We start from the raw sequence: 51,230 nt of genomic DNA, 5'->3' as shown, positions 1-51,230 counted from the left end.
GAGTCGTGCGCTGTACTTGCTCATGAAAAAACACCCCAAATCGTTGAACGGGTGTCCAACTTTTGGGGTGCAGTTCAATCGACCGGGGCCTTTTAGTTTTAGCGATGCAGTCAAGCGGTGAAGCAGCGATGCACTGAAGCCTGAGCAGTGAGGCGCGTGCAATCGACGCATAAAAAAAGGCCTTGATCGCTTCCGATCAAGGCCTTCGTCATTCGAACCGCGTCGAGCGCGGCGCATTCGATATCAGCTTGCGACGCTCGCGAGATCCGCCGTGTGCGACGCGAAGAGCGGGATCGACGATGCCTGCTGGTGCTCGAGCCACTGCTGGAACATCAGCACGTTCCACAACTGACGATGCCAGTTCTGCTCGCCCGACAGATGCTGCTGCCATTTCGCGCGCACCGTGGCGGCGTCGAAGAAGCCCTCGCGACGCAGCCGCGACGCATCGAGCAAGGCCTCCGCCCAGTCGCGCAGCTCGCCGCGCAGCCAGTGCGTGATCGGCACGCCGAAGCCCTGCTTGGGCCGCTCGATCATCGCGCGCGGCACATGGCGATAGAGCACCTGGCGCAGCGCCCATTTGGTCTGTCCGTCGCGCACTTTCATCGATTGCGGCAGACGCCACGCGAACTCCACGACGCGATGATCGAGGAACGGCACGCGCGTTTCGAGCGACACGCCCATCGCGGCACGATCGACTTTCGTGAGAATGTCGTCGGGTAGATAGGTAATCATGTCGAGCGCCATCATGCGCTGCACGTCGTCGAGGCCGGTGAAGGCCGGCGCATTGCCGGTCATCAGCGTGGGCGGCTGGTATCCGCCGATCACGAGCGCGGCGGGGTCGTTCCATTGCGACATGAGATGCAGATACACCTCGTCGCGCGACTGGCACGACAGCAGTTCCGCGCCCTTGTGCAGCTTGTCGCCGACCTTCACGCCGCGCAGCGACGACGGCAGAATCGGCTCCATCAGGCCCGCCATGCTGTTCCAGCGCTTCGGCGAGATTCCGGCTATGCCCGATGCCGCCAGCTTGCGCAACGGCGCCGGCATCATCGTCATCTTGTCCCACATGCCCGGCGCGGTCTTGTAACGCTGATAGCCGCAGAAAAGCTCGTCGCCGGCATCGCCGGACAGCGAGACCGTGACGTGCTGCCGCGCGAGTTGCGAGACGAGGAACGTCGGCACCTGCGACGAATCAGCGAACGGTTCGTCGTATAGCTCCGGCAGACGCGGGATCACATCGAGCGCCTGGCGCGCCGTCACGTACATCTCGGTGTGCTCCGTGCCGAGATGCCTGGAGACGGCCTTCGCGAGCTTGGCTTCGTCGAAATCGCTTTCGTTGAAGCCGATGGTGAAGGTCTTCACCGGACGCGACGACTGCTTCTGCATCAGCGCGACGATCGTGGACGAATCCACGCCGCCCGACAGAAACGCGCCGAGGGGCACGTCGGAAAGCATCTGCTGACGGATCGCGTCCGTGAGCAGATGCTCGAGTTCATCGACGGCGTCTTCGGCGCTGCCCGCGAAACCGCGTGCGGATCCGTTGACCGCCGCATCGACGCCCGACCAGTACGACCACACGCGCGGCTCGCGCCGTTCGAGCGAGACGGTGAGCATCTTGCCCGGTTCGAGCTTGCGGATGCCCTCGAAAATGGAATACGGCGACGGCACGCAGCCGTGGCGGATTTGCAGCGTCAACGCGCCGCGATCGACGTTGTTCTCGAACGCGGGATGCTCGCGCAGCCCTTTGAGCTCGGAGCCGAACAGGAACGCGGCTTCCTCGCCCTGCCCTTGCCAGCCGTAGTAGAGCGGCTTTTCGCCGAGCCGGTCGCGCGCGAGCGTGAGCTGGCATTCCTGCCGGTCCCACACCGCGAACGCGAACATGCCGACCGCGCGCTCTATCGTCGCCTGAATGCCCCACGCATCGAAGCCCGCGACGAGCGTCTCGGTGTCGGAACTGCCGCGCCACGCGGGCGCGCGTTGCGTGTCTTCGAGCTCGTCGCGCAGATCGAGATGGTTGTAGATCTCGCCATTGAACGCGATGACATATCGCCCGCTGCCCGACGCCATCGGCTGATGTCCCGCCGACGACAGATCGATGATCGCCAGCCGCCGATGACCGAGCGCGATGCCGCGCAGATCATCGGTCCAGTCGCCCGCGTCGTCGGGGCCGCGATAGGCGATGGCGAGCGCCATCTTCCGCACCGTTGTCTTCGAGTCGCCCGCGCCGAAGCCGCGTCCACCCAGAAAGCCGACGATACCGCACATATTGGTTCTCCTTACGATCCGGCCATAGGCCGCGCTTATGCGATGCTCATTTCTCTTCGACGAGCCGCAGGTAGATATCTTCGAAACGCTCGCGCGCGCGCATCATCGTGAATTCGGCGTGGATGCGCGCTTTCGCCATCTGACCGAGACGAAGGCGCTCGTCGGGTTTCATGTCGACGATGCGATCGAGTCCCGCCGCAAGCGCGTCGCTGTTTTCCTTCTCGACGACCACGCCCGTATTCGCGACGAGCATGGCCGCGTCGCCCACGTCGGTGACGACGCACGGAAGCGCCATCGCCATCGCTTCGCCGACGACATTCGGAAATCCTTCGGTGCGCGACGACAGGCAGAACACATCCATCGCCGACAGGCACGCGGGCACGTCGCGCCGCTCGCCGAGCAGCACGAAGCGCGATGCGAATCCCGTCTGCGCGATCCAGTCCGCGAGCTCGCGATTGTTCGCGTCGAGATCGCGGCCGACGAGCATGAAGCGCACATCGGGATGGCGCGCGGCCAACATGCCCGCCGCGCGCACGAAATTCTGGTGATCCTTCACCGGATGAAAGCGTCCGAGCACGCCGACGACGACGTCGCGCTCGCCGAATCCGCATTGCTCGCGGATCGCGCTGCGTTGCTCCGGCGTGGCGCACAGGCGCGCGACGTCGAAGCCGTTCGGCACGACCATCATGCGGCTCGCGTCGTAGCCGACCGACACATGCGCGCGGCGCGACGCCTCGGCCGCGCAGACGATCGTCTGCGGCACGTAGTACGACAGCCACGCGCAAATCTTGCGCAGCAGCACGGTCACGCGCGAGCCGCCCGATCGGACATCGGTGGTGCGCACGCCCCAGACGATGCGCTTGTGCGCCGCGATCCGTCCGGCGAGCCCGCCGAGAAAGTCGGCGTGATACATCCACGTCTGAATGATGTCGGGGCGTTCTTCGCGGATCAGTTTCACGAGGCGCATCAACGCGCGCGGAAAGCCGAGCGGGGATTTCATGCCGAGGCTATGAACGTCGATGCCGCGCGCGGCGAGTTCTTCGCCGATCTTGCCGGTGGTCGTCAGCGAGCAGACGACGTGACGAAATCGCGGATCTTCGATGTGCGACTCGATGAGGCGCTGAAGCATACGTTCAGCGCCGTCCGCATTGAGCGCAACGATGACATGGAGAAGCTTCATGGTCCCGGCTGCCGTTTTTCTACGATGGGCCCGTCTCCAGGCAACCGACGCGCGCGTCGCTGGCGGCAATGCTTGTACTGACGGGTGTGTTTTATGACGATGGGCTGCCTCGCCGGGGCACGCTCCGGCGAGTCATCAATGTAAGCCGGCGCGGTGGCACGCACTGTGCGACGTGCCACACGCCGGTTCTCCTGTCCGCGCGCGTCCTGCGGGCGTCAGGCGCGCCTCATCGCACCGCGCCACGGATTCCATTTGCGAAGCTGCGTCTTGAGATCGATGACCGTGATCCCGCCGACCGCATTCCACGTATGCAACCCCTGATGACCGCGCGGCGGCGTGCGAACCGACACCGTGCGCTCGGCATAGGTCGTCGTCGTGAGCTCGGTGATCTCGCGGAACGTCAGCGCCGCGCCGTATTCGCGCTCGCAATTCTGCGCGGGGCGAATCAGGCGGTTCTGGCCGTCCTTGAACAGGTTGCCCGCCATGCGCGCGAGGCGGCAGTCGGAAACGACCGGGTTCATCGGATGCGCGGTCCATTCGCCGAACGGGCTGTCGGAATAAAAAATCGACAGTTCGTCCCAGTTCGATCCGCCGTCCTCCGTCATGCTCGTGAACATCCACCATGTCTTGCCGTCGTGATGGAGCGTCGTATCGGCGGCGACGACATCGCGCATGATCACCTTGTGCAGCACCCATTCCGTCGGGAACGACGCCGCGCGGTACATCTCGATCGTGCGGTTGCCACAGGTCTCCGGAATCATGAAGACCTCGCCCTCATGCTCGAAGAGGAACGGATACGACAGGTGATAGTTCTTGTCGAGCACGACGCGCGGCGTCTCTTGCCAAGTCTGCGTGGCCGGATCGAACGCGATATGGCTGATCGTGCCGCGATTCGTGTCGTAGGGCAGGCTTTCGAAGAACAGGTGATAGTCGCCGTTCTTGCCGCGCCAGAGGAACGGATCGGCATGGAACTGCGACGTCATGCCGGGAAGCGTCACCCAGTTGCGGCTTTCGTCGCCGTCCGCGGACGGGGCATCGGTGCGCCGATACGCCAGGACCCAGTGTCCGCGCTGAACCAGCAGCTTGAGCGGCTGATTCAGCACTTTGCGGCCGAGATGGCGCAGCGCGAAGCACGCCGAAGTGAAACCCGACAGACGCGCGGGCCGAGCCTTCGGCTTGACGAGCGGAAGATCGCGCAGCGGCGGGTTCGCGTCGAGCCGCTTCTGCGCCCGGTCGACGAGAACGGCGACGCGCTGCAGGCTCGTCTGCAACGACTTCAGGAAGAAAAGCTTCTCCGGTATCGCGACATACGACTCGGCGAGCAGTCGCATTTCGCCGGAGTCGGGGGACTTCCAGACGGCCTGGATATGTGGCGTTCGGCACTGAAGCAGCGCTTTCCACAGCGCCTCGATGTTCTCTTGGCCGTCGTACAGGACGGTGATTGGAGCACGAACGTGAGCGCGTCGCGGTGTCTCTTCGGGGTCGCCGTAGAGCCGCTTCTCGATGCGCGTCCACCATTCAAGCACGGAAGGATATGCGGGTTGCGCCATTTTCTTTTCCCTCAGACAGCAGCGGATTCGCCAGTCGATAGAATTGAAATCTTTAGCTAAGCGCTTAACTGTCTTTTATATGTGTTGTGTTCCGGCGCTTTCGAAATGATGAACCTACATTTCATGATGATGCCGGCGAAGAAAGACTAGAGTCTGGGGAACGTGACTGCGGTGCGCTATCGCACACAGTTGCGACAGCTAAATAATGCGAGGGATTTTGAACGGCTGTGCCGGAATGGCTCCGCGGTGCGATGGCCGGCACGCCTGGCGCTGGCCACGGGCCGATACGGAGGGAGACCTAACTTGTTGGCGGATCAGAAAATTTTGTCGCGGATCAAGGCTCGTCGCGGCGCACGGCGACCTCGCGCCTGCGATACCACGTAGGCCGCTTATGAGCCGGCTTGCTCATTTCATCTGCCTTATGTTTGGAAGAAGGCGAAAAGATAATTTCGAACACGGCCAGCAAAGCGAGGCCGATTATTGCGAAAAAAACAATTGCGCCTATAACACCGCCTACAGACATGCTTCCTCCGCGCTCGTACGCGTTGAATCAAGCATTAGATAAAACCTGCCGCTGAAAGTTTTGGCCGAATGAAATTTTGATTTATTCGCGGATTATATCACATCGGAAATCGGCCAATTTCCGCGTGACGGACCTATGTGGATGATTTTCGGACGGATGCGGCCCGCGCAAATCCCTGAACAAAAGGGTGAAAGCGCATCTTTTCCGTGGACCGCTCGCCGGGCAGCGCGGCCGCGCGGGCGGACGAACGGCATGGTGCGGCGCGGGCCGGGGACGCGCATCGACCGCTGCGACGCGAAGGCCGGCGCGATTTATTCGGAGACCGATGCAGAGCGTATTACACGTCGAGATGCGGATTTCGAAAGACAACGGCGCGTCATTCGAATGCGCGCGTCGATATTCCCGATTTGCCGCCAGTCGTCTCGCCTATTTGACCGACGATTAACCGATCATTTCAGCAAGTAAGAAAGCGCGTTTCACGCGAGCCCCTCTTTTTCCGCGGGTTTGTCGGACGTTGTCAAGAGAATGTCCGCTACCGCCAATAAGGAAAGGCCGACCACCGCCACGAACCCGACGGTTCCGGCGAATAGGCTGACGAGCTTCATGGTTTCCTCCGCCAGTCAAAGGGCGAATGCTTCCGTTGCTCAAGCTGCCGCTCGCGTCCGACGATACTCGCCGGTGCGCCTGGCAACCGTCCCAACGCTAGCATAGGCATAAGTTCGCCGGAAAAGTATTCATTTCGTGGCGAAACAGGTGCCTTCGCGATTTGCGCAGACGAAAAAAGCCTCGATGCGACCGATCGGCGACCCGATTCAGCGCCCGCGCCTGCCGGCGCCGGCCGTCATCGCCGCATCGGCGTCGCCGTTTTTCCACGCGTGCCGCGCCGGCTCCCGGCTGCCGCCCATCGCGCGGGTCAGGATCGCGCGTGTGCCAGGCGTCGCACTGACTTGCGCGAGTTGAGGCGCATCGATCCACAGCAACTCATGGAATCGCGCGCCGGCTTTCGGCCGCAGATGCACCTCGTCCGGTATCGCAATGCGAAAAACATGATGCAGATGATGCGCCGACGCCTGCTGAAACAGAAACGCCGCAGCACTCGCCTCGACGCCGGTGTCTTCGTGCAGCGCTCGGATCGCTGCAACAATCGTCAATTCGTCGTATGCCACCGCTCCGCCCGGCAGAAGCCACGGTCCGCCACGCTCCCGGACCAGCAGCACTGACTGGCGACGAACCAGCAGCACGGTTGCTCGTTCTCTCATCCCCGTCTCCGTGTTGCACCCCAATTCGTTATTGGATCGATGCTGCGATACGGCGCGCGGCGTGCCATTTTGATTTCACCGTCGCGTCGAACCTGAGCGTGAATTGACGTGCACGTTCGATCTTCACAGGCTTTGTCGCGCTTCGCAATGCGTGATGTCCCACGTATGTGCGCTGCACGACGAGGCTGGCCGGCAAAAAATGCCCGCCTTTGCGAGACTTTGGGAGTGGACTCGAGCTGCGGAGTTCCGCTGGACTGGCGGATGGCGGAGGAAAAGTCGACGCGGCCGCGCGGGTCGATGCGCGCGGCCGGCAATGCTCGACGCGATCGCGTCAGGCGCCGAACGCCGGATCGCTCATGCTGTCGCGCCCGGTTTCGACGTGACCGGCGAGACGGCGCAGGAACGCGGAATCGGTGTCGACCGTGATTTCGATGTCATACCAGCCGTGGGCGTCGCGCAGATCGACATAGAGCTGCTCCGTGTCGCCGCCCCGCACGCGCCGCGTGATCGTCTTCGACGGATCGTAGGCATTCTTCACGCTGAAGGTGCATGCCGCGGTTCCGCGGTTCGCGAGCCGCAGTTGCAGGTTGCCGTTGGCGACGTCGTAGCCTTCGGCGACATCCGGCGCGGCCTGCTCGCGCGACCACCAGTGCGACTGCGCGCTCGCCTTGCCCGCGATCCGCCGCAGAAAGCCGTTCGGGCCGTGCACGACGAAATCGAAGCTGCCGTCCGCGTTCGCCGCGACGCTGTCCGCGAGACGCTTGCGCGCTTCGACCGTATAGGTGCGAGGCGCATCCGCGCTCGCATTGCGATACAGCAGAAAGACCGCGCCCGCGCGTCCGGTGTTGACGAAGTCGAACGAGACGGCGTCCTTCGACGCATCCGGGCGCGCGCGCACGAAAAGCTCGTACGGCAATGCGCGCGCGGCGCGCACGCCGGACTCCTGCTTCGGCAGCGCCTGCGCGGCGGGCGGGACAGGCACATAGTCGGGATGGCGCTGCTTGTCGGGCGGAACGTAGCCGCTCGTCGCCGGCAGCGTCGGCATCGCGCTATTCGGATTGCGGAAGTCGAACGCGGACGTCAGATCGCCGCAAATCGCGCGACGCCACGGCGAGATGTTCGGCTCGGCGAGGTTGTGCGCGCGCCCGAAGCGTTTCTGGATGAAGCGGATCACCGAGGTATGGTCGAAGGTTTCGGAGCATACCCAGCCGCCTTTGGACCAAGGCGACACGACGAGCATCGGCACGCGCGCGCCCAGGCCGTAGGGGCCGCTCGCGTATTTCGCGCTGCCCGGAAAGATCTCCGCGCTGGTATCGACCGTCGAAAGACCGTTCGCGCTCGACGTCGGCGGAAACGGCGGGACGAGGTGATCGAAGAAGCCGTCGTTTTCGTCGTAGTTGATGAGCAGCGCCGTTTTGCTCCACAAATCCGGATTCGACGTCAGCACCTGCAACACCTGATCGATATACCAGGCGCCGTAGTTCGCGGGCCAGTTCGGGTGCTCGGAAAACGCCTCGGGCGCGACGATCCACGAGACTTGCGGCAGCGTGCCCGCCGCCACATCGCGCTTCAGGATCGAAAAGTAGTCGTCGCCGGCGACCGCGTTCGTGCCGCGACGCGCCTTTTCATACAGCGGACTGCCGGGCTGCGCATTCTGATACTGCTTGAAGTACAGCAGCGAATTGTCGCCATAGTTGCCGATGTACGCGTCGTCGGTCCAGCCCCACGAATTCTTCGCGTCGAGCCCCGTGCCGATGTCCTGATAGATCTTCCACGAGATGCCCGCGCGCTCCAGCACTTCGGGGAACGTGGACCAGCCGTAGCCGGCTTCCGCGTTATCGACGACCGGGCCGCCGCCGGTGCCGTCGTTGCCGACATAGCCCGTCCACATGTAGTAGCGGTTCGGATCGGTCGATGTGTTCGTCGAGCAGTGATACGCGTCGCAGATCGTGAAGGCGTCGGCGAGCTGATAGTGGAACGGGATGTCGTCGCGCTGCAGATACGCCATCGTCGTCGTGCCCTTGAACGGCACCCATTGGTCATAGCGGCCGTCGTGGAACGCGCCCTTCCCGTCCGTCCATCCGTGCGGCAAATCCTGCAGGAACTGCAGGCCGAGATTCGCGGCGTCCGGGTGGAACGGCAGCACTTCGCCCGCACCGGACGCGATCGGCTGATTGAACACCGGCTTGCCGTTGGGCAGCGTCACGGCGGTCTTGTCGCCGAAGCCGCGCACGCCGCGCATGGTGCCGAAGTAGTGATCGAACGAGCGGTTCTCCTGCATCAGCACGACGATGTGCTCGATGTCCTCGATCGATCCATGACGGTTGTTCGCGGGAATCGCGAGCGCCTGGCGAATGCCGAGCGGCATCACGTTCAGTGCGGCGGTCGCGCCTGCCGCCTGGGCGGCCGCGCGCAGAAAGTCACGACGGTTCGTGTTTTTCATTCGTTTTGCGGGAAGTAAATGGATGGGTCAGTCAACCGTGTGAATCACCGGTGTCGCGAGCGGTTCCGACGCGGCTCGCGCTATCGCGGGCTGCGCCGCTTCATCGGATGCGCCTCCTGTGGCCTGTTTCGCCCAATTCTGAAGCTCGCTCGTCGCGGATGGGCCGGATGTCGCGGATGTTTCGGACGATACGTCGCGCGTGAGCCCGGCGGAGGCCGATGATTCCGTGTCCCGCTCGCCGCAACCGCAAACGATTGCACTGGCGCAAACGACGAGACACGCCACGAGCGCGTGACGGCATGCAACAGTGGACATCGGTTTCTCCGGCTTCGGTCGCAGATCGATACAGCGCTGCGAAGCTTAGCCACGGCTTGTGTAAGCAATATGACCGGTCCGCGATACCATAGGCCGCGTATCGACAACAGGACGAAAAGAGCGTGATACAGCGTGACGATGCAAGCGGGGAACTTCGCAGACAGGCGCTTCTGCTCGCGATGGCGCTATCGCTCGGCAGCGCCATCGCGCTCGGGCTCGCGCGCTTCTCCTACGCGCTGCTGCTTCCGCCGATGCGGCTCGACCTCGCGTGGAACTTCGCCCAGGCTGGCGCGATGAATACGGCGAATGCGTTCGGCTACCTGCTCGGCGCACTCGCGTTCTCACGATTGTCGATGCGCGCGCCGTCGCGCACGCTGTTCGTCGCGGGCTGCGCGCTCACCGTCGTCCTGATGGCGGCGAGCGGCACGACGACCGATACCGACGCCCTGCTCGCGTTACGCGTCGCGACGGGAATCGGCAGCGCGCTCGTCTTCGTGAGCGGCGGCGTGCTGGCGGCACGGCTCGCATCGATGTCGCCGCGCGACGCCGGACTCGTCATCGGCTTGTATTACGGCGGCACGGGCTGGGGCATCGTGATCTCGTCGATACTCGTTCCGCTGACGGTCCTGCCGGTCGCGCACGGCTGGCGCGTCGCGTGGTTCGCGCTCGCCGCGGGTTGCGCGGCGTGTTCCGGCGCCGCCGTCTGGGCCGCGCGGCGTATCGAATCCGCGCAGCCTGTTTCGGCGACGCGTCAAGGTACGGACAGCGCCGCGGGCGCGCCGGTTCGGCGGCGGCGTTTCGCGCTCGCGCTCGCCGGATACGGGTGCTTCGGTATCGGCTATATCGGCTACATGACGTTCATCGTCGCCCTGCTTCGCAACGCAGGCATGAGCGCGGCGGTCGTGATCGGCTTTTATATCCTGCTGGGCGTGGCGACGGTCGTATCGGCGCGGACGTGGTCCGGGCTGCTCGATCGCATGCGCGGCGGTCAGGCGCTCGCGATCCTCAACGGACTGCTCGCCGCCGCAACGCTCATTCCCGCGATGTTCGCGCATCCGCTGGCGGCGTTCGTCTCGGGTACGTTGTTCGGCGCGACGTTTTTATCGGCGGTGGCATCGACGACGGCTTTCGTGCGGCACAATCTGCCGGCGAATCAGTGGCCGCGTGGGATCAACGCGTTCACGATCGTGTTCGCGCTGGGGCAGATCGTCGGTCCGGTCGTGATCGGACGGGTGTCGGACAGCGCCGGGCTCACTCGCGGACTCGTTTATTCGGCGCTCGTGCTGGCTGCCGGCGCGGTGCTCGCGGGCTGTCAGAAAACCTTGCTGAATAGACAGGATGCCTGAGAAATTCTCGACCCTTCGCGCAGATCAGATTCGGTTGCCCGCACGCGCCTTCTTCATCTTCGCGTAGACATGCGAGCAGAAGGCGTCGGCGACCACGCGATTGACGGTGAGAATGTTGTCGGCGCTCAGGCTCTCGCGTGAAACGCCCTGCTTCTCGATGAGCCGCTGTGGAATCAGCTGGCTCACGAACGAGTGACACAGTTCCTTGCGTGCCGGCGCATCGACGGATTCGAAGTACTCGCGGCCGGCGCGGATCTCCTCGCTCATCTTGGCTTTGGCCGTATCGTTCTGAACCTGAATGCTGGCTTCAAGATGCGCCTGCGCCGTATCGCGCGAACGGCGGTCCTTCTTGTCGTCCTCGAGTTGCTTCGCCTTGATCGACGCCATCTTCCGGTCCGCTTCGCCGATGCGGTAATTCCCTTCCAGGGCCTTGAACAGATAGCCGCGCGGGCTGACCGTCACCTTGCCTTCGTTGAGCTTGTATCGCGTGTATTCGATCGCCTGTTCGAGCCGCTCGTCGGTCCACACGTCGCGCCGCTTCGCGAGGCGCTCGAAGTCGGGGGTATCGAAAGCGAATTCGTTGTGCAGAAGCAGATACATCGAATCCTGAATGCCGGCGCGCGCCGCGTCGGCGCCCTGCTTCTTCGTGAAGCGGAAACGGATTTTCAGCTTGTCCGCCGGAACGCGATCGGCATTGGGCTCCCAGCTGACATCGAAATCGGAGACTTCGTTGAGCTGGTCGATGGCGGGCTCGAGGAACCGCTTCTTGAATTCCTTCACTTCCTTGCGCGATTCGCCGACCTTGCCGGGCCATTCGAGCACGTCTTCGAATGCGAACCACTCGGTCACACCGTGGCCTTCGCACGGAATGAGGCGGTCGTAAATCGCGCGGGCGAGCGAAAGCGAAAAAGCCGTCGATGCGCGCAGGCTCAGCCAATGCGCCTTGTACGGGCTGATCAGATATTTGATGACCCGCCCGGCAAGCAGGACGCACACGACGTTGCGCTCGATGTAGCAGTCACCCAGCAAACTGATGGTGCCCCACGAGTCCTTCTCGGTCAGTTCCTCGATCGACGGCGCGGTCATGATTTCGACGCGCGCCCGGGCCGCGGCTCGCATCTGCGCGATCAGATGACTGTGGTTGCGGCTGTCGTAGCGCATCAACCACTTGAAGTAGTTGACGTCGGCCGTGAACGTATAGACCTTGTCGTCGATGAGTTCTTCGGGCGCCTTCGTCGCAACGATGAAGTACGCCGCATCGAGCACGCGCCGCGCGGCGATGCCCAATCCGCCGACCCGCGTGAAGATGTTGTTGCGCAGGAAACCGATGTCCCTCGTCGACTCGCAGATCGCCGATCCCTGCGCGGACATGTCTTCGTAGATGTCCAGCGCCAACTGCTGCGGTGTGACAGTGAGGTCTTGGTTTTCCATGCTTCCGATTCGGCTTCGATCCCCGGCACTCTATCAGGCGAGCGAGGGGTGTCAACACAAAAACCACCCCGCTGCTGCTTCACGTTATCCGCACAAAAATCGCCCCGCTCGCTGAAGCGGATCACAATTTCCACCCCGGTCGCCACAATTTCCGCCTCGTGCGGCCCAATTTGCGGCGCTGTCCGCACAAAAAGCGCCCTAGGCGTCACAAAAAGCACCTCTATCCACAGGGTTGCGTGTTGATTTTTAAGGGAAATGGGTGGCGCTGTTTGTTGGTGGGTGGGTCTAGGTTTACAAAAAAACTGAACTGACATCGACTGAGTTTACGCTCGCTGCGGCGAATGAATTTCGTTAAGTCGTTGAATCTAATATAGAAAAGCGGATGAGAGCGAACCGCACAAAAACCGCCCCCGGGGTGGTTTTTGTGCGGACGCCGCAGTGATTTCACGATGCTTAGGATTCAACTCGTTCTTCGCCGTCTACTCAATTCACGGCACCGAGCGGCCTATTTAGAAAAGAACGAAAAATCAAGGGGTTGGATATACACCGCTGGCCGATCGGTTAAAACTCGACGCAATACAACCTTGTTTACGCGTATTCGTGTATTCTGCGCTTCGACGTCAATACTTGGAGAAAGCGCAGAATGGCAAACGTAGGCACGCTACCTATGGAAGACCGGAAGGTTACGCTCCGCGAAGTTGCTGAGTTCGCGGATAACCTGGAACCCTTCTCGGATAACCTTCGTGAACAGATTCTGGCGCCGCGTCCGCGTAAGCTCGCGCCCTTCTATACGATTAGCGAACTGGCCGAGATGTGCAATCTGACTCGGCAGCAGATTCAATATCTGGTCACGAAGGGCGAAGGCGGGCTTCCGACAGGCACGCTGAACGGCAGCGGCCGCAGCCGGACATTTACTCTGCCTGAAGTGCGCGTCTGGGTGAAGATGGCTTCCGATATCTACCAGACCCGGCTCGACGACAGCAACGGCACCTTCAGAGGCAAGGTGCTGACAACGGCTCAGTTGAAGGGCGGCTCCGCTAAAACCACAACGACGGTTTGCCTCGCACAGGCTCTGACGCTTCTTGGCCGCAAAGTATTGCTCATCGACCTCGATCCGCAAGCTTCGGCTTCGGAGTTGTGCGGTCTCTATGCCGAAAAGGAAATCTCCGGCGACGACACCGTGCTGCCCTATATCTACGATCAAAACGTAGAGGGCGGTCTCGGCGCGAGCGTGCAATCGACGTATTGGGATGGCCTCGACATCATCCCCGGCCATACATTCTTATATGGAGCGGAGTTCTTGCTGCCGGCTCGCCAGAAGACCATTCAGGGCTACCGATTCTGGGCGGTTTTGCGCGAGGGTCTCGAGCCATTGCGCTCGCAGTATGACTACATCCTGATCGATACGTCACCGTCGCTGTCGTATATGAATTTGAACGCGCTGCTCGCCGCCGACGCGCTCGTCATGCCGATGATTCCCGAGAATCTCGACTTCATTAGTTCGCTCGCGTTCTGGCGACTCTTCTCGGATGTTGCCGAAGACTTCCTTCCTTACGAGGAGGATAAGGTCTACGACTTCATCTCTATTTTGTTGTCGAAGGTGGATTACGGCAAGACGTCGTCCGCGCCGGTTGTTCGGCAATGGGCGCAAAGCGCATACGGGCGCTGGCTCGACCCGTTCGAGATTCCGGCCAGCTCGGTCATGAGCGGAGGCGCGCTTTCCTTCTCGACGGCACTCGACGTGGTCAGCACGCATTCAACGGCGAAGTCGCTTCAGCGAGTGCGGCAGCCCATGATGCAATATGCCAAATGGCTGGATGATATGTTCGTCAAATCGTGGAGGGAGTCGGCATGAGTAATAACATCCGAGAACAACTCATGGCCAAGACGGCCAACCTGCCGAAGCCCGCGGATTTCAAAGGCGAGAACAAAAAGGATAAGACCACTCGTGGCCCGCAGACGATGCCGGGAATCACGAGTGCGCTAGCTGCTGCACAGCTTCGGATCCAGGAACTCGAAGCCCGAGGTGTCGACACTGAAATCTCGGTCGATGCGATCGTGCCGAATCCATGGCAACCGCGTCGTCAATTCAACGAAGGCAAGCTTTCCGAGTTGGCGCGGTCGATCGGTGAGGTCGGGCTGTTGCAGGCGGTAACGGTTCGACGAGTCGGAGAATCGTTCCAACTCGTTGCGGGCGAACGACGCTGGCGCGCACATAAGCTGATCAACAAGGCGACTGTTCGCGCAGTTGTGATCGACTGCACGGATCAGGACATGGCGGCTTTGGCGTTGATGGAAAACGTGACGCGCGATGATCTGTCTGATTATGAAATCGCCATCGCGATTCGTCGTGCGGAAGCGGAATTTCCGAACCGAACGCGGCTCGCGGAAGCTATGGGCATTACTCGTAGCGACCTGTATCGGTTTCTTGCATATGATGCGCTCCCGGACTTCGTGAAGCGGGATCTGGATTTGAACCCGTCCGTGCTCGGAGCATCGTCGGCTCAGGATATCGCGAACGCACTGAAGAAGACGGGCGAACATGGACTCAAGGTGCTGCAAGAATTGTGGCCGATGGTGCTGTCGGGCGACCTGGTTCAGACGAAGGTTGCGCCGAGTTTGAATGCACAGGCCAGCCGTGGAGAATTGGCGACGGATGCCGGTGGGCGGAGCATCCTGAAGATCTTCGCCGGAAAGGTCCAAGCCGGGAGCATCACGAAGGATGTCAAGGGACTGACCTTCAAGTTCAAAGCCGGGGTAATGACAGAGGAGCAGGAAAGTCAACTTAGAGAACACATAGGGAAGATGTTCTCGATTCGGTCTGAGTGATTTTTTTGAACCCGCCTCGGCGGGTTTCTTTATGGGCGACAAACGAAGTTTCGCGTGACGAAATATCAAGGGCGAGAGTGGCATGTGTCCGAATTCGGACACATGTCCGGGTTCGAGCGCGTAGGCACGATGCGCGACCATTGTTGCCAACGACCTTGGTGTCCGAATTCGGACACATGTCCGGGTTCGACCACGTAGGCACGATGGGCGACCACTGTTTCCAACGACCTTGGTGTCCGGATTCGGACACATGTCCGGGTTCGACGGCGTAGGCAGGATACGAGACCATCGTTGCCAGCGACCTCAGTGTCCGAAACCGGACATGTATGGCCGGCCTGCCCGCCGTGGGCTGCAGGCGAGGGTTTCGCTAACGGGCCTCGATCGCATGACGGAGCGCACCAGCCGAAAAATGCCTTCCGCTCCGACAGCGCGACCGTAACGAGCGATCCGAATCCGGGAAGACGCGAGGCTGCTCAGCCGTCTTCGAGACTCGAGGCCACCGGTCACTTCGCTTCTCACCAGCGGAAGCGGTTGCACGCTGAGTGTCCGAATTCGGACACTCAGTGGGAGACGAGAACATCAAAACTCACGCAGTGAGTACATCGATTGGACAGCATGCGACGACGAATCTCCGGCAACCGGTACGCGTGGAGGAATGCTCTGCCCGCGCCTGTGCTCCTCGCGTCGATCGCGAACACCGCCATCTTCATTCACACCCAAGCCGACGGACCGCAACCTTCTGCTTGCGACCGCGGAAAGCGGAAGTGCTCGACGGCACTCGAAAATGAAAAACGCTGAGTACGTCCCTGTCTCGCCCAATGAGGCGCGCCGACGCCGTTACCGCTGCTAAACCTGCAACCCGCGTTGGCGCCTGATTGCCATTAGCTGAAGTGAATGGCGAAGGTCGAGGAGGAGTGGTGATTCTTTATCGTTGCCGCCAGAGACAAGAGCGGACCATGCGACGCTATCCAAACTGGTCCATTCGCCACGCCATCCCTTGTATTTAGCGTGCATGGATAACGAATATCCGCGGACTGACTCAACGGTGGCTCAGGACCATCGCAAGGCGAACAAAATCGGTGCTCGGGTGCGGCCGGCCGATCATTCGTGACTAGCCAAAGACCAATGCGCCAACGTGACGGGTATCGAAACCTCTACTCGTGCGTGGAACAAAGCTGACCACAATAGCATTCAAAAAACCAATTAAAAATCAATTGGTTATATAAACAAACTCAACTTGTTTCACGAAAAGAGGTCCACCGAACAGTCCGACTCATCGCGAAGCAGCCCGGTCGCCAAATCTGAGCGCCCGAAAGACACCCGCAACTCGCCGTCCGTATCAAACACTACATAATCCGTAAAGTTCAAGTCGTCGACCATTGAAAATCACCATAATCCGACCGAGCCAAATCACGCGATACGTTATATCATTTCGCCGTTCACAGCGATGCGCCGCCTCCATGCCCGGACCGCGCCGACCAAACGAAACGTTATAACATCACATCCAGCGACCGTGTTCAGTCCAAACCCAACATCAATGCCCGCCCGCGCCCTCAACGTCCTGCCTTGGACGGCGCTCCTAATCACAACTGCGGCCAGCGCCCAATCTCAACCGATAAACGACACATCGCTCCAACCGATCTTCGTAACCGCGAACCCGCTAGGCTCAAACGCTTTGGCATCCCCGACAAGCGTCCTCGACGGCACTGCCCTCACACTGCGACGCGCCGACTCCCTCGGCGAAACCCTGAACGGACTGCCCGGAGTCTCGACGACAACCTACGGTCCGATGGTCGGAAGGCCGATCATCCGCGGCATGGACGGCGACAGAATCCGCTTACTGCAGAACGGCGTCGCGGCTTACGACGCATCGTCGCTGTCCTACGACCACGCCGTGCCGCAAGAATCGCTCTCAGTCGAACGGGTGGAAATCGTGCGTGGGCCGGCGGCGTTGCTCTACGGCGGGAACGCGATCGGCGGAGTAGTGAATACGATCGACAACCGCATCCCGCGCGACCCGATCAAAGGCGTGTCGGGACAAGTCGATGCCAGCTACGGCGGCGCCAACGATGCCCGCGCTGGCGCCGCCCAAGTCGAAGGCGGAAATGGCCGATTCGCCTTCCACGTCGATGCCTTCGATCGCGAGACGAGTAACGAGCGCATCCCCGGATTCGCGCACTCGGATGGTCAACGCGCGCTCGACGGCCCCGATGTCGCGCAACCCTACGGCAGCATCCCGAACAGTGACGGCCGCTGGCACGGCGGCGCCGTCGGCTCGTCCTACACGTGGACGGACGGTTACGCGGGCATCAGCTACAACGGATACGAGGCGAACTATGGCTCGGTCGCCGAGGACGATGTGCGTCTTCGCATGCATCAGGATCACATCGCGGCGTCGTCGGAGATACGCGATCTGCAAGGCCCCTTCAGCCGGTTGAAGCTCGACTTCGCCTACACCGACTACGAGCACAAGGAGATCGACGACGGCGAGACCGGCACGATTTTCCGCAATCACGGATACGAGGCGCGCATCGAGGCGCGGCACCGGAAGATCGGTCCGCTCGATGGCGCGATCGGCGTGCAACTCGGCCAGAACACGTTCTCCGCGCTCGGCGATGAAGCGCTCGTGCCGACATCGCAGACGACGAACGCGGCGCTTTTCGGTCTGGAAGAGTGGACGGTCACGGATGCGCTGAAGTTGAGCATCGGCGCACGCTACGAACACGTGAACATCGATCCGACGTCGGGTGGAAACGAAAAATTCGCCGATTCCCCGAAGCGCGATTTCAACGCAGGCAGCGTCTCGGCCGGCGCGCTGTTCAAGCTGAACTCGGCGTGGAGCCTCGCCGGCAATGTCGCGTACACGGAACGCGCGCCCACGTACTACGAGCTTTACTCGAACGGTCCGCACGATGCGACCGGCCAATATCTGATCGGCAACCCTGACGCGCAAAAAGAAAAAGCGATCTCGACCGATTTGTCGATGCGCTTCGCGCGCGGCGCGAACAAGGCGAGCGCGGGCGTCTTCTACAGCCGCTTTCGCAACTATCTGACGGAATTCAACACCGGCCGGCTCGTCAACGACGACGATGAACCCGTCGCGCCCGGCACCGACGATGCGCTCAACGAAGCCGTCTATCGCGGCGTGCGCGCGGAGTTCTACGGCGTCGAACTGGACGGAACCTGGCGCGTCTTCGACAAGGGCGCGCAACGTCTCGATGTCGAAATCGTCGCGGACTACACGCACGCGCGCAACATCGATACCGGCGAGGCATTGCCACGCATCTCGCCGCTGCGCGCGACGCTCGCGCTCGACTACGCGTATGGGCCGTACGGCGCGAGAACCGAACTGGTTCACGCGTGGGCGCAGCATCGCGTGCCGGAAAACGAACTGCCGACCGCGAGCTACACCACGCTCGGCGTCATCCTGACGTACAAATTTCGCGTCGGCGCGACGAACTGGCTCGCCTTTCTGCGCGGCCAGAACCTAACTAATCAGGAAGTGCGCTACGCGAGCTCGGTCGTGCGGGACATCGCGCCGGAAGGCGGCCGCAGCGTGATGATCGGCTTGCGTACCGCCTTTTGACGGCGAACGCGAGCGTCAAACGCGCGCCGACTTGCGGGCTTGCGTCGACTGATACGGCTCGCCGGCCTTGAAGCGTTCGAGCCGTTCGCTCGCAACCGACAAGGCCGCGAGCGACGCGCGCCGCAACTGATGATCGTAGAGCGACACGATCGCCGCGATCCGCTCGAAGTCCTCGGGCGCGAGGATCCACGAACCGGACGTGCGTCCGATGTCGAAGACGGCGGCCATCGACTGATCCGCGAGCAGCAGTTCTTCGTGCGAGAAATCGCCGTGTCCCGCTTCGGCTAGGAACTTGGCGAGATAAATCGCCTCGGTGACATGCTGCGCCGGCGCGACGTCCGACGAACCCGAGCGCAACGCCGTCAGCGACATATGCGCCACGAGTGCGAGCTCGTCCGCCACTGCGCGCGGGATGGGAAGCAGCTGCGCTTTGCTGAGCCGCGCGCGCGTCGCTTGCGGCGAGCGCTGAAAAGGAATAGTGCGTGACATGCGAGGACCGATGAACGTTGACCTTTTCAGGTTAACGTTCATCGATCGTCGAATCTGAAGGGTGCCGGGCGCGTTCCTGTTCAAAATGTTCGACGACGGCGATCGCGCGCTCGCATTGATCGGCGTCCAGCGTGTGGATGCTGCATTTCTCCGGCTCGACGCCGATCGCCTGCGCGAGCCACTTCATGCCCTTGGAGCGCGCCTCGAAAACATTGCAGCCGTCGCGCCGGACCTTCGCCTGCACGAGCGGTTCGAGAACGGCGTGCAGTTTCACTTTGAGATCGCGCAGGCGGGCATCGGCGAGACGGCCGAGCGGGACATTACGCGTGCTGCGTGGAAAGATGCCGATCCACGCCTGACAATCGGCGCACAACCAGAGCGGGCCGTGGTCTTCGCGATACGGATAGGCCTCGTCGCCCGCGCGCGTCAGGGTCGCGGGCGCGCCGCAGTAATCGCAATTCGGATGAGGCAGAGGTTTGACAGGTCGGCCGACACGCATCGTCGAAAATCCCGGGCGGGAAATCCAATATAGCAAAACCGTGCATCGTCTTCGAAACGCCACGCGATTGAAAGCTCGATGCATGCCGCGATATCGCAATCTGCTTAAGCAAGCGCGTTCGCGCAGATGCTGCCATGCGCGCCGGCCAAGGAAACCGCGGATCGGGAATTTACTTTTCCGATCCGCGGTATAGGGTAGGAGTGCGTGCTACCCGCCACGCGCTTTCGGGGCTTACAAGCCCCATCCTCAAGTTCCATCAGAAGCCCGGAAGGCGCGGCGTTTCGCGCTCGAAACCGGGTCCCAGCATGCGTGCCCGCGAGTTCGTCGCAGGCTTGCAGTCCTCAATCGGTTTCTTGACTCAAGAAGGTGATGGCGATGAGAGCAACTCTTCTATTGGCCGCATCGGCCGCAAGCGTCTTCGCGATGAGCGCCGTCGCGCAAACGCAGAACATGCAGATGGCGCCGGCCCAAGGCAGCACCGCGCAGCAGAATGCGCAAGACGGCAGCACGGCAACGAACGATTCCAGCTATGGCGGAGCGATGTCGACGAGCAAGTCCGGCAGCGCATCGCGCGATGCCTGGACGGGCAGCACGATGCAACTCTGCACGCCGGGCCTGAGCTGCAACATCTATAGCGGCCAGTAGCAATGTGCCGAAGGCGGCGGGGACGCCTTCGACGAATTCGATCCTCGTTCCATTTCGCAGTCCCCCAATGGCGGGGCTGAATCCCTCCCGATGCATGGTTTTTCCAGACGATCGTTCGGTCGATAGTTGAGCCCATCAAAAGACGGCCGCTCATCGGCCCCGCGTGGCGATGCTTCCACACGACAGACTCTTGTCCGCAGCGAAATCAAATAGTCAGCCACGCGGATCTCCGGGCTTCACATTCGTCGAGGCCACGTTCGTTCTCTATGCATAAGCCCATCTGGACAGCCGCGACCGCGCGGCCCGTAAGGAGGTACCCGAAATGAGATCCCAACAGACAAAGCGTGCGACGTTCCTCGCGATCACGATGCTCACGTGCGCCAGCACCTTCGCCGCGACTGCCGCGACCGACGCCGATCCGCTCGCGTTCACGGTTCAGACGCCAACGGGCGGAACGTCACGCCTCATTTACGCCGATGACGACGGCTGGCGCCTCGACGATCGCGATGCGAATCTGAAGCCGACGGAAGCGCGCATCACGCAGGCGTCGACGGAACCGCAAAAGGAAGCGTCGGCGGGCGAGCGGCCGATGACCGTGTTCATCGACGGTCCAACGGGCTTCACTTACGTATGGATACGCGATCAGGGATGGAAGTACGTCGGCCGAATCTCAGGACGCAATCATTGATTCGCGCAGCGCTTGCCGGCATCGTCGGCGTTTGGCTGGTCGCCCATGCTCACGCAGCGGCCGCAGCCGACAACTCGCTGATCGATGCATGGCGGGCCGTGCGCGTCGCCGACTGCGCGCGCTGCCATGGCAAGGATCTTGAAGGACTCGCCGCGCCGTCGATCGTCGGCTTTGCGCGCACGCAGAGCCGCGAGCGCTTCATCGCCGCGATTCTCGACGGCAATCCGCCGTTGGGTATGCCGGCCTATCGCGGCAACGCGCTGATCGAGAATCACATCGACGCGATCTATCGCTACTTCGCGGCGCGCGCCGACGGCAGCATTGCGGCAGGCGCGGTGCCGGCGCGTGAGTCAGACGAGTCAGCTGACGCACCTACACTTAAACAGCGCGCTATCACTCCAGGCGCGAACGGAGGTTGATCGTGAACTCCCCTCAATCCGCCGGCGACGGCGCCGGCTGGACCGACAAGCTCGATGACGCCGCCACGCTCGCGATGCTCGTTACGGCGATCGGCGCGCAGCAGACGAAGCTGGCCGCGAGCAAACACACGGGGCTGAACGGACAGGTCGATCGAGCGCAACATCAGAAGTCATTGCTCGGCGCTTTCGTACTGATTCGGATAGCTGATGATATTCCGGATGCCGCGCGATTTGGCCCCTTCGCGAAGCACCCGGCGACGTATCGCGCCGCATGCCGCATCTCCAACGGACAGCCGTGTCCGCAGCCGGACACGTCGCCGGACGTTCGCGGCATCGCGCTCAAGTTCTTCACGGAAGAGGGCGCCGAAACCGATCTGCTGATGACCAACGAAGGCGGTCGCTCACATGCGCGCGACGCCGCTCAGTTCATGGCGGTCGCCGATATCATCGTCGCGTTGCTTGCGGAAGGCACGGTGAGCGGGATCGCGCAGGGCTTGCGCGAGATGATGATGGCAAGACTCGGGCCCGTCGAGGGCGCGCGCATTCTGGCGATCCTTTTCAAGGAAACCAGAGTGCATCACGTCGACAGCCTGGCGACGGAGCATTACTGGGGATCGGTCGTGCAACTGGGGCAGGCGGCGATCAAGTATTCGCTGCATCCGCATCCGTCGACGTCCTCGGGGACGAACGCCGAGCGTCATGGCGACAACTATCTGCGCGCCGATATCTGCAATCGTCTGGAGCAAGGTCCGGTCAAGTGGCAACTCGGCGTGCAATTCTTCGTCGATGAACAAACGACGCCCGTCAACGATGCATCCATCGCGTGGAAGTCGGATGTAGTGACCATCGGCGAACTCGAAATCGATGCACCGCCATCCGTCGACGACGAAGCACGTATCGAACGGCTCGCGTTCAATCCGGCCAACGGCTTCGCGCCGCTCGGCATCACGCACGCACGCAAGGATGTCTACGCGGCGAGCGCCGCGAATCGCGAGGAGCGAGGCGTGCTGTCGAGCGAGGAAGCGAGAGCGTTGCTGGCCGCACGCTAGCGGACGAGCGTCGCGCGGCTGCGCAAGATCGCACGTCGCGCGTCGTTTTTCTCCGATAATGATGCCCATTTCAGCAGCGAGCGCTCGCGCCGGGCGCTGCATCGATATCGGAGTCCGCCATGCATCTTGCCGGCATGATCCTTCCGATCTTTGCCATCATTCTCACCGGATGGGTGGCGCGCGTGTCGGGCTACATGCCGCATGCGCTCGCGCCTTCCCTGATGCGCTTCGCTTATTACGTCGCGATGCCCGCGCTGGTCTTTCTGACCATCGCCGACGAGTCGCTTCGCTCGCTGCTCGAATGGCGCTTTCTCGCGGCGTTCGGCGGCGGCTCGATGATCTGCTTCGCCGCCGTGTTGCTCGTCGCGCGCATCGTGCGCGGCGCGAGTCTCGCATCCGCTGCGATGCTCGCCGCTGCCGTCGCGATGACCAACACCGGCTTCGTCGCACTGCCGATCCTGAAGACGCTCTACGGCAAGCCCGGCGTGCTCGCGGCGGCGGTCGCGACGGTGTTCGTCGGCGCGATCATGTTTCCTGTGCTTGTCGTGCTGGTCGAGATCGGCCGGATGGATGCATCGCGCAAGATCGATGTCACCGCGCTCGTTCGGCAGATCGCGACCAATCCCGTCATTCTCGCGACGATTTGCGGACTGCTGTGGTCCGTCGTCGGACTGACGCTGCCGGTTCCTGTCGCATCGTTTCTCACGATACTCGGCGAAGCACTGACGCCATGCGCGCTCTTCGCGATCGGTCTCGATCTCACGCTCGACGAGTTGCGCGGACGCGTCAATCTCTACGCGCTGTTGACCGCGCTCAAGCTCGCGATCGTGCCGCTCGTCGTGTACGCGCTGTGCCTCGCGACAAGACTCGGTCACGACGCGACCATCGCCGCGGTCGTGTGCGCCGCCGTGCCGACCGCGAAAAGCGCATACGTGCTTGCTTCGGAATACGACGTCGAGAAGGGCGTGGTCGGCGCGGTCATCTCGATGACCACGCTCTTTTCGATCGTCACCTTGCTCGCGTGGCTCTACGTGCTCTAGTTGCGATCACACGTCGCCGAGTTCTTCGTCGACGTTGCGCTCTTCGTCATCGGGCGGCGAAATGCCGAGTGCCTTGTCCCATTGCGGCTCGCTCAGATAGCGCTCGCGCAGGAAGTCGACGAACGCTTTCACCTTGGTCGTCGAACGATGCGAAGTCGGATACACCGCGGACAGCCACAACGGCGGCGCAGCGTAATCGGGCAGCACGCGCACGAGACGGCGTTCGAGCAGATCGCTGGCGGCGACCATCGTCGGCAGATAGACGACGCCCGCGCCCGCGCGCGCGAACTCGAGCAGCAGATGCACGCTATTGGTTTTAAGCACCGCGTTGAGCGCGATCTCATAGCACTCGTTGCCCTTCATGAGCGGCCAGTTGTCGCCCCACGGATAGTGCGCGTAACGCGCGAAATCGTGACGCAGCAAATCGAGCGGCGTCTCGATCGCAGGCTCTTCCTTGAGATACGCGGGCGTCGCGCACAATACGCCGCGCACCGGAAAGAGCTTGCGCTCGACGAGCAGGTTCGACGCGGGCGGATAAATCTGCAGAGCGAGATCGAAGCCTTCCTGCACGGGATCGATCACGCGATCGTTCACCGTCACGACGAACTCGATGCGCGGATGCGCCTCGCGAAACGCGATCAGCGCCTGCGAAAAGTGTCCGAGCGCGAAGCCGGGCAAGACATGAACGTTGAGCGTGCCACAGAGCGATTGCGTTTCGGGAATCGCGCGTCCCGACAGCTCGTTCACTTTCGACACGAGCAGCAGGCAATCCTGATAGTAGGATTCGCCGACTTCCGAAAGCCGCACGGCACGCGTCGAGCGATGAAACAGCGCGACGCCGAAGTGCTCCTCGAGTTGCTTCACACGCGACGTGACAACCGATTTCGCCACGCCGAGCTGCCGCGCCGCGCTCGCGAAACTCTGCGCTTCGGCTGCGCGAACGAAGGCCTCCATCGACATGAAGAGGTCCATGCTTCCTCCTGGCTTATCCCGCGGCTTTTCTATAGCGCAGTGGCGTGGTTCCGAGCCGTTTCGAAAAGAGCGCCGTCATGTGTTGCTGCGACGAAAATCCGCACGCGGCGGCGATATCGACAAGCGGCGCATCGTCCGCGCGCAACATGCGCGCAGCGGCGCCGATGCGCTTCTCCAGCACATAGCGATAGAGCGAATAACCGGTACGCGCCTTCACGCCATCGAAGACCGCGCGCACGGGCAGATCGAGCTCGGCGGCGATATCCGCGCAGGACAGGTTCTGATCGATGTTGTCGGCGACATAAGCTGCGAGCGTTGCGAATGTAGCGTCCGTCAGCGCCGATTTACGTTCGCGCGCGGCGCGTTCGAGATGACGCGTCGTCTCGATCCACGCGAGCGTAGCGACGCACTGCAGTTCCCACGGATCGATCTTGCCCGATCCGTCATGCGCTTTCTGACGCACATAGCGCACGAGATGACGGATCGGATCGGCGTCGAGATTGCTGCGGCTGCCCGCGCGACGCAACGGTTCCGCGTTGCGATCGGCGATGCGGTCCACGAACCCATCGGCATATCGAAACGCGATGAAGCCATGCTGCACATCGTGCGCGTCGATACGCATGCTGCCGCCGCGCGGATGATACGCGGCCGTTTCCGCGCGAAACGTGAAGGGCGCGGCGGGGCCGTCGTCGTAGCGCGTATCGGAGACGATCGTGCCGAGCAGCAGGCAGATCATGTCTGACGAATTGCTCAATTCCAGCGAATAAGGTCGCGGGCCCGAGATGCAGTATTCGAGTCCCGGAACGCCCGCGAGCTTGCTGAAGCGGTCGATGCGAGCGGGCGCTGCAATGGCGCTCATCGTTACGTCTCCTTTTCTCGCGGCTTTCGATGCCGCTGTCCACGCGAGTATAGATGCGAGCGCAAAGCTCTTGCACGCGCGATGGGTCGCCGTTTGCGAACGCCACGTGCGTGCTTTGTGCGTGGTGTAAACCCGCATCCGCCGGAATCTGTAATTTCCGAAACCTGAAAGACCGATACGCCGCGCCTTCGTAACGTTCGCTCATACGACACGAACGACCGGAGACGACGATGCAAATGCGGCACCCGAAATCAAAGATACGACGACGTCACGCATGGGCGCTCGCCATGCTTGGCGCAACCTGCACGATGGCCCACGCGTCGGGCATTCCCTTCGCGACGGACCGTCCGCAAACGTGGCAGTTCAGCAGCGACTTCGAAGGCACTTATGATTCCTTCGGCCAGAACCTCGAATGGAATCACGACAGCCGCGCATTCGATTCACACGGCAATCAGGTCGCGGGTCCGGGCACGAACACCTTCGTCGGGCTATCGACGTTCATCCACTACTGGAAAGTGCCGTCGCTGCCGCATGTCGGCTTCAACGCGAGCATCACGGTGCCCGCGATCCGCACGCAGGGCTCGCAATTCTCGGCAAGCGGCATTGGCGATCCGCTCGTCGGCGGGCTCGTCTGGTACAACCCCGCGCCCGCGACGACGCTCGGCTTTCAGACCTATGTACAAGTGCCCGTCGGGCAGAACGCGGTATCGACGAATACGTGGTCGTTCTGGCCGTCAGTCTTCTATGACGACTGGTACGGACACCTGAACGTAGACCTCCTGCTCGGCGGCATTCTGCGCGGACGCACGCTGCGCTCGGGTCAGGACGATCTGAGCCCGGGCAACACGTTCCATCTGAATTTGCGTGTCGGCTACAGCATCTCGCCGCCCGACAACCCCTTCGCGATTCCTTTCGTCGGCCTCGACTATCAGACGAGCGGGGGCACCTTCAATCAGACGGCGGGGATGCCGCTTTCCAACAGCGCGAGCCGCGAAACGACCGTGGGACTCGGCGTGCTGTTCCAGTTCAAACCGAATAGCCTGCCGTTCCTGCACCAGAAGATGTACGACCAGCTTTCGATCCAATACCAACACTCGGTTTCGGGCCGCAACACCACGCTCACCAACGGAATTCTCGTGCAGGCGTGGCACTACTGGTGAGCACATTCAAACGATGGAGACAAACATGAGTGAGACGAACAAGCTTTCTGCCGCATCGCGGCGCAGCTTCATCAAGGCCGCTGGCGCAGGAACGGCGGCGGCGGCGTTCGGCGCGGTGTCGCTCACGGCGCGCGCGGCGAGCGATGTCAAGTTCGACGCGGAGTATGACGTGGTCGTGTGCGGCGGCGGTGGCGGCGGATTGCCGTGCGCGCTGTTCTCGCGCTGGCTGGGAAACCGCGTCGTGATTCTCGAGAAGGCAGGCAGCGTCGGCGGCACGGCCGCGAAGGCCGCGTTCTGGTACTGGGTGCCGAACAACGAGCCGATGCGCCGCGCGGGCATCGCCGATCCGAAGCCTGATTACATGCGCTATGTCGCGCGTCTGTCGCGGCCCGAGCAATACGATCCGTCGTTGCCGAAGCTCGGTCTGTCCGACTGGGAGTTCGAGATGTGCGAGGCGATCTACGACAGCGCATCGCCGGCGGCGGAGTTGCTCGCGAGCAAGGGCGCGCTGCCGTATCGGCATGAAGGCGCGGTGCCGGATTACTGGGCCGAGTTGCCCGAAGACAAGGCGCCGCGCGGCCGCGTGCTGTTTCCTAAAGACGGCTTGCCGAGCATGTCGGACGGCGGCCGCGTCGCGATCCGCACGATGAGCGCGGCAGCACGCCGAGACGGCATCGACATCAAGACGGGTTATCGCGTGCAGAAAGTGCTCGTCGATGAAACGGGCGCGGTGATCGGCGTCGAATCGCTGACGGAAGAGGGCACGCTCTTTCGCGTGCGCGCAAAGAAGGCGGTGATCTTCGCGACCGGCGGCTTCACGCACGATCCCGAGTTGCGCAAGAACTTCCTGCACGGCGCGGTGTATGGCGGTTGTGCAGCGCCAACCAACGAAGGCGATTTCGTGCGGATTTCCAGCGCGCTCGACGTGCAGTTGCGCAACATGAACTACTCGTGGATGGCGCCGATCTCGCTCGACAAGGCCATCGCGAAGGATGGCTCGCTGTCCGGCATCTTCACGCCGACGGGCGATTCGATGCTCTACGTGAACAAGTACGGCAAGCGCGTCGTGAACGAGAAGCTCGCATACAACGAGGTCTGTGCGGCGTTCTCCGAATGGGACGGCGCGAAGGGCGAGTATCCGAATCTCACGCTCGTTTCCATCTGGGATCAGCAGGCGCAGGAGCATTGCGCAAGCGATGACTACGGCAGCCTCATCGTTCCCAAGGGATCGAACGACCGGCACGTACTGCGCGGCAACACGCTTGCGGAACTGGCGGGCGCGATTCGCGAACGCATGGCGAAGTACCAGAGCGCGCTCGGTAGCGCCACGTTGAGCGACGACTTCGTGCGCAGTCTCGACGCGACGATCAAGCGTTTCAACGGCTTCGCGAAGACGGGCGTGGATCAGGACTTCCATCGCGGCGAGCGCGTCGTCGAGAAGCTTTTCAACGGACCCGTATCGAAGAAAGCCGATCAGAAGAACGAGACGATGTATCCGCTCTCGGCCAAAGGACCGTATTACGCGGCGCTCATCGTCGCAGGCAATCTCGATACCAAAGGCGGTCCGAAGACCAATTCGCATGCGCAAGTGCTCGATACGCGCGGCGAGCCGATCAAGGGTTTGTACGGCGTGGGCAATTGCGTGGCGTCGGCGTCCGCGCGTGCTTACTGGGCGGGCGGCGGCACGCTCGGACCGATCATCGCGTTCGCGTATCGCGCGGCGCAATCAGCCAATGGAGGTCAATCATGATTCGGATGGCTAACTTAATTACGATATTCGCGCTCGCCAGTTCTGCGGCACATGCGCAGCAGGACAGCGTCGCGATCGGCAAGAAACTCACGACGAACAACTGCGCCGTGTGCCACACCTTCGGCAAGGGCGAACCCAACGGACAAGGGCCGAATCTCTTCGGCATCGTCGGCAAGCCGATGGCATCGGAGCCCGGATTCAAGTATTCGGCGGGCATGAAGGCGGCCGCGTCGGGCAAGGTCTGGGACGACAAGCTGCTCGACGCGTGGCTCACCGACACGCAAGCCGTCGCGCCCGGCAACGCGATGACCTATTTCGAAGGCGACGAAGCACGGCGGCAAAAAATCATCGCGTATCTGCGCACGCTGCATTGAATCCGACATCAGGAGACTAAAGCATGAACCCCATCACCATGAGCGACGAACAGCGCAAGACCATCGCGCTCGAATATCTGCGCAGGCTCGATCGCGGCGCAGCATTCTTCGATCTCTTCGACGATCACGCCGAAGTCTATTTCCCCAAATGGGGCATCGCGACAGGCCGCGCGGCCTTTGAACAACTCTTCGCGGACCTCGGCTCGATCGTCGCGAAGTTCAAGCACGATCTCGCGTATCTGAACGTGATCCAGCAGGGCGATACGGTGGTCATCGAAGGCACGAGTTACGGCACGACGCAAAGCGGCGTCGACTGGCGCGCGGGCGTCACGCACGCGGGCCGCTGGATCGATGTCTTCGAGATCCGCGACTTCAAGATCCAGCGCTGCTTCATCTATCTCGACCCGGATTACGAAAGCGCGGACACGCAGCGCTATCCGTGGCTCGCGGATAAAAACGCGCAAAAGTAAGTACTTTCCCTAGGGCTGCGATCGAGCACGCATCGTTCGGCAAACGCGAACCTCGATTCATTGCCTCGCAGCGCTCGCCGCCCTAATCTTGATTCCAGCGCGACACCGCGAACGTGACCGCGGACATGGAGACAGACATGCAACAGACCCGACTCGGCAGCCTCGATAACTATCGCAAAGGCAATATCGAAATCATCAAGGGACAGGCATCGCATTACGTGATGTCCAACGTGTTCGACGTGGCGAGCCAATCCGCGCCGTACGAAAAAGTGGTCGTCGGCAAGAACCTCAAGTACGTGATCGAAACGCTGCGCGCGGAAGGCGTGTCGGCGTGGTTCACGGCATCGCACGATGAATTCGTCGTCGCGCTCGATGGCGAGATCGACGTGCACTTCATCAAGCCTTCAGATGGCGCGCTCGTAAGCGCCGATATCGAAGGCTCGGTGAAACTCGAAGGCGAACCCTCAGGCCAGAAGATGGGCTTCGTGCGCTTGCGTCGCGGACATCAGGCGCTGCTGCCTGCGGGCGCGGCGTATCGCTTCGAAGCGAGAAAGACCGGCGTGCTGCTCGTGCAGACGATTGCCGGCGCGGAATCGGTCGAGAAATGGGCCGACATCTGCATCCAGTAACGCCGCCGCGAACTCTCATCTTTCGGAGCAAAAACATCATGGATCAAGCCATTTTTCTGCAAAGCGTCGTCGCCACCGACCCCGATGCGTCCACCGGCTATCGCACGTTCAAGCTCGGCGAGTTCGAGTTCAGCCGCGACGCGTATTTCGTCACCGTGAAGTGGCCGGCAGAAGGACAGACGCGCTCGCATCAGATGCACGCCGACGACTTCCTGCGCGCGATGATGCGCGACGTCGCGTGGGGTTTCTTCTACGGCTGGGTCAATTTCGATGAAGTGATCGGCACGCGCAATCACTACGGCAAGGTCGACATGTATGCCGGCGCGTACAACGCGAGCTTCCGCGAAGCGGGCGTCGATTACACGCAGCAATTCGAAACGCCGATCATCATGGCGACGTTCAAGGCAATCCTGAAGGACTGGGTGAACGAAGGCTTCGATCCGTTCGCGGCTCCCGAGGAAACCGGCTCGGCATTCGGCGCCAAGCACGGCGACAACATCGCGGCGATCGACCGCACGCGCATCGCGACGAAGCGCATGCCGGGCCTCGAAGGCGATTCGCCGTTGCGCGACGACTTCCCGGTGAATCGCCAGTTCGCGGATGTATCGCAAGACGAGCCGGAGATTCACGCGGAGCCTGAATTCGAAGGGCAATTGCACGCGTTCAGCCTCTTCAAGTATCTGTCGCGTTCGGACGTGACGTGGAATCCATCGGTCACGTCCGTGTGCAAGCAAAGCCTCTTTTGCCCGACGACCGAGGAATTCGTGCTGCCGGTTTTTCACGGCAACGATCGCGTCGAGTGGTTCCTGCAACTGTCGGATCAGATCATCTGGGATGTGGCCGACAAGGACACCGGCGAGCCGCGCGCGCGCATCACGATGAACGCCGGCGATATCGCCGCGATGCCCGCCGACATCCGCCACAAGGGTTATTCGCAGAAACGCTCGATGCTTCTCGTCTGGGAGAACGCGACGCCCGATCTGCCGAGGCGCTACGAAAGCGGCGAACTGCCGCCGTATCCGGTCGCGTTCTAAGCCGCCTACGGTTTCCCTTCGACAAGAACGATGCCTTGAAAAAGGCGTCGCGGGGAACGCTTCGTCTTCAATCTTCGACACGAGCAAGACATGCAAACGCAACTCTTCATCGACGGCCGCTTCGTGGCCGCCCTGTCCGGCGAAACGCTCGCGACACTGAATCCGCACGACAACAGCGAGATCGCGCAAGTCTCGATGGCCGGCCGCGAGGATGTCGATCGGGCGGTTCAAGCCGCAAAAAAGGCATTCCCGGCGTGGAGCGCGATGGCGGCGGCGGATCGCGGACGCCTGCTCCTGAAACTCGCCGACGCTATCGAAGCGAACGCCGATGAACTCGCGCGCCTCGAATCGATTGACACCGGCCATCCGATTCGCGATACGCGCAATCTCGACGTGCCGCGCACGGCCGCGACGTTTCGTTATTTCGGCGGCATGGCCGACAAGTTCGAAGGCTCGGTGATTCCTGTCGAAGCCGGCTTTCTCAACTATCTGACGCGCGAACCGGTCGGCATCGTCGGACAAGTGGTGCCGTGGAATTTTCCGCTGATGTTCACGAGCTGGAAGATGGCGCCCGCGCTCGCGGCGGGCAATTGCGTCGTGATGAAGCCCGCCGAACTCACGCCCTTGTCGAGCCTCGCGATCGCGCAGTTGATGGCCGAGGTCGGCTTTCCGGCGGGCGTCGTGAACGTGCTGCCGGGTTTCGGTCACGTCGCGGGTCAATACATCGCGGAGCACCCCGAGATCGGCAAGGTGGCGTTCACCGGATCGACGGCGGTGGGCCGCAAGATCGTGCAGGCATCGAGCGGCAATCTGAAGAAAGTGCAGCTCGAACTCGGCGGCAAAGGGGCGAACGTCGTGTTCGGCGACGCGAATCTCGACGCTGTCGTGCAAGGTTCCGCGTTCGGCATCTTTCATAATCAAGGGCAGGCGTGCATTGCGGCGTCGCGGCTGATCGTGCACGAATCCATCGCCGATGACTTGCTCGAACGCTTCACGTCGCTCGCGCGCTCGATCCGCATCGGCGATCCGCTCGATCCGTCCACGGAAATGGGTCCGCTCACATCGCAGATGCATCGCGATCGCGTGCTTTCGTATGTCGATGTCGCGCGGGAGCAGGGCGGTCGCGTGCTCGCGGGCGGCAAGTCGCCGGACGCCGCGGGGCTCGCGAAAGGCTGCTATGTCGAACCGACCATCGTGCAGGCGAAGCCGACCGATCGCGTCGCGCAGGAGGAAGTGTTCGGCCCGTTCGTCACCGTCAGCACGTTCAAATCGGATGAAGAAGGCCTGGCGATTGCCAACGGCACCGAATACGGCCTGGGCGCGGGACTCTGGACGCGCGATCTGCAACGCGCGCATCTCTTCGCGCGGCAACTGAAGAGCGGCATGGTGTGGATCAACTGCTACAAGCGCGTGAGTCCGGGATCGCCTTTCGGCGGCGTCGGCGCGAGCGGATACGGACGCGAGATGGGCTTCGAAGTGATGCGCGAATATACTCAGGCAAAGTCGGTGTGGGTGAATGTCGACGCCAATATTCCGCCTTACTATCCACGTTGAGCGCACCCGAAATCATGCAATCGTTCGTTTATCAGGGCATGCCGTCGCGCGTCGTGTTCGGTGCGGGAAGCATCGAACACGTCGAACGCGAGATCGAACGTCTGGGCGCAAGGCGCGCGCTCATTCTCTCGACGCCGCCGCAACGCGATCAGGCCGAAGCGCTCGCCGAACGCATCGGACATCGCGCGGCGGGCGTGTTCGCCGAAGCGGTGATGCACGTTCCCGTCGAAACGGCGCGCGCGGCGCGGGAGTATGCGGAGCGCATCGGCGCGGATTGCGCGATCGCCATCGGTGGCGGCTCGACGACCGGTCTCGGCAAGGCGATCGCGTTGACATCGTCATTGCCGATACTCGCCGTGCCGACCACTTACGCAGGCTCGGAAATGACGCCGATCTACGGCCTCACCGAAGCCGGCTTGAAGAAGACCGGCCGCGACATGCGCGTGCTGCCGAAAACCGTGATCTACGATCCGCAACTCACGGTCTCGCTGCCTGCGTCGCTTTCAGTGACGAGCGGCATCAACGCGATCGCGCACGCTGCCGAAGGACTGTACGCGCAGGACGCGAATCCCATCGTGAGCCTGATGGCCGAAGAAGGCATTCGCGCGCTCGCGCAAGGGATCGGCAAGGTCGTCCGGAATCCTGAGGATATGAATGCGCGCAGCGATTGTCTCTACGGCGCTTGGCTGTGCGGCGCGGTGCTCGGAAGCGTAGGCATGTCGTTGCATCACAAGCTGTGTCATACGCTCGGCGGTACGTTCAATCTGCCGCACGCGGAAACGCATACCATCGTGCTGCCGCACGCGCTCGCCTATAACCGCGATGCCGCGCCCGGCGCGATGAAGCGCATCGCTCGCGCATTGGACGCCGACGATGCCGCGCAAGGCACATTCGAACTCGCACGAACGAACGGCGCGCCGACCGCGCTCAAGGACATCGGCATGAAGGAGAGCGATATCGACATCGCCGTCGATATCGCGTTGAAAAGCCCGTACTGGAATCCGCGTCCGGTCGAACGCTCGCCGCTGCGTGCGCTGATCGAAGCGGCCTACGAAGGACGACGACCATGAACGAACACCTCACGCAATCCGTCACTGACGCCTTCGGCCAATGCGCCGATACGCGCACGAAGGAGATCGTCGTCGCGCTGGTGCGTCATCTGCATGCGTTCGCGCGCGAAGTGAACCTCACGCACGACGAATGGCGACGCGGCATCGAGTTCCTGACGGCGACGGGCAAGAAGTGCGACGGCATCCGGCAGGAGTTCATTCTGCTGTCGGATACGCTGGGGCTTTCCATCGTGCTCGACGACATCAATCAGCATCTCGATGAAGCCGCGACCGAAAGCAGTCTGCTCGGCCCGTTCTATCGCGATGGCGTGAAGGAATCGGCGTTCGGCGCGAACATCGCGCAAAGCGATGGCGAGCCGGTGTTCTTTCATGGCACGGTCGGCGACGTGAACGGCAAGCCCGTCGCCGATGCGCTGATCGAAGTCTGGCAAACCGCGCCGAACGGCATGTACGAAGGCCAAGACCCGGATCAGCCGGAAGGCAATCTGCGCGGGCGCTTTCGCACGAATGCCGACGGCGCGTACGCGTTCCATTCGATCAAGCCGACGAGCTATCCGATTCCGACCGATGGTCCCGTCGGCCAGATGCTCGTCGCTACGGGACGTCATCCGATGCGTCCCGCGCACATCCATTTTCGTATCGACGCACCCGGCTACGAGCTGCTGACAACCGCGCTCTACTCGTCCGACGATCCGTATGTGAACTCCGATGCAGTGTTCGGCGTGAAGCGCTCGCTCGTCATCGAGTATGTGGCGAAGGAGGGCGGTTACGAGGTGGCGCGCGATTTCACGCTGCTCGTGAAGGAGCGCGCGTGAACGTTCTTTGCGCGCTCGACGACATTCCCGATGGCGGCGGCTTCGAAGCCGCGCCATCGGTTCTCGTTCTGCGACGCGGCGGCGATGCGTGGGCGTATCGCAACGTTTGCCCGCATTTCTCGATACCGCTCAACTACGAGCCCGACGCGTTCTGGACCTATGAAGGCGCGCTGCTGATGTGCGCGCATCACAGCGCGATGTTTCGCTTCGAAGACGGCGTGTGCGTCGATGGTCCATGCCTTGGCGCGAGCCTCAGGCGCATACCCATCAGCATCGACAATGGCCGCGTGCTGATCGAAGGCGAAAGCATCACATAGGATGCGCCGCGACGAAATTCTTGTACGCGGTATAGGCGTCCTTCTGCGTGTGGCCGTCGTTCTCGAGCAAGCCGTATGCGCCGCCGCCCGGAAGACCCGCCGGATCGTCGTAGAGTTGGTACGTCTGAACCGATTCGATGCCGTAGGTCGATGCGAGCGCGACGAACTGCGCCAACATCTTGTTGCCGACGAGATATGCCGCGATCTGCTGATCGGTGCCGAAGTTCGGGCGCACGCCGGCCTCGTTGATCCAGATCGGCTTGCCGAGCGCCTGAAGCGCCGCGAGCACGTTGTGACAGCCCGTGCCGCCGCACGCGTTGGTGATGTCGTTCATGTCCGAGTACCAGTGCCACGCGGTGATGTCCCAATTCACGACCTCATGCCCCGTGCTGCCATCCGGCTCCGTGCCGGCCGCGAGCATTTGCGCGAAGCCGTAGTGCAGCCAGGTGCCGCCGCCCAGAATGATCTTCCCCGACGTATCGACCGACTTGATGCCCGCGATCATCCCGCGAATGACGCCGCGCAGGATCCTGAACTTGGCGGCATCGTATTGCGACGGAAGCACGCCATCGACATTGCCGAGCAGCAGCGCCGATTCCATCTCGTTCGTGACCTCGTAGTACGCATAGCGGCGCGAACTCGCCGTCTGTTGGCCGAGCGCGAAACCGGCGTTGTAGCCGTCGGTTTCGTTGATGAACGTGGCGATGTCCATCAGGATCACCGGATACACGGTGACGCCGCCTGCCGCCATAATGTCGGCGATGCCCGCGAGCTTGTTCGCGGTGCCCTGGCTATAGACCTCGTTGCGATACAGCTTCGCGCCGAGATCCTGCAATTGCGAAAGCTGCAGCGCGGGGCTGGAGATATCGTAGGCGCCGCCTTCATTGTTGTGACCGTTCACGCCGTAGAAGAGTCGCGCGGACGGCGTCGGCGTCGGCGTCGTGGTGCCTGTGTTGCCGGTGCTCGAGTTATCGGTGCTCGTGCTATCCGTGCTCGACGCGGGAGCGGGCGCGCTGGCCGTGGGCGAAGATGTGCCGCTCGACGCGGTGTCGTCGGAGGTGTCGCTCGCGGTGGCGGGCGGGCTCGTCGTGAGCTTGGTCGTCCCCGTGCCCGATGGCGATGTATCCGATCCCGTCACGCTCGCGGAAGAAGCCGACGCGCTGCCGCTCTGCGCGGCGCTACTCGATGATGCGTTGTCGCTGCCACCGCCACCGCCGCCGCCGCATGCGGCGACCAACACGCTCACCGCTGCAACGAGCGCGATAGACTTGAATCGGATGAAGCGGAAGGCCGGAGCGAAGTTCGTCATTTCAATACGGATTACTAAGTGGCTGACATCCATCTCCACGAAGTAGGCGTACGTTGCGCGAGTCGTCCGGACGAACGCGGACGGACCGGTAACGGACCTTCGTCCCGCGTCAGACGCAGGAACGGTGGAATGCTTGTCGATTAACCCCGGTGAGCCGTCCGGAAGAGGGCGCTGCCGGACACGTGGGGCGAAGAGGAGACCGCGTCGAAGCCGGTCTCAATAGGGTTTACGGCAGGGATGAACGGGACTTGAACGAATTTCGTCCGATGCAAACGTTACGACGCGAAAGATCGGGAAAACTTACCCGGAGAGGGGACGGTCCGGTTCGAGCGCCGCGCCGCCGAGGATGGACGTGGCGTCGGCGCGTGCGTTGTCGAGCTGCACGACGCTCGCCTGACGCGCCGCGAGCGCATCGCGGTTCGCGATCGCGGTGAAGATCGCCTTGTGACGCGGTAGTGACAGCGCGTGCGTATTCGGGTGGCGGCTCGTGAGCTTGATCGACTCGCTGAGCGCGAGCGACAGCATGTTGCCGATATACGCGAGCATGTCGTTGTGTGTCGCCGCCATGATCGAGCGATGAAACTCGAGGTCCGGAACGAGCAGATCGGCGGCGGTCTGCGCACCTTCCATGCGCTCATACGCAGCGCCGATGCGCGCGATGTCGTCATCCGTCGCGGAGATGGCCGCGAGCGCGGCGGCGGCCGGTTCGATGATCTGGCGGACTGTCATCAGCGAGCGGAAGAACTCGCCTTCGGGAAGATGGCTGATGGTCCAGACGAGCACGTCCGGGTCGAGCATGTGCCATTCGTCGCGCGCGCGCACGACGCTGCCCACGCGCGGCTTCGATACGACGAGCCCCTTCGCGACGAGCACGCGCGTCGCTTCGCGCAGCACGGGACGGCTCACGCCGTAGCTTTCGCAGAGCGTGGGCTCGGCGGGCAGACGCTCGCCCGGCGCAATGCGCCCGCTGACGATCTGCATGCCGAGCTCCTGCACGATGCGTCCGTGCATGCTCTTGCGTTGCTTGGGGTTGCGGTAATCCATGACGCGCAGCTCGAAACGGCTATTGAGCGGTCGTCGCGCGCATCGCCCGATATTCCCGTCTCACGATATCCATCAGTTCCGCGACCGATGTGTTCGCGCTGCGCTGCTCGTAAGTCACGCGGCCGCGCTGCATCAACATGATGCGATCCGCGATGTCCAGCGTCTGCGCATAGTTGTGCATGATCATGATGATCGAGAGGCCGCCCTTTTCCTTCAAACGCATCACGAGATCGATGATGAGCGCGGCCTCGCGGGCGCCCATCGCGGCGAGCGGCTCGTCGAGCAACAGGATTTTCGCGTTCGAATGCACCGCGCGCGCGACCGCGATCGCCTGACGCTGACCGCCCGACAGACGCTCGACCGGCAGATCGACCGAAGGCACATGTACGCCGATATCCTCGAGACATTGCGCCGCGCGCTCGCGCATCTGCTTGTGGTCGACGAGCCTGAACGGACCGCGCCGCACGATCTCGCGATTGAGGAACATGTTGTGATAAATCGACAGCGAATTCGCGAGCGCAAGGTCCTGATACACGCATTCGATGCCGAGCGCGCGCGCATGATCGACGGACTTCAGCAGCGTTTCCTCGCCGTCCACATGCAGCGTGCCGCTCGTCTGCTGATGAAAGCCCGTGAGAATCTTCACGAGCGTCGACTTGCCCGCGCCGTTGTCGCCGAGAATGCCGAGAATCTCGCCACGGCCGAGCGTAAGCGACACGCCGTCGAGCGCCGTCACCGCGCCGAAGCGTTTGACGAGCTTGTCGCCGCGCAGCGCGAGATCGGTGGCGGCTGCTGCTTGCGGGTCTGCCATCACCGTGCTCCCTTGCGGCGAATGCGGCCGATGTGGATATTGAAGATCATCGCGGCGAGAATCGCGGCGCCGAGAATGATGTTGAACGTGAACGCGTTGATGCCGATGAGCGTGAAGCCATCGCTTAGAATGCCGAGCACCGCCGCGCCGAGCAGTCCGCCGACAATCGTGCCCGAGCCGCCCGTCAAGGGCGTCCCGCCGATCACGGCAGCGGCCACGGCGAGGAACATGATCTGATTGCCGCCCGCTTGCGGATCGATCGACGTGATGCGAAAGCTTTCGAGAATGCCCGTGAATCCGGCGAGCACCGCCGCGAGCACGAAATTGCCGAGCCGCAGCCGGTTCACATGAATGCCCGCTTCGCTCGCGCCGAGCGGATTCGCGCCCGCCGCCTGCGTGTGCAGACCCCAGCGCGTATGCCGCAACAGCACATGCATGACGAACGCGATCGCAACGGTCCAGATGATCTCGCTATAGCCCCACGCGCCCATCACGGCGGCGAATTCCGGCGAGCCCGGCGTCGCGGCGGGCGTGCCGCGCGAGACGGTCAGCGTGATGCCGTTGATGAGAAAGAGCGTGCCGAGCGTCGTCACGAACGAAGGCAGGCGCAGAAAGACCGTCACCGCGCCGTTCACGAAGCCGATGATCGCCGCGGCGATGAGCCCCGCGATCACCGCGAGCCACATCGGCGCGCCCGCTTCGTTCGCGAACACCATCATGAACGGCGCGAATGCGAAGACCATGCCCGCCGACAGATCGATGTCGCCGCCGATCATCAGCATGATCTCGCCGAACGCGATGATCGCGACCGGCGCGACATACTGCGAAAGGTTGACGAGGCTCGCGTTGCTAAACAGGAAGTCGTGGTTGATGAACTGGAAGTAAGCCGCGAGCAGCACGGCCACGAGGAGGATGCGCAACTCCGGCGCCCAATGCGACGCCCACGCACCGCGCGGACTGGCGATCCGCGCGGGCGTCGTTGCTTTACGGGGTTCGTTCACTGTGTTCATCAGGACTTGATGGCCCCTTTCATCGGCACGATTTGCGGCTTGGTGGTCTTGCCTTCATAACGCGTCGACGTGTTGAGATACGGCTCGACCGTATCCTTCGTCACGAACTTGAGACCGGTATTGATGTTCGCCGGCCCGACGAGCCCGCCCGACGCGAGGAACACGAACGCTTCCATCACCGTGTAGAAGCCCTGCACATACGGCTGCTGGTCGATGGTGAAATCGAGGAAGCCTTCGTGGATGAGCTGGATCGTCTGCGGCAACAGATCGAAGCCGCCGCCATGCACGCCCTTCGACGGCAGGTTCGATTCCTTCATCACTTGCGCGACGCCTTGCGTGCTGCCGGCATCGACTGCGAACATGCCTTTCAGGTCCTGATGCCCGAGATAGAACGACTTGATCTTCGACAGTTCTTCGTTGACGGTCGCGCCCGTCGCAACGGTCTGAATGTCGATCTTCTTGCCGGATTTCTTGATCGCATCGCTCGCGCCGTCGAGACGCGGCTGAATGTTCAACTGTCCCGGCGTGGCGATGAAAAGCGCGACCATGCCGCTGTCGATCATGCTGGCGATTCGCTCGCCCATCTGATAACCCGACAGATACAGATCCTGTCCGATGTAAGCGAGCCGCGGATTCGTCTTGCCGCGCGGCGCATCGGCGTTGTAAGCGAATACGGGAATGCCGGCGTCGAGCGCGGCCTGAATGGGCTTGTCGAATGCGTTCGGATCGACGATCGGCACGGCGATCGCATCGGCTTTCGCAGCGATCGCAGAATTCACCGCGCGCACCATTTCGCCCGCGTCGGACGTGGCCGAGCCGGTCCACTGATAGTCCATGCCGAACATGGAGCACGCATCCTGAATGCCGTATTGCGTCGGCACGAAGAACGGGTTCGTCGTCACATGATTGACGAACACGATCTTCCATTTCTTGTGCTGCGGAAACGCCGCTTCGGCCGCTTGCGCGGACGAGATCAAACCGCCGCCACCGGTCACGCCGCCCAGGAGCGACAGCGCCGCGCCGAGTCCCGCGCCCTGCATGATGCCGCGCCGGCCCGCGCTGATGAGCTTGCTGTCGTTTGCGTCGTCATCCCGATTCTGCGCCATGTGTTCCTCCGGTCTCTTCTTCGTTGGTCGATGGGTCGACTCATCGTCGATCGCTGTCAGATACTGGGTTTCACGGCACGTCATACACACGCGGCTTTCATGGATGAAAGAACGAAGCGTTGCGGATGACCATGCGAACAGTGCGAGAGGGCGATTCGAGAGCGCGGCGTTTTGAACTAGTAATTGGGACGACGAAGCCCGCGCGCTGACTTCAATAGACAAACTATATGCAGAGTGTTTTGACGTGGCGATTAGCGTTTTCCCGGTACGCCCCATCGATATAGTCATGCTATTTATAGGTCTTTCCCATCAAGTGATCAAAGCCATGAGCGCCCCAAAAGCCAAGCTCCGTTCGGCCGCGTGGTTCGGCACCGCCGACAAGAACGGGTTCATGTACCGGAGCTGGATGAAAAACCAGGGCATTCCGGACCACGAGTTCGCGGGCAAGCCGATCATCGGCATATGTAATACGTGGTCCGAACTAACGCCGTGCAATTCGCACTTCCGCAAGCTCGCCGAGCACGTGAAGCGCGGCGTGTTCGAAGCGGGCGGGTTCCCCGTCGAGTTTCCGGTGTTCTCCAACGGAGAATCGAATTTGCGTCCCACCGCGATGTTCACGCGCAATCTCGCGAGCATGGACGTCGAGGAAGCGATACGCGGCAATCCCGTCGATGCGGTCGTGCTGCTCGTCGGCTGTGACAAGACGACGCCCGCGTTGCTGATGGGCGCGGCGAGCTGCGACGTGCCCGCGATCGTCGTCTCGGGCGGACCGATGTTGAACGGCAAGCACGAAGGACGCGACATCGGCTCGGGCACGGTCGTATGGCAACTCAGCGAGCAGGTGAAGGCGGGCAAGATTTCGATTCACGAGTTCATGTCGGCGGAAGCGGGCATGTCGCGCTCGACGGGCACCTGCAACACGATGGGCACTGCATCGACGATGGCGTGCATGGCCGAAGCGCTCGGCGTCACGCTGCCGCACAACGCCGCGATTCCGGCGGTCGATTCGCGTCGCTATGTGCTCGCGCATCTGTCGGGCATGCGTATCGTCGAAATGGCGCTCGAGGATTTGCGTCTGTCCAAGCTGCTCACGCGCGAGGCCTTCGAAAACGCGATTCGTGCGAACGCGGCGATCGGCGGATCGACGAATGCGGCGATTCATTTGAAGGCGATCGCGGGGCGCATCGGCGTGAAGCTCGAACTCGACGACTGGACGCGCATCGGTCGCGGCACGCCGACGCTCGTCGATTTGCAGCCTTCGGGCCGCTTCCTGATGGAAGAGTTCTACTACGCCGGGGGCTTGCCCGCCGTCTTGCGGCGTCTCGGCGAAGCGAACCTGATTCCGCATCCGGATGCGCTCACCGCGAACGGCCACACGCTGTGGGAGAACGTGAAGGAAGCGCCGCTCTACAACGACGAAGTGATTCGCCCGCTCGACAAGCCGCTCGTCGCCGATGGCGGATTGTGCGTGCTGCGCGGCAATCTCGCGCCGAATGGCGCGGTGCTGAAGCCGTCGGCGGCGACGGCTGCGTTGCTGAAGCATCGCGGGCGCGCGGTCGTGTTCGAGAACTTCGACGACTACAAGCACCGTATCGCCGATCCCGATCTCGATGTCACGGCGGACTCCGTGCTCGTCATGAAGAATTGCGGGCCGAAGGGTTATCCGGGCATGGCGGAAGTCGGCAACATGGGCTTGCCGCCGAAGCTGCTCGCGCAAGGCGTGACGGACATGGTGCGCGTGTCGGATGCGCGCATGAGCGGCACGGCGTATGGCACCGTCGTGCTGCACGTCGCGCCCGAGGCACGCGCGGGCGGGCCGCTTGCGATCGTGCGCGATGGCGACTGGATCGAGCTCGATTGCGACAACGGCGTGCTACGCATCGACATCGGCGACGATGAAATCCGCGCGCGCCTCGATGCGTGGAACGCGGCGAAGAGCGAGATTCCCGAGGATAAAACGGGTTATCGCAAGCTGTACGTCGAGCACGTTCTTCAGGCCGATGAAGGTTGCGACTTCGACTTTCTCGTCGGATGCCGTGGCGCGGAAGTGCCGAAGCATTCGCACTAGCCGCTATCTGCGCGGCTTCCATGTGGCGATGGCGACGCCGAGCACGGCGACGCCCATCGCATACCATGCGGTCCTCGGCAGCACTTCGCCGAGAAAGAAGTACGACAGCACGGCGGCTGCCGGCGGCACGAAGAAGAACAGCGACGCGACCTGCGAGACCTTGCCCGCACGCGTCATCGCGAGCAGCAGCGTGATCGCGATCAGCGAATTGCCGACGACGAGATACGCGAGCGTCGCGATGAATGTCGGCGTCCATTGCACTTGCGTGTGCTCGAAGAGCAAGGCCATCGGCGCGCAAAACACGAAGCCGACGCTGTATTGCACGAGATTCGATGTCACCGGATCTTGCGCGGTCCCCAGGCGCTTTTCATAGAGCATCGCGGCCGTGATGCCGACGAGCGCGCCGATCGCCATCAGCACCGGACCGAGCGATTCCGCATGCAGCGGCCCGCGCGCGACGATCACGCCGGCCGCGCCCGCGAGCCCGAGCAGCAAGCCGATCCATCTGCGCACGCCGATGCGTTCGCCGACGAACTTCGGCGCGAGCACGCCGACGAGAATCGGCTGCAACGACACGATCAGCGCGAGCACGGACGTCGCGATGCCCGCGGTCATCGACAGATAACTCAGTCCGAAGTACATCACCTGCACGAGAAAGCCGACGACGCCGAGATGCAGCCACGCGCGCGCGTTGCGCGGCCATTGCGGACGCTTCACGGCGCATACCGCGAGCAGCACGCCGACGCTCAATGCGAAACGTATTGCGAGAAACGTCAGCGGCGACGCGTAATGCAGGCCGGTTTTCGCAATCGGAAAGCCGGCGGACCAGAGCAGCAAAAAGAGAATCGGACCGCCGGTCGTGAGCCAGCGGCGTTCGTTGTGCGTGCTGCGGTCTTCCTTCCGGCCGATGTGCGGCGCTTGCGCCATGTTCGCGTCCCCGTGCTTGTAAGCGGATGCTGTCAAAGTACCCGATTGTAGTGTCCGCGACGCTGCGGACGACAAGGACGGTTCGCCGATCGCGTCGCCTTAATCCGCGACATGCACGGCGACATCGGCGAGACTTTCCGCGATCCATTCGGGCGGCGGGGCGTCGGTGAAGAGCGCGTCGATCTGGCTGAGATGCCCGAGTTTCACGAGCGCGGCGCGGCCGAACTTCGAATGATCCGCAACGAGAAACACCGTGCGCGACTGCTCGATGATCGCCTGCGCCACGCGCACTTCCGCGATGTCGAAGTCCCGGAGCGTGCCGTCTTCCTCGATGCTCGAAATGCCGATGATCCCGAAGTCCACCTTGAACATCCGGATGAAGTCGACGGCCTGCTCGCCCACGACGCCCTTGTCGCGCGCGCGCACTTTGCCGCCCGCGACCATCAGGTCCGCGTCGGACTCGTCCGCGAGAATGTTCGCCACGTTCAGGTTATTCGTGATGACGCGCAGGCCCGTATGCTGGCGCAGCGCGCGCGCCACTTCCTCGGTCGTCGTGCCGAGATTGATGAAGAGCGTCGCGTGATTCGGAATCTCCGCCGCGACCCGCCTCGCGATGCGACGCTTCTCGTCGAGAAACATCTGCTGACGCGCCGTGTACGCGGCGTTCTCGGAGCTCGTCAGCGCGCTCGCGCCGCCGTGATATCGGCGCAGCAGGTTCCGATCGGACAGCCAGTTGACGTCGCGCCGGATCGTCTGCGGTGTGACGTCGAATTGCGCCGCGAGGTCTTCGATGGTCGCGAAGCCGTCTCGGGCGACGCGATCCAGCAGCGCGCGCTGCCTGCCGTTCAGTGCTTGGTCGGATGTCATCGAAAGCTGCTCGGAATCGCAAAAAAATGAAAATTATCGGATGCGCGCAGTGTACGACGAAAGCCGCCGCCGACCAACGCCGGCTCTGAAATTGCCGGTTCACATGCGCTCGAACAGTGCGTCCGCCATCTTTCCGTCGACGCCACGCGATGCTACGATGGTTGAAAACGAATATTCAGATTCGTATTCGAACATTCTCCGAACCGGCTGTCTGGAGTGGCCGCATGAGCCAGCGACGTTTTATCCTTGCCCTCGACCAGGGCACGACCAGTTCCCGCGCGATGCTGTTCGCCCATTCGGGCAGCGTGATAGCGAGCGCGCAGCGGGAGTTCGCGCAGCATTATCCGCAGCCGGGGCGGGTCGAGCACGATCCCGCCGACATCTGGCAGTCGCAACTCGCCGTCGCGCACGAAGCGATGCAGAAGGCCGGCGCGCGGGCTTCGGATATCGCCGCCATCGGCATCGCGAATCAGCGCGAAACCACGCTGCTCTGGGACCGGCAAACGGGCGCGCCCGTCGGACCCGCGATCGTCTGGCAGGACCGCCGCACCGCCGCGCATTGCGCCCGTCTGATCGAATCCGGCGCGGAATCGCTCATCGAAGAAAAGACGGGCTTGCGCATCGATCCATACTTTTCCGCGACCAAGCTCGCGTGGCTGCTCGACAGCGCGCCCGGCCTGCGCGCGCGCGCGTGCCGCGGCGAATTGGCGTTCGGCACCGTCGATAGCTGGCTCCTCTGGCAACTGAGCGCAGGCCTCCGCCACGTAACCGATGTATCGAATGCGGCGCGCACCGCGCTCTTCGACATCCGCGCAGGCGCATGGGACGACGAGCTGCTGGCGCTCTTCGATATCCCGCGCGCCGTGCTTCCCGAAGTCGTGGCATCGAGCGGAGCGATCGCCCATACCGACGCCGCGTTGTTCGGCGCGCCGATTCCGATCACAGGCGTCGCCGGCGACCAGCAGGCCGCGACCTTCGGGCAGGGCTGCGTCGAGCCGGGCCTCGTCAAGAATACCTACGGCACCGGCCTTTTCATGCTGATGAACACAGGCGCGCAGCCGGTCGCATCGCGGCATCGGCTGTTGACCACGATCGGCTGGGAATTCGGCGGGCAGCGCACCTACGCGCTGGAAGGCGCGGTTTTCATGGGCGGCGCGATCGTCCAGTGGCTGCGCGACGGTCTCGGGTTCATCGAAAGCGCGGCGGAAATCAGCGCGCTCGCCGCGCAATGTTCGTCGAGCGAAGGCGTCGTGCTCGCGCCCGCATTCGCGGGTCTGGGCGCGCCGTATTGGGATCCCTACGCGCGCGGCACGCTGCTCGGCATGACGCGCGGGACGAATCGCGCGCATATCGCGCGGGCCGCGCTCGAAGCCATCGCGTTCCAGACGGTCGATGTCCTCGACGCGATGGAAGCCGATGCCGGCATCGCCGTGAGCGAGCTGCGCGCGGACGGCGGCGCGTCGCAGAGCGACCTGCTGATGCAGATTCAGGCCGATCTGCTCGGCCGTCCCGTCGTCCGCCCGAGCGTCACGGAATCGACCGCGCTCGGCGCGGCCTGCCTCGCCGGACTCGGATCGGGCTTCTGGTCGAGCCGCGACGAAATCGCGAGCGCGTGGCCGCCCGCGCGCCGGTTCGAACCCGCGATGGCGTCGGCGGAACGCGCGATGCACATCGAGCGCTGGCATCGCGCGATCGATCGCGCCCGCGCCTGGGAACATCCCGCCGAAGAACCGCTTTCCACGGTCTGACATGAAAACGAACATGCCATCCGGACGCGCGGCGCTCTTGCGCGAAACAGATCAGACGCCGTTCTTCGATGTCGTCGTGATCGGCGGCGGCGCGAGCGGTCTCGGCACGGCCGTCGATGCGGCGTCGCGCGGTTATCGGACCTTGCTGCTCGAAGCGCGCGACTTCGCGAAGGGCACATCGAGCAAGGCCACCAAGCTCGTGCACGGCGGCGTGCGCTATCTCGCGCAGGGCAACATCCCGCTCGTTCGCGAAGCGTTGCGAGAGCGCGGACTGCTCGCGCGCAATGCGTCGCATCTCGTGCACGCGCTCGGTTTCATCGTTCCCGCGTACCGGCTCGGCGACAAGCTGACGTACGGCGCGGGCCTCAAGATCTACGACTGGCTCGCGGGCTCGCTCAACCTGCGCGCGAGCCGCAGCCTCGATCTCGCCGAAACCCGCGCGAAATCGCCGATGCTCGCCGAATCGCTGCACGGTCACGCGCTGCGCGGCGGCACGCTTTATTTCGACGGCCAGTTCGACGACGCGCGTCTCGCCATCACGCTGATGCGCACGCTCTTCGATCTCGGTGGCGTCGCGCTGAACAATGCGGCGGTGCGCGGCGTTCAGTTCGATCGCGCGGCGGGGCGTCATCGGCTGGAGGTGGAGGACGTCGAAAGCGGCGACCGGTTCGCGGTGAGCGCGCGCTGCGTCGTCAATGCGACGGGCGTCTGGGTCGATTCGATCCGCGCGATGGCCGAGCCCGGCGCGCGCCCGATCGTCGCGCCGAGCCAGGGCGTGCATCTGACCTTGCCCGGCCGCTTCCTGCGCAGCGATAGCGCGATCCTCGTGCCCAAGACGCAGGACGGGCGCGTGCTGTTCATCGTGCCGTGGCACGGTCACGCGATAGTCGGTACGACCGACACGCCGCGTCACGACTTGCCGCTCGATCCGCGCGCGAGCGACGAGGACATCGATTTCATTCTCGCGACGGCTGCCGATTATCTGTCCGTCAAGCCGACGCGCGACGATGTCCTGAGCGTATGGGCGGGGCTGCGTCCGCTCGTGAAGAGTGACGGCGCGGCATCGACCGCGTCGTTGTCGCGCGAACATACCATCGAAATGAACGCGACCGGCATGATCACCGTGACGGGCGGCAAGTGGACCACGTACCGTCTGATGGCGCAGCAGGTGATCGATCTCGCCGTCTCGAAGCACCTGCTGAGCGCTGCGCCGTGCCGAACGGCGTCGTTGCCGCTGCATGGATCGACGGCGGAGCAACACGGCTACTACGGTTCCGATGGGGCAATCATCGATCGTCTGCCGGGCGCGCAAAACGTTCTGGTGAAGGCGAGCGGCCTGACCGAGGCGCAGACGCGCTTCGCGGCGCGGGCCGAACTCGCGCGCTGTGTCGAGGATGTGCTCGCGCGGCGCAATCGCGCGTTGTTTCTCGATGCCGCCGCCGCCCGCGATGCCGCGCCCGAAGTCGCCAGAATCATCGCCGAAGAACTCGGGCACGGCGCGCAATGGCAAGCGGAAGAAATCGCGCGTTTCGATGCGTTCGCGCGAACCTGGATGCTGTCGTAGCGGCGCGTCGATCAGAACGCGTGCCGGATGCCGACCATCGCGACGAACTGCGACGGTCCCGACGAAGGCGACGCGTTCTGCGAATCGCCGACGACCGCCACGGCATTCGCAATCGCCACGCCGCCCGTTCCGCCCGACGCGATGAGCGACTGACCCCGCGCGTGCTGATACGCCTGCAGCGCATAAAACGTAGTGCGCGCCGACAGGCTGTACGTTTCCTCGAACGAAATCTGGTGATACTGCGCCGCATCGCCGATGCCGTTGGCCCTGCTCGCGCGCGTGTAGCTGTAGCCCGCCGCGACATTCACCGCGGGCGTGAACCGGTAAGTGGCGATGGCGCCGTAGCTGTTGAACACGGCTTCATCGGCGAAAAGCGAGCGCGAGCCCGGCGCATAGTGCACGTTGGAATAGTTGAGGCCGAGCATCAGATCGTTGTACGTGTAGCGCGCCGCCGCCGCGATCAGTTGCGCGCTTTGTGCGCTCGCGTAGCCGTTGTTCACCGGCGAGTTGATCGCGAAGCTCCCGAGCGCCGGGCTGGTCGCGATGTCTTTCAGCTTCACGTAGCCCGCCGCGATCGCGAAAGGCTTGTAGTCGTAGCGAAGCGCGGCACTGAAGTTGCTGCCGCTCGCGATGCTGCCCGGCACGCCGCCGAGCGCGTATTGCACGCTGAACGCGAGACCCGCGATCACCGGCGACGCATACGTGACCGCGTTGTTGAAGCGCAGCGTGGTGTCGAGGGCATCGACGTCGCCGGGATGCGCGCCGGTCGCGCCGGTCAGCACGCCCGTCGGTCCGAGCGCGCCGACCATGCTGAAGTAAGGCGTGTACTGGCGGCCGAGCGTCAGCGTGCCGTAACGCTCGTGGCTCAAGCCCGCATAGGCTTGACGATTGAACATCGCGTTTGCGCTGGCTTGCGCGCCCGTCAGCGAATTGAAGCCGCTTTCGAGCCGGAAGATCGCCTTCGTGCCGCCGCCGAGGTCTTCCGCGCCGAGAAGCCCGAACTTGCTCGCCTGCAGATTGCCCTGGCTCATGTAGACGTTGGACTGCCCGCGCTGGTTGCTGACATACGCGAACGCGTTATCGACGACGCCGTAGAGCGTGACGCTGCTTTGGGCCGTCGCCGTGCCGCTGAACAGGGCGACGGCGAGAGAAATGGACGTGAGGACGCCTGCGCGCGTCCGTGCGCGATTCAAGGACTTCATTGCTGATTACTTTCCCGTGAAGTGTTGAGGCTCAGTCTGCAAGACGCAGCGTGATATGACGCCAGCCGTCCGCGATGCGCTCGCCGGCCAGCTCGCCCGTCGCGCAGGTCGCGACGCGCGTATCCGATGCGGGCACGCTCACGCGGACTTCGTTCTGCACGCGTGGCATCGCGCCGTGGCGTTCTATCGCGATGCGCAGGCTTCGCGCATCGCTTTCGATGACGACGCGCCAGCGCCCGTGCACGCCGTCGCGCCACGCTTCGGATTCGCCGTCGTCTTCGATGCAATCGCCGCGCGCGACGCCGGCGCCCGCGCAAGGCAACGCGATGAACGCGCGTTCATCGGCCCGACGCGCGAAGTGCTGCTCCGCGATGTTCAGCGGAATCACATGGCCTTCGCGGATCAGCATGACGGGGCGATCGTGCGGCGCGGGCAGCGTGACCGTTTGGCCGCCGTCGAAGACTTCGCCGCTCCAGTAGGACGACCAGCGCGCGCCCTTCGGCAGATGGATGCGTCGCTCGCTTTGCGCCGCCTCGACGACCGGCGCGACGAGCAGCGACGAGCCGAGCATCATGTCGTCGCCGTCTTCGAGGCAGAGCGGATCGTCGGGGAATTCGGCGAACATCGGACGGAGCACCGGTTCGTACGCGCGATGCGATCGCCACAGCAGTTGATACAGGTACGGAATCAGCCGGTAACGCAGCTTGATGAGACCGGCGATGAGATGGGTAGTTTGCGGATACATCCAAGGCTCGTTGACGGTGCCGTCGTCGTTCCATGAGTGGATGGAAAAGCGCGGCAGAAAGATGCCGAACGCGACCCAGCGCGACAGCAGTTCAGGATCCGGCGCGGGCCCCGCGAAGCCGCCGATGTCATGCCCGCTGTTCGACACGCCCGACATCGCGAGACCGAGGCCCATCTTGAGATTGAAGCGCAGCGTGTCCCACGACGTGTAGTTGTCGCCCGACCACGTCTGCACATATCGATGCATGCCGACGCCGCCCGAGCGCGATACGAGAAACGGCCGCACGCCGGGCGCATGTTCGCGCTGCGCGTCGCGCGAGGCGCGCATCATCAGTTGCGTCTGCAGGACCTTGGCCTCGCGCGCCGGAAACGGCTCGCCGAAGCCGCGCGCGATTGCATCCGCGCTCCAGATTTCGAACTCGTTGTTGTCGTTCCACGTCGCGGCGATGCCGTGCGCGAGCAGGCTTTCCTTCACGCGCGCTTTCCACCAGTCGATGGTCCGCGGATTCGTGAAGTCGAGATACGCGCCGACTTCGTCCCAGAACTGCACCCACGTCGGTTCGCCGTCGCGCGTTTCGATCAGGAGACCGGCATCGGCGACGGAATCGAACAGCGGGTGATCCCGCAGCAGACACGGCTTGATGTTCGGACACAGCCGCACGCCTTCGCGCAGATAGCTCGTCACGAAACCGTCGATATCGGGAAACTTGTCGCGATTCCAGTTGAACACGTAGCGCTTGCCGCCAATCGACGTATAGCCCGACGAAAGATGGAACGAATCGCACAGGATGTCGTGCTCGCGGCATCGGTCGATGAATTCGGCCATGCGCTTTTGCGCGTCGGGGGCGTCGGTGTAGCTCATCGTCGAGCCGGAGTAGCCGAGGCCCCACTTCGGCATCCACGCGGGACGACCCGTCAGCCATGTAAAGCGGCGCACGGCGTGAAGCGGCGTGTCGGGCGACGCGATGAAGTAATAGTCGAGATCGCCGTGCTCCGCGATGAAGTGCCGATAGTGCCCGTGATAGTTGTCGAGCTCGCGGCCCATGTCGAAGCGGCAATCGGCGAGCGTGTCGTAGAAGAGACCGAAGCCCGTCGATGTCTCCGGCTGCCACGTCACGTAGAACGGAATGTGCTTGTAGAGCGGATCGGTCGTGCGGGCGTTGTAGCCCATCGCATCGACGTTGCGCATCTCGTAGCTTTGATTCGCGCGGTCGAGCGAACCCGCGCGTTCGCCGAGTCCCACGTACATTTCGCCCGGCTTGCGCGCGATGTAGTGATACACGCGCTCGTCCCACCAGCCGAAGTTGTACGCCTGCGTCTTGCGATCGTTCATGACGTGATGCCACTGGCGGCCGCGCACGATTTGCCACGAGCAGAAGCCGCCGTCGAGCGCAATCGTCAAGCGGATCATCGCTGTCTCGATGACGACGTGTTGGTCATCGTCCGACATCGTGAACGGTGCGCTCGCGAAGCCGCTCGTATCGTAGCGGTCGCGTCCTTCGAGCGGCACGTCGTCCTGTCCGGGCGCGATCGCCCAGGTGCGCGGCCCGCGCAGTTCGCCGTGCGGCAAGACCAGCACGCGGATGATGTCATCGGCGAGGACGAACAGTTCGATGCCCGCGCCATCGGCGGAACTCAGCGCGACGCGGTTGTCCGTTCGCTCCGAAATCGCGAAACGCGGACGATTCTTCAAGTTGGCCATGATGTGTCTCCCGTTCATTCGATCTCAGGCGGCCCGATGCGCCGCGCCGGGCGGATTCGCGTCGCTCGTCACGCCGCGCATCAGCACGACGAGCAGCGCCGCGCCGATCAGGTCGAACGCGCCGAGCGCGGCGAAGAGCGGCGTGAAGCCCACCGAATCCGCGAGCGCGCCGACGACGAGCGAAAAGCCCAGTCCGCCGATCCACGCCGCCATGCCCGCGAAGCCCGCGGCGGTGCCGACTTCGCCGGGCTCGAAGACATCGGCGGCGAGCGTGTTGACGAGCGCCGAGATCATCTGATGCGCGAAGCCGCCGACGCAGAACAGCGCGATGGCTTCATACGGCGACGCGACGAGCCCGATGCACGCGGGCCCGATCATCATGAACGCGCCGAGCACGACGCCCGCGATGCGCGACGCGATGAGCGGCACGCGGAAACGCTTCATCAGAAACGGCGAAAGATAGCCGCCGAACAGCCCGCCGAGATCGGCGGCGAGAAACGGCAGCCACGCGAACATGGCGATCTGCTTGAGATCCATGTGACGCTCGGTCGCGAGATAGAGCGGAATC

44 protein-coding genes (1 of these 44 running past the window's edge) are annotated in these 51,230 nt (G+C 62.9%); 23 read left to right on the top strand and 21 right to left on the bottom strand.

Features of this window, described 5'->3' with window-relative positions; translation table 11 throughout:
* Window positions 1-243: 243 nt before the first annotated feature.
* From asnB to NCS00_RS28790, 6 genes are all read right to left on the bottom strand, one after another.
* Window positions 244-2,265, bottom strand: coding sequence for an asparagine synthase (glutamine-hydrolyzing) (gene asnB, locus NCS00_RS28810; RefSeq protein WP_008346159.1), 2,022 nt, complete (start codon window positions 2,263-2,265; stop codon window positions 244-246).
* Window positions 2,266-2,311: 46 nt separating this feature from the next.
* On the bottom strand, window positions 2,312-3,445 hold the full coding sequence (locus tag NCS00_RS28805) for a glycosyltransferase family 4 protein (RefSeq protein WP_008346158.1): 1,134 nt from the start codon (window positions 3,443-3,445) through the stop codon (window positions 2,312-2,314).
* 215 nt (window positions 3,446-3,660) lie between these two features.
* Window positions 3,661-4,995, bottom strand: coding sequence for a glucosamine inositolphosphorylceramide transferase family protein (locus NCS00_RS28800; RefSeq protein WP_250441629.1), 1,335 nt, complete (start codon window positions 4,993-4,995; stop codon window positions 3,661-3,663).
* Window positions 4,996-5,994: 999 nt separating this feature from the next.
* Window positions 5,995-6,123 carry a hypothetical protein gene (locus NCS00_RS33410; RefSeq protein ID WP_275446092.1) on the bottom strand — a complete coding sequence of 43 codons (129 nt, stop codon included), beginning with the start codon at window positions 6,121-6,123 and terminating at the stop codon, window positions 5,995-5,997.
* A gap of 207 nt (window positions 6,124-6,330) precedes the next feature.
* Window positions 6,331-6,777, bottom strand: coding sequence for an NUDIX domain-containing protein (locus NCS00_RS28795; protein WP_051078963.1), 447 nt, complete (start codon window positions 6,775-6,777; stop codon window positions 6,331-6,333).
* Window positions 6,778-7,108: 331 nt separating this feature from the next.
* Entirely contained in the window at window positions 7,109-9,220 is a 2,112-nt protein-coding gene (locus NCS00_RS28790; protein WP_175980295.1) for a phosphocholine-specific phospholipase C, read from the bottom strand.
* Between the two features lie 494 nt (window positions 9,221-9,714).
* Here NCS00_RS28790 and NCS00_RS28785 point away from each other — a divergent pair, with 494 nt between their 5' ends.
* A complete protein-coding gene (locus NCS00_RS28785; RefSeq protein ID WP_250441631.1) occupies window positions 9,715-10,881 on the top strand; it encodes a YbfB/YjiJ family MFS transporter in 1,167 nt (388 codons plus the stop codon).
* 24 nt (window positions 10,882-10,905) lie between these two features.
* Here the strand turns inward: NCS00_RS28785 and NCS00_RS28780 are convergent, their stop codons facing one another.
* Complete coding sequence (locus tag NCS00_RS28780; RefSeq protein ID WP_008346150.1) at window positions 10,906-12,312, bottom strand: replication initiation protein; 1,407 nt, start codon at window positions 12,310-12,312, stop codon at window positions 10,906-10,908.
* A gap of 643 nt (window positions 12,313-12,955) precedes the next feature.
* On the opposite strand from NCS00_RS28780, the gene NCS00_RS28775 reads away from it, so the two are divergent.
* From NCS00_RS28775 to NCS00_RS28765, 3 genes are all read left to right on the top strand, one after another.
* Window positions 12,956-14,167, top strand: coding sequence for a ParA family protein (locus NCS00_RS28775; RefSeq protein ID WP_033536892.1), 1,212 nt, complete (start codon window positions 12,956-12,958; stop codon window positions 14,165-14,167).
* A complete protein-coding gene (locus NCS00_RS28770; RefSeq protein WP_250441628.1) occupies window positions 14,164-15,141 on the top strand; it encodes a ParB/RepB/Spo0J family partition protein in 978 nt (325 codons plus the stop codon). Before NCS00_RS28775 ends, NCS00_RS28770 begins: the two co-directional genes overlap by 4 nt.
* A 1,537-nt stretch (window positions 15,142-16,678) precedes the next feature.
* Window positions 16,679-18,727: a TonB-dependent receptor gene (locus NCS00_RS28765; protein ID WP_250441627.1), complete on the top strand. Its 2,049-nt coding sequence runs from the start codon at window positions 16,679-16,681 to the stop codon at window positions 18,725-18,727.
* A 15-nt stretch (window positions 18,728-18,742) separates the two neighbouring features.
* Here the strand turns inward: NCS00_RS28765 and NCS00_RS28760 are convergent, their stop codons facing one another.
* Together NCS00_RS28760 and NCS00_RS28755 are read right to left on the bottom strand one after the other, a co-directional pair.
* A complete protein-coding gene (locus tag NCS00_RS28760; protein WP_008346145.1) occupies window positions 18,743-19,216 on the bottom strand; it encodes a hypothetical protein in 474 nt (157 codons plus the stop codon).
* 31 nt (window positions 19,217-19,247) lie between these two features.
* Window positions 19,248-19,715 (bottom strand): zinc-finger-containing protein, encoded by a 468-nt coding sequence (locus tag NCS00_RS28755; RefSeq protein ID WP_175980297.1) that lies wholly within the window; start codon window positions 19,713-19,715, stop codon window positions 19,248-19,250.
* Window positions 19,716-20,090: 375 nt separating this feature from the next.
* Between NCS00_RS28755 and NCS00_RS28750 the strand changes: the two genes are divergently transcribed.
* The 5 genes from NCS00_RS28750 to NCS00_RS28730 all read left to right on the top strand — a co-directional run bounded on the left by NCS00_RS28750 (window position 20,091) and on the right by NCS00_RS28730 (window position 23,556).
* The gene (locus NCS00_RS28750) at window positions 20,091-20,360 is read left to right on the top strand and encodes a hypothetical protein (protein ID WP_239295284.1); all 270 of its coding nucleotides are present in this window, start codon (window positions 20,091-20,093) and stop codon (window positions 20,358-20,360) included.
* A 322-nt stretch (window positions 20,361-20,682) separates the two neighbouring features.
* Window positions 20,683-21,048, top strand: coding sequence for a hypothetical protein (locus NCS00_RS28745; RefSeq protein ID WP_250441626.1), 366 nt, complete (start codon window positions 20,683-20,685; stop codon window positions 21,046-21,048).
* On the top strand, window positions 21,045-21,467 hold the full coding sequence (locus NCS00_RS28740; protein WP_250437533.1) for a c-type cytochrome: 423 nt from the start codon (window positions 21,045-21,047) through the stop codon (window positions 21,465-21,467). The genes NCS00_RS28745 and NCS00_RS28740 overlap by 4 nt, the downstream gene beginning before the upstream one ends.
* A gap of 2 nt (window positions 21,468-21,469) precedes the next feature.
* Window positions 21,470-22,516, top strand: a complete 1,047-nt coding sequence (locus NCS00_RS28735; RefSeq protein ID WP_250441625.1) for a catalase — start codon at window positions 21,470-21,472, stop codon at window positions 22,514-22,516.
* A 119-nt stretch (window positions 22,517-22,635) separates the two neighbouring features.
* Complete coding sequence (locus NCS00_RS28730; protein ID WP_008346134.1) at window positions 22,636-23,556, top strand: AEC family transporter; 921 nt, start codon at window positions 22,636-22,638, stop codon at window positions 23,554-23,556.
* A gap of 6 nt (window positions 23,557-23,562) precedes the next feature.
* On the opposite strand, the gene NCS00_RS28725 is transcribed toward NCS00_RS28730, so the two are convergent.
* Together NCS00_RS28725 and NCS00_RS28720 are read right to left on the bottom strand one after the other, a co-directional pair.
* Window positions 23,563-24,528, bottom strand: a complete 966-nt coding sequence (locus NCS00_RS28725; RefSeq protein ID WP_008346131.1) for a LysR family transcriptional regulator — start codon at window positions 24,526-24,528, stop codon at window positions 23,563-23,565.
* Window positions 24,529-24,541: 13 nt separating this feature from the next.
* Entirely contained in the window at window positions 24,542-25,387 is an 846-nt protein-coding gene (locus tag NCS00_RS28720) for a helix-turn-helix domain-containing protein (protein WP_250441624.1), read from the bottom strand.
* Window positions 25,388-25,674: 287 nt separating this feature from the next.
* On the opposite strand from NCS00_RS28720, the gene NCS00_RS28715 reads away from it, so the two are divergent.
* The 10 genes from NCS00_RS28715 to NCS00_RS28670 all read left to right on the top strand — a co-directional run bounded on the left by NCS00_RS28715 (window position 25,675) and on the right by NCS00_RS28670 (window position 34,560).
* Window positions 25,675-26,547 carry a transporter gene (locus NCS00_RS28715; protein ID WP_033536889.1) on the top strand — a complete coding sequence of 291 codons (873 nt, stop codon included), beginning with the start codon at window positions 25,675-25,677 and terminating at the stop codon, window positions 26,545-26,547.
* 25 nt (window positions 26,548-26,572) lie between these two features.
* Window positions 26,573-28,297 (top strand): FAD-dependent oxidoreductase, encoded by a 1,725-nt coding sequence (locus tag NCS00_RS28710; RefSeq protein WP_250441623.1) that lies wholly within the window; start codon window positions 26,573-26,575, stop codon window positions 28,295-28,297.
* A gap of 5 nt (window positions 28,298-28,302) precedes the next feature.
* Window positions 28,303-28,671 (top strand): c-type cytochrome, encoded by a 369-nt coding sequence (locus NCS00_RS28705; protein WP_250441622.1) that lies wholly within the window; start codon window positions 28,303-28,305, stop codon window positions 28,669-28,671.
* A 23-nt stretch (window positions 28,672-28,694) separates the two neighbouring features.
* Window positions 28,695-29,141 carry a nuclear transport factor 2 family protein gene (locus NCS00_RS28700; protein ID WP_008346123.1) on the top strand — a complete coding sequence of 149 codons (447 nt, stop codon included), beginning with the start codon at window positions 28,695-28,697 and terminating at the stop codon, window positions 29,139-29,141.
* 137 nt (window positions 29,142-29,278) lie between these two features.
* Window positions 29,279-29,770 (top strand): cupin domain-containing protein, encoded by a 492-nt coding sequence (locus tag NCS00_RS28695; protein ID WP_033536925.1) that lies wholly within the window; start codon window positions 29,279-29,281, stop codon window positions 29,768-29,770.
* A gap of 38 nt (window positions 29,771-29,808) precedes the next feature.
* Entirely contained in the window at window positions 29,809-30,804 is a 996-nt protein-coding gene (locus tag NCS00_RS28690; RefSeq protein WP_033536888.1) for a hypothetical protein, read from the top strand.
* Window positions 30,805-30,894: 90 nt separating this feature from the next.
* On the top strand, window positions 30,895-32,358 hold the full coding sequence (locus tag NCS00_RS28685) for an aldehyde dehydrogenase family protein (protein WP_250441621.1): 1,464 nt from the start codon (window positions 30,895-30,897) through the stop codon (window positions 32,356-32,358).
* Between the two features lie 14 nt (window positions 32,359-32,372).
* Window positions 32,373-33,428 carry a maleylacetate reductase gene (locus NCS00_RS28680; protein WP_250441620.1) on the top strand — a complete coding sequence of 352 codons (1,056 nt, stop codon included), beginning with the start codon at window positions 32,373-32,375 and terminating at the stop codon, window positions 33,426-33,428.
* Entirely contained in the window at window positions 33,425-34,243 is an 819-nt protein-coding gene (locus tag NCS00_RS28675) for an intradiol ring-cleavage dioxygenase (protein WP_250441619.1), read from the top strand. The genes NCS00_RS28680 and NCS00_RS28675 overlap by 4 nt, the downstream gene beginning before the upstream one ends.
* Window positions 34,240-34,560: a Rieske (2Fe-2S) protein gene (locus tag NCS00_RS28670; protein ID WP_250441618.1), complete on the top strand. Its 321-nt coding sequence runs from the start codon at window positions 34,240-34,242 to the stop codon at window positions 34,558-34,560. The genes NCS00_RS28675 and NCS00_RS28670 overlap by 4 nt, the downstream gene beginning before the upstream one ends.
* On the opposite strand, the gene NCS00_RS28665 is transcribed toward NCS00_RS28670, so the two are convergent.
* Window positions 34,553-35,461, bottom strand: coding sequence for a hypothetical protein (locus NCS00_RS28665; protein ID WP_008346106.1), 909 nt, complete (start codon window positions 35,459-35,461; stop codon window positions 34,553-34,555). The genes NCS00_RS28670 and NCS00_RS28665 overlap by 8 nt on opposite strands.
* Window positions 35,462-35,501: 40 nt before the next feature.
* Between NCS00_RS28665 and NCS00_RS33580 the strand changes: the two genes are divergently transcribed.
* On the top strand, window positions 35,502-35,915 hold the full coding sequence (locus tag NCS00_RS33580) for a hypothetical protein (protein WP_350029267.1): 414 nt from the start codon (window positions 35,502-35,504) through the stop codon (window positions 35,913-35,915).
* 254 nt (window positions 35,916-36,169) lie between these two features.
* Here the strand turns inward: NCS00_RS33580 and NCS00_RS28660 are convergent, their stop codons facing one another.
* From NCS00_RS28660 to NCS00_RS28645, 4 genes are read right to left on the bottom strand one after another with little or no spacing between them, the layout of a single operon-like run.
* Window positions 36,170-36,913, bottom strand: coding sequence for a FadR/GntR family transcriptional regulator (locus tag NCS00_RS28660; protein WP_008346102.1), 744 nt, complete (start codon window positions 36,911-36,913; stop codon window positions 36,170-36,172).
* Between the two features lie 19 nt (window positions 36,914-36,932).
* Complete coding sequence (locus NCS00_RS28655) at window positions 36,933-37,724, bottom strand: ATP-binding cassette domain-containing protein (protein WP_250441616.1); 792 nt, start codon at window positions 37,722-37,724, stop codon at window positions 36,933-36,935.
* Window positions 37,724-38,734 (bottom strand): ABC transporter permease, encoded by a 1,011-nt coding sequence (locus tag NCS00_RS28650; RefSeq protein ID WP_008346099.1) that lies wholly within the window; start codon window positions 38,732-38,734, stop codon window positions 37,724-37,726. The genes NCS00_RS28655 and NCS00_RS28650 overlap by 1 nt, the downstream gene beginning before the upstream one ends.
* Complete coding sequence (locus NCS00_RS28645) at window positions 38,734-39,840, bottom strand: sugar ABC transporter substrate-binding protein (RefSeq protein ID WP_008346098.1); 1,107 nt, start codon at window positions 39,838-39,840, stop codon at window positions 38,734-38,736. Before NCS00_RS28645 ends, NCS00_RS28650 begins: the two co-directional genes overlap by 1 nt.
* Window positions 39,841-40,165: 325 nt before the next feature.
* Here NCS00_RS28645 and NCS00_RS28640 point away from each other — a divergent pair, with 325 nt between their 5' ends.
* Entirely contained in the window at window positions 40,166-41,908 is a 1,743-nt protein-coding gene (locus NCS00_RS28640; RefSeq protein WP_008346097.1) for an IlvD/Edd family dehydratase, read from the top strand.
* Between the two features lie 3 nt (window positions 41,909-41,911).
* On the opposite strand, the gene NCS00_RS28635 is transcribed toward NCS00_RS28640, so the two are convergent.
* Together NCS00_RS28635 and NCS00_RS28630 are read right to left on the bottom strand one after the other, a co-directional pair.
* On the bottom strand, window positions 41,912-42,835 hold the full coding sequence (locus NCS00_RS28635) for a DMT family transporter (protein ID WP_250441615.1): 924 nt from the start codon (window positions 42,833-42,835) through the stop codon (window positions 41,912-41,914).
* Window positions 42,836-42,934: 99 nt separating this feature from the next.
* Complete coding sequence (locus NCS00_RS28630) at window positions 42,935-43,702, bottom strand: DeoR/GlpR family DNA-binding transcription regulator (protein ID WP_008346095.1); 768 nt, start codon at window positions 43,700-43,702, stop codon at window positions 42,935-42,937.
* Between the two features lie 224 nt (window positions 43,703-43,926).
* Here NCS00_RS28630 and glpK point away from each other — a divergent pair, with 224 nt between their 5' ends.
* Entirely contained in the window at window positions 43,927-45,450 is a 1,524-nt protein-coding gene (gene glpK, locus NCS00_RS28625) for a glycerol kinase GlpK (protein ID WP_250441614.1), read from the top strand.
* 1 nt (window position 45,451) lies between these two features.
* Window positions 45,452-47,014: a glycerol-3-phosphate dehydrogenase/oxidase gene (locus NCS00_RS28620; RefSeq protein ID WP_502801606.1), complete on the top strand. Its 1,563-nt coding sequence runs from the start codon at window positions 45,452-45,454 to the stop codon at window positions 47,012-47,014.
* A gap of 11 nt (window positions 47,015-47,025) precedes the next feature.
* Here the strand turns inward: NCS00_RS28620 and NCS00_RS28615 are convergent, their stop codons facing one another.
* The 3 genes in view from NCS00_RS28615 to NCS00_RS28605 are tightly spaced (at most 31 nt apart) and all read right to left on the bottom strand, a layout consistent with a single transcriptional unit that may run on beyond the window.
* A complete protein-coding gene (locus NCS00_RS28615) occupies window positions 47,026-48,216 on the bottom strand; it encodes a porin (protein ID WP_250441612.1) in 1,191 nt (396 codons plus the stop codon).
* 31 nt (window positions 48,217-48,247) lie between these two features.
* On the bottom strand, window positions 48,248-50,662 hold the full coding sequence (locus NCS00_RS28610; RefSeq protein WP_250441611.1) for a glycoside hydrolase family 31 protein: 2,415 nt from the start codon (window positions 50,660-50,662) through the stop codon (window positions 48,248-48,250).
* Between the two features lie 24 nt (window positions 50,663-50,686).
* Window positions 50,687-51,230: the 3' end of an MFS transporter gene (locus tag NCS00_RS28605; protein ID WP_008346087.1), read on the bottom strand. Its footprint extends 743 nt past the window's final position; the window shows 544 of its 1,287 coding nt (coding positions 744-1,287); its start codon lies off the right edge, out of view; its stop codon occupies window positions 50,687-50,689.

The organism is Caballeronia sp. AZ1_KS37 (assembly GCF_023631165.1).
In the GTDB taxonomy this organism is placed as follows: Bacteria; Pseudomonadota; Gammaproteobacteria; order Burkholderiales; family Burkholderiaceae; genus Caballeronia; species Caballeronia zhejiangensis.
Note: the sequence above shows the minus strand (reverse complement) of the source record. Positions and strands in the feature narration are given on the sequence as shown.

Excerpts from the sequence above, each read along its gene's own strand:
- asnB (WP_008346159.1), bottom strand. The coding sequence starts at position 2,265 with ATGTGCGGTATCGTCGGCTTTCTGGGTGGACGCGGCTTCGGCGCGGGC.
- NCS00_RS28805 (WP_008346158.1), bottom strand. The coding sequence starts at position 3,445 with ATGAAGCTTCTCCATGTCATCGTTGCGCTCAATGCGGACGGCGCTGAA.
- NCS00_RS28800 (WP_250441629.1), bottom strand. The coding sequence starts at position 4,995 with ATGGCGCAACCCGCATATCCTTCCGTGCTTGAATGGTGGACGCGCATC.
- NCS00_RS33410 (WP_275446092.1), bottom strand. The coding sequence starts at position 6,123 with ATGAAGCTCGTCAGCCTATTCGCCGGAACCGTCGGGTTCGTGGCGGTG.
- NCS00_RS28795 (WP_051078963.1), bottom strand. The coding sequence starts at position 6,777 with ATGAGAGAACGAGCAACCGTGCTGCTGGTTCGTCGCCAGTCAGTGCTG.
- NCS00_RS28790 (WP_175980295.1), bottom strand. The coding sequence starts at position 9,220 with ATGAAAAACACGAACCGTCGTGACTTTCTGCGCGCGGCCGCCCAGGCG.
- NCS00_RS28785 (WP_250441631.1), top strand. The coding sequence starts at position 9,715 with ATGGCGCTATCGCTCGGCAGCGCCATCGCGCTCGGGCTCGCGCGCTTC.
- NCS00_RS28780 (WP_008346150.1), bottom strand. The coding sequence starts at position 12,312 with ATGGAAAACCAAGACCTCACTGTCACACCGCAGCAGTTGGCGCTGGAC.
- NCS00_RS28775 (WP_033536892.1), top strand. The coding sequence starts at position 12,956 with ATGGCAAACGTAGGCACGCTACCTATGGAAGACCGGAAGGTTACGCTC.
- NCS00_RS28770 (WP_250441628.1), top strand. The coding sequence starts at position 14,164 with ATGAGTAATAACATCCGAGAACAACTCATGGCCAAGACGGCCAACCTG.
- NCS00_RS28765 (WP_250441627.1), top strand. The coding sequence starts at position 16,679 with ATGCCCGCCCGCGCCCTCAACGTCCTGCCTTGGACGGCGCTCCTAATC.
- NCS00_RS28760 (WP_008346145.1), bottom strand. The coding sequence starts at position 19,216 with ATGTCACGCACTATTCCTTTTCAGCGCTCGCCGCAAGCGACGCGCGCG.
- NCS00_RS28755 (WP_175980297.1), bottom strand. The coding sequence starts at position 19,715 with ATGCGTGTCGGCCGACCTGTCAAACCTCTGCCTCATCCGAATTGCGAT.
- NCS00_RS28750 (WP_239295284.1), top strand. The coding sequence starts at position 20,091 with ATGAGAGCAACTCTTCTATTGGCCGCATCGGCCGCAAGCGTCTTCGCG.
- NCS00_RS28745 (WP_250441626.1), top strand. The coding sequence starts at position 20,683 with ATGAGATCCCAACAGACAAAGCGTGCGACGTTCCTCGCGATCACGATG.
- NCS00_RS28730 (WP_008346134.1), top strand. The coding sequence starts at position 22,636 with ATGCATCTTGCCGGCATGATCCTTCCGATCTTTGCCATCATTCTCACC.
- NCS00_RS28725 (WP_008346131.1), bottom strand. The coding sequence starts at position 24,528 with ATGGACCTCTTCATGTCGATGGAGGCCTTCGTTCGCGCAGCCGAAGCG.
- NCS00_RS28720 (WP_250441624.1), bottom strand. The coding sequence starts at position 25,387 with ATGAGCGCCATTGCAGCGCCCGCTCGCATCGACCGCTTCAGCAAGCTC.
- NCS00_RS28715 (WP_033536889.1), top strand. The coding sequence starts at position 25,675 with ATGCTTGGCGCAACCTGCACGATGGCCCACGCGTCGGGCATTCCCTTC.
- NCS00_RS28710 (WP_250441623.1), top strand. The coding sequence starts at position 26,573 with ATGAGTGAGACGAACAAGCTTTCTGCCGCATCGCGGCGCAGCTTCATC.
- NCS00_RS28705 (WP_250441622.1), top strand. The coding sequence starts at position 28,303 with ATGGCTAACTTAATTACGATATTCGCGCTCGCCAGTTCTGCGGCACAT.
- NCS00_RS28700 (WP_008346123.1), top strand. The coding sequence starts at position 28,695 with ATGAACCCCATCACCATGAGCGACGAACAGCGCAAGACCATCGCGCTC.
- NCS00_RS28695 (WP_033536925.1), top strand. The coding sequence starts at position 29,279 with ATGCAACAGACCCGACTCGGCAGCCTCGATAACTATCGCAAAGGCAAT.
- NCS00_RS28690 (WP_033536888.1), top strand. The coding sequence starts at position 29,809 with ATGGATCAAGCCATTTTTCTGCAAAGCGTCGTCGCCACCGACCCCGAT.
- NCS00_RS28685 (WP_250441621.1), top strand. The coding sequence starts at position 30,895 with ATGCAAACGCAACTCTTCATCGACGGCCGCTTCGTGGCCGCCCTGTCC.
- NCS00_RS28680 (WP_250441620.1), top strand. The coding sequence starts at position 32,373 with ATGCAATCGTTCGTTTATCAGGGCATGCCGTCGCGCGTCGTGTTCGGT.
- NCS00_RS28675 (WP_250441619.1), top strand. The coding sequence starts at position 33,425 with ATGAACGAACACCTCACGCAATCCGTCACTGACGCCTTCGGCCAATGC.
- NCS00_RS28660 (WP_008346102.1), bottom strand. The coding sequence starts at position 36,913 with ATGGATTACCGCAACCCCAAGCAACGCAAGAGCATGCACGGACGCATC.
- NCS00_RS28655 (WP_250441616.1), bottom strand. The coding sequence starts at position 37,724 with ATGGCAGACCCGCAAGCAGCAGCCGCCACCGATCTCGCGCTGCGCGGC.
- NCS00_RS28650 (WP_008346099.1), bottom strand. The coding sequence starts at position 38,734 with ATGAACACAGTGAACGAACCCCGTAAAGCAACGACGCCCGCGCGGATC.
- NCS00_RS28645 (WP_008346098.1), bottom strand. The coding sequence starts at position 39,840 with ATGGCGCAGAATCGGGATGACGACGCAAACGACAGCAAGCTCATCAGC.
- NCS00_RS28640 (WP_008346097.1), top strand. The coding sequence starts at position 40,166 with ATGAGCGCCCCAAAAGCCAAGCTCCGTTCGGCCGCGTGGTTCGGCACC.
- NCS00_RS28635 (WP_250441615.1), bottom strand. The coding sequence starts at position 42,835 with ATGGCGCAAGCGCCGCACATCGGCCGGAAGGAAGACCGCAGCACGCAC.
- NCS00_RS28630 (WP_008346095.1), bottom strand. The coding sequence starts at position 43,702 with ATGACATCCGACCAAGCACTGAACGGCAGGCAGCGCGCGCTGCTGGAT.
- glpK (WP_250441614.1), top strand. The coding sequence starts at position 43,927 with ATGAGCCAGCGACGTTTTATCCTTGCCCTCGACCAGGGCACGACCAGT.
- NCS00_RS28620 (WP_502801606.1), top strand. The coding sequence starts at position 45,452 with ATGAAAACGAACATGCCATCCGGACGCGCGGCGCTCTTGCGCGAAACA.
- NCS00_RS28615 (WP_250441612.1), bottom strand. The coding sequence starts at position 48,216 with ATGAAGTCCTTGAATCGCGCACGGACGCGCGCAGGCGTCCTCACGTCC.
- NCS00_RS28610 (WP_250441611.1), bottom strand. The coding sequence starts at position 50,662 with ATGGCCAACTTGAAGAATCGTCCGCGTTTCGCGATTTCGGAGCGAACG.